This window comes from Selenomonas sp. AB3002, from assembly GCF_000702545.1.
Classification (GTDB): Bacteria; Bacillota; Negativicutes; order Selenomonadales; family Selenomonadaceae; genus Selenomonas_B; species Selenomonas_B ruminantium_A.
In genome coordinates this window covers 454,897-512,152 of record NZ_JNIO01000002.1, presented here as the reverse complement: position 1 = coordinate 512,152, position 57,256 = coordinate 454,897, and the positions used below count along the sequence as shown (strand labels likewise).

Annotated in this window: 55 protein-coding genes and 2 pseudogenes (2 of these 57 running past the window's edge); 48 read left to right on the top strand and 9 right to left on the bottom strand. The window is 52.6% G+C overall.

Annotation, left to right across the window (positions count from 1 at the left end):
* The 4 genes in view from P159_RS0102700 to rnfB are tightly spaced (at most 10 nt apart) and all read left to right on the top strand, a layout consistent with a single transcriptional unit that may run on beyond the window.
* A protein-coding gene (locus P159_RS0102700; RefSeq protein WP_029541169.1) for an RnfABCDGE type electron transport complex subunit G crosses the window boundary here: on the top strand, positions 1–417 show its 3' portion. Its footprint begins 135 nt before the window's first position; only the last 417 of its 552 coding nucleotides appear in the window; its start codon lies off the left edge, out of view; the stop codon is at positions 415–417.
* 2 nt (positions 418–419) lie between these two features.
* Complete coding sequence (locus P159_RS0102695; protein WP_318253483.1) at positions 420–1,079, top strand: electron transport complex subunit E; 660 nt, start codon at positions 420–422, stop codon at positions 1,077–1,079.
* Positions 1,079–1,654, top strand: coding sequence for an RnfABCDGE type electron transport complex subunit A (locus P159_RS0102690; RefSeq protein ID WP_029541166.1), 576 nt, complete (start codon positions 1,079–1,081; stop codon positions 1,652–1,654). Before P159_RS0102695 ends, P159_RS0102690 begins: the two co-directional genes overlap by 1 nt.
* Positions 1,655–1,664: 10 nt before the next feature.
* Entirely contained in the window at positions 1,665–2,498 is an 834-nt protein-coding gene (gene rnfB / locus P159_RS0102685) for an RnfABCDGE type electron transport complex subunit B (protein ID WP_029541163.1), read from the top strand.
* 55 nt (positions 2,499–2,553) lie between these two features.
* On the opposite strand, the gene P159_RS0102680 is transcribed toward rnfB, so the two are convergent.
* On the bottom strand, positions 2,554–3,039 hold the full coding sequence (locus tag P159_RS0102680) for a PTS glucose transporter subunit IIA (RefSeq protein ID WP_029541162.1): 486 nt from the start codon (positions 3,037–3,039) through the stop codon (positions 2,554–2,556).
* A gap of 240 nt (positions 3,040–3,279) precedes the next feature.
* Complete coding sequence (locus tag P159_RS0102675; RefSeq protein ID WP_029541160.1) at positions 3,280–4,377, bottom strand: hypothetical protein; 1,098 nt, start codon at positions 4,375–4,377, stop codon at positions 3,280–3,282.
* A gap of 183 nt (positions 4,378–4,560) precedes the next feature.
* Between P159_RS0102675 and hcp the strand changes: the two genes are divergently transcribed.
* Positions 4,561–6,189: a hydroxylamine reductase gene (hcp, locus tag P159_RS0102670; RefSeq protein ID WP_029541158.1), complete on the top strand. Its 1,629-nt coding sequence runs from the start codon at positions 4,561–4,563 to the stop codon at positions 6,187–6,189.
* A 99-nt stretch (positions 6,190–6,288) separates the two neighbouring features.
* Positions 6,289–6,738, top strand: coding sequence for a metal-dependent hydrolase (locus P159_RS0102665; RefSeq protein WP_029541157.1), 450 nt, complete (start codon positions 6,289–6,291; stop codon positions 6,736–6,738).
* A 45-nt stretch (positions 6,739–6,783) separates the two neighbouring features.
* Here P159_RS0102665 and P159_RS0102660 read toward each other — a convergent pair whose 3' ends face one another.
* Positions 6,784–7,113 (bottom strand): PTS lactose/cellobiose transporter subunit IIA, encoded by a 330-nt coding sequence (locus tag P159_RS0102660; protein WP_029541156.1) that lies wholly within the window; start codon positions 7,111–7,113, stop codon positions 6,784–6,786.
* Between the two features lie 151 nt (positions 7,114–7,264).
* Between P159_RS0102660 and P159_RS0102655 the strand changes: the two genes are divergently transcribed.
* From P159_RS0102655 to P159_RS0102630, 7 genes and pseudogenes are all read left to right on the top strand, one after another.
* Positions 7,265–9,178 (top strand): fructose-bisphosphatase class III, encoded by a 1,914-nt coding sequence (locus tag P159_RS0102655; protein ID WP_029541155.1) that lies wholly within the window; start codon positions 7,265–7,267, stop codon positions 9,176–9,178.
* 98 nt (positions 9,179–9,276) lie between these two features.
* Positions 9,277–9,873: a recombinase family protein gene (locus P159_RS0102650; RefSeq protein WP_029541154.1), complete on the top strand. Its 597-nt coding sequence runs from the start codon at positions 9,277–9,279 to the stop codon at positions 9,871–9,873.
* 88 nt (positions 9,874–9,961) lie between these two features.
* A pseudogene (locus P159_RS21105) lies at positions 9,962–10,459 on the top strand (flagellin); the annotation flags it as partial.
* 2,397 nt (positions 10,460–12,856) lie between these two features.
* A pseudogene (locus tag P159_RS21100) lies at positions 12,857–13,114 on the top strand (flagellin); the annotation flags it as partial.
* Positions 13,115–13,233: 119 nt separating this feature from the next.
* Positions 13,234–13,770, top strand: a complete 537-nt coding sequence (locus tag P159_RS0102640; protein ID WP_029541152.1) for a hypothetical protein — start codon at positions 13,234–13,236, stop codon at positions 13,768–13,770.
* A 177-nt stretch (positions 13,771–13,947) separates the two neighbouring features.
* Complete coding sequence (locus tag P159_RS0102635) at positions 13,948–15,381, top strand: ATP-binding protein (protein WP_029541151.1); 1,434 nt, start codon at positions 13,948–13,950, stop codon at positions 15,379–15,381.
* 174 nt (positions 15,382–15,555) lie between these two features.
* Positions 15,556–16,803, top strand: a complete 1,248-nt coding sequence (locus P159_RS0102630) for an ATP-binding protein (protein WP_029541150.1) — start codon at positions 15,556–15,558, stop codon at positions 16,801–16,803.
* A gap of 101 nt (positions 16,804–16,904) precedes the next feature.
* Here the strand turns inward: P159_RS0102630 and P159_RS0102625 are convergent, their stop codons facing one another.
* Positions 16,905–18,089: an iron-containing alcohol dehydrogenase gene (locus tag P159_RS0102625; protein ID WP_029541149.1), complete on the bottom strand. Its 1,185-nt coding sequence runs from the start codon at positions 18,087–18,089 to the stop codon at positions 16,905–16,907.
* Positions 18,090–18,294: 205 nt separating this feature from the next.
* On the opposite strand from P159_RS0102625, the gene P159_RS19050 reads away from it, so the two are divergent.
* The 18 genes from P159_RS19050 (at position 18,295) to P159_RS0102530 (ending at position 36,706) form a co-directional block, all read left to right on the top strand.
* The gene (locus P159_RS19050) at positions 18,295–20,457 is read left to right on the top strand and encodes a SpoIIE family protein phosphatase (RefSeq protein ID WP_051650061.1); all 2,163 of its coding nucleotides are present in this window, start codon (positions 18,295–18,297) and stop codon (positions 20,455–20,457) included.
* A 31-nt stretch (positions 20,458–20,488) separates the two neighbouring features.
* Positions 20,489–20,809 (top strand): STAS domain-containing protein, encoded by a 321-nt coding sequence (locus P159_RS0102615; RefSeq protein ID WP_029541147.1) that lies wholly within the window; start codon positions 20,489–20,491, stop codon positions 20,807–20,809.
* Positions 20,806–21,243: an ATP-binding protein gene (locus tag P159_RS0102610; RefSeq protein WP_051650060.1), complete on the top strand. Its 438-nt coding sequence runs from the start codon at positions 20,806–20,808 to the stop codon at positions 21,241–21,243. The genes P159_RS0102615 and P159_RS0102610 overlap by 4 nt, the downstream gene beginning before the upstream one ends.
* A gap of 11 nt (positions 21,244–21,254) precedes the next feature.
* Positions 21,255–23,102, top strand: a complete 1,848-nt coding sequence (locus tag P159_RS0102605; RefSeq protein WP_029541145.1) for a hypothetical protein — start codon at positions 21,255–21,257, stop codon at positions 23,100–23,102.
* A 205-nt stretch (positions 23,103–23,307) separates the two neighbouring features.
* Positions 23,308–23,523, top strand: a complete 216-nt coding sequence (locus tag P159_RS0102600) for a 4Fe-4S dicluster domain-containing protein (protein WP_029541144.1) — start codon at positions 23,308–23,310, stop codon at positions 23,521–23,523.
* Entirely contained in the window at positions 23,520–24,671 is a 1,152-nt protein-coding gene (locus P159_RS0102595; RefSeq protein ID WP_029541143.1) for a 2-oxoacid:acceptor oxidoreductase subunit alpha, read from the top strand. The genes P159_RS0102600 and P159_RS0102595 overlap by 4 nt, the downstream gene beginning before the upstream one ends.
* Positions 24,671–25,522, top strand: coding sequence for a thiamine pyrophosphate-dependent enzyme (locus P159_RS0102590; RefSeq protein ID WP_029541142.1), 852 nt, complete (start codon positions 24,671–24,673; stop codon positions 25,520–25,522). The genes P159_RS0102595 and P159_RS0102590 overlap by 1 nt, the downstream gene beginning before the upstream one ends.
* Positions 25,519–26,052 (top strand): 2-oxoacid:acceptor oxidoreductase family protein, encoded by a 534-nt coding sequence (locus tag P159_RS0102585; protein WP_029541141.1) that lies wholly within the window; start codon positions 25,519–25,521, stop codon positions 26,050–26,052. The genes P159_RS0102590 and P159_RS0102585 overlap by 4 nt, the downstream gene beginning before the upstream one ends.
* A gap of 304 nt (positions 26,053–26,356) precedes the next feature.
* Positions 26,357–27,532: an ABC transporter substrate-binding protein gene (locus P159_RS0102575; protein ID WP_029541139.1), complete on the top strand. Its 1,176-nt coding sequence runs from the start codon at positions 26,357–26,359 to the stop codon at positions 27,530–27,532.
* Between the two features lie 127 nt (positions 27,533–27,659).
* A complete protein-coding gene (locus P159_RS0102570; RefSeq protein ID WP_029541138.1) occupies positions 27,660–28,547 on the top strand; it encodes a branched-chain amino acid ABC transporter permease in 888 nt (295 codons plus the stop codon).
* A 30-nt stretch (positions 28,548–28,577) separates the two neighbouring features.
* On the top strand, positions 28,578–29,552 hold the full coding sequence (locus P159_RS0102565) for a branched-chain amino acid ABC transporter permease (protein ID WP_029541137.1): 975 nt from the start codon (positions 28,578–28,580) through the stop codon (positions 29,550–29,552).
* Positions 29,545–30,333: an ABC transporter ATP-binding protein gene (locus tag P159_RS0102560; RefSeq protein ID WP_029541136.1), complete on the top strand. Its 789-nt coding sequence runs from the start codon at positions 29,545–29,547 to the stop codon at positions 30,331–30,333. Before P159_RS0102565 ends, P159_RS0102560 begins: the two co-directional genes overlap by 8 nt.
* 50 nt (positions 30,334–30,383) lie before the next feature.
* Positions 30,384–31,088 (top strand): ABC transporter ATP-binding protein, encoded by a 705-nt coding sequence (locus P159_RS0102555; RefSeq protein ID WP_029541135.1) that lies wholly within the window; start codon positions 30,384–30,386, stop codon positions 31,086–31,088.
* A gap of 75 nt (positions 31,089–31,163) precedes the next feature.
* Complete coding sequence (locus P159_RS0102550) at positions 31,164–31,808, top strand: CBS and ACT domain-containing protein (RefSeq protein ID WP_029541134.1); 645 nt, start codon at positions 31,164–31,166, stop codon at positions 31,806–31,808.
* A 264-nt stretch (positions 31,809–32,072) separates the two neighbouring features.
* Positions 32,073–33,044: a TAXI family TRAP transporter solute-binding subunit gene (locus tag P159_RS0102545; RefSeq protein WP_029541133.1), complete on the top strand. Its 972-nt coding sequence runs from the start codon at positions 32,073–32,075 to the stop codon at positions 33,042–33,044.
* A 13-nt stretch (positions 33,045–33,057) separates the two neighbouring features.
* On the top strand, positions 33,058–33,564 hold the full coding sequence (locus P159_RS0102540) for a DUF1850 domain-containing protein (protein ID WP_318253482.1): 507 nt from the start codon (positions 33,058–33,060) through the stop codon (positions 33,562–33,564).
* A 33-nt stretch (positions 33,565–33,597) separates the two neighbouring features.
* Complete coding sequence (locus tag P159_RS0102535; protein ID WP_080705881.1) at positions 33,598–35,565, top strand: TRAP transporter permease; 1,968 nt, start codon at positions 33,598–33,600, stop codon at positions 35,563–35,565.
* Between the two features lie 175 nt (positions 35,566–35,740).
* Positions 35,741–36,706, top strand: coding sequence for a chemotaxis protein (locus tag P159_RS0102530; protein ID WP_029541130.1), 966 nt, complete (start codon positions 35,741–35,743; stop codon positions 36,704–36,706).
* A gap of 51 nt (positions 36,707–36,757) precedes the next feature.
* Here P159_RS0102530 and clpX read toward each other — a convergent pair whose 3' ends face one another.
* The gene (gene clpX / locus P159_RS0102525; RefSeq protein WP_029541129.1) at positions 36,758–38,050 is read right to left on the bottom strand and encodes an ATP-dependent Clp protease ATP-binding subunit ClpX; all 1,293 of its coding nucleotides are present in this window, start codon (positions 38,048–38,050) and stop codon (positions 36,758–36,760) included.
* Between the two features lie 263 nt (positions 38,051–38,313).
* Here clpX and rpmE point away from each other — a divergent pair, with 263 nt between their 5' ends.
* The 7 genes from rpmE to alr all read left to right on the top strand — a co-directional run bounded on the left by rpmE (position 38,314) and on the right by alr (position 44,628).
* On the top strand, positions 38,314–38,514 hold the full coding sequence (gene rpmE / locus P159_RS0102520; protein WP_029541128.1) for a 50S ribosomal protein L31: 201 nt from the start codon (positions 38,314–38,316) through the stop codon (positions 38,512–38,514).
* Positions 38,515–38,780: 266 nt separating this feature from the next.
* On the top strand, positions 38,781–39,737 hold the full coding sequence (locus P159_RS0102515; protein WP_029541127.1) for a DUF1385 domain-containing protein: 957 nt from the start codon (positions 38,781–38,783) through the stop codon (positions 39,735–39,737).
* Positions 39,738–39,754: 17 nt separating this feature from the next.
* Positions 39,755–40,822, top strand: coding sequence for a peptide chain release factor 1 (gene prfA / locus P159_RS0102510; protein ID WP_029541126.1), 1,068 nt, complete (start codon positions 39,755–39,757; stop codon positions 40,820–40,822).
* A gap of 1 nt (position 40,823) precedes the next feature.
* Positions 40,824–41,690 (top strand): peptide chain release factor N(5)-glutamine methyltransferase, encoded by an 867-nt coding sequence (prmC, locus tag P159_RS0102505; RefSeq protein WP_029541125.1) that lies wholly within the window; start codon positions 40,824–40,826, stop codon positions 41,688–41,690.
* Positions 41,691–41,819: 129 nt separating this feature from the next.
* A complete protein-coding gene (locus tag P159_RS0102500) occupies positions 41,820–42,878 on the top strand; it encodes an L-threonylcarbamoyladenylate synthase (RefSeq protein WP_029541124.1) in 1,059 nt (352 codons plus the stop codon).
* Positions 42,879–42,893: 15 nt separating this feature from the next.
* Entirely contained in the window at positions 42,894–43,397 is a 504-nt protein-coding gene (locus tag P159_RS0102495) for a Gx transporter family protein (RefSeq protein ID WP_029541123.1), read from the top strand.
* Between the two features lie 115 nt (positions 43,398–43,512).
* Positions 43,513–44,628 carry an alanine racemase gene (gene alr / locus P159_RS0102490; protein WP_029541122.1) on the top strand — a complete coding sequence of 372 codons (1,116 nt, stop codon included), beginning with the start codon at positions 43,513–43,515 and terminating at the stop codon, positions 44,626–44,628.
* Here the strand turns inward: alr and P159_RS0102485 are convergent.
* Positions 44,625–45,146, bottom strand: a complete 522-nt coding sequence (locus P159_RS0102485; RefSeq protein ID WP_029541121.1) for a hypothetical protein — start codon at positions 45,144–45,146, stop codon at positions 44,625–44,627. The genes alr and P159_RS0102485 overlap by 4 nt on opposite strands.
* Positions 45,147–45,524: 378 nt before the next feature.
* Between P159_RS0102485 and P159_RS0102480 the strand changes: the two genes are divergently transcribed.
* Genes P159_RS0102480 through P159_RS0102470 form a run of 3 tightly spaced genes read left to right on the top strand, consistent with a single transcriptional unit; the run spans position 45,525 to position 49,328 of the window.
* Complete coding sequence (locus P159_RS0102480) at positions 45,525–47,450, top strand: sigma 54-interacting transcriptional regulator (RefSeq protein ID WP_029541120.1); 1,926 nt, start codon at positions 45,525–45,527, stop codon at positions 47,448–47,450.
* 13 nt (positions 47,451–47,463) lie between these two features.
* Positions 47,464–48,114 (top strand): tRNA (guanosine(46)-N7)-methyltransferase TrmB, encoded by a 651-nt coding sequence (trmB, locus tag P159_RS0102475; protein ID WP_029541118.1) that lies wholly within the window; start codon positions 47,464–47,466, stop codon positions 48,112–48,114.
* Positions 48,115–48,149: 35 nt separating this feature from the next.
* Entirely contained in the window at positions 48,150–49,328 is a 1,179-nt protein-coding gene (locus P159_RS0102470) for a putative peptidoglycan glycosyltransferase FtsW (protein WP_029541116.1), read from the top strand.
* A gap of 67 nt (positions 49,329–49,395) precedes the next feature.
* Here P159_RS0102470 and P159_RS0102465 read toward each other — a convergent pair whose 3' ends face one another.
* The gene (locus P159_RS0102465) at positions 49,396–50,346 is read right to left on the bottom strand and encodes an ADP-ribosylglycohydrolase family protein (protein WP_029541114.1); all 951 of its coding nucleotides are present in this window, start codon (positions 50,344–50,346) and stop codon (positions 49,396–49,398) included.
* A 211-nt stretch (positions 50,347–50,557) separates the two neighbouring features.
* On the opposite strand from P159_RS0102465, the gene P159_RS0102460 reads away from it, so the two are divergent.
* From P159_RS0102460 to P159_RS0102440, 5 genes are all read left to right on the top strand, one after another.
* The gene (locus P159_RS0102460; protein ID WP_029541113.1) at positions 50,558–52,171 is read left to right on the top strand and encodes an MBL fold metallo-hydrolase; all 1,614 of its coding nucleotides are present in this window, start codon (positions 50,558–50,560) and stop codon (positions 52,169–52,171) included.
* Positions 52,172–52,184: 13 nt separating this feature from the next.
* Positions 52,185–52,889: a hypothetical protein gene (locus P159_RS0102455; RefSeq protein WP_029541110.1), complete on the top strand. Its 705-nt coding sequence runs from the start codon at positions 52,185–52,187 to the stop codon at positions 52,887–52,889.
* Between the two features lie 79 nt (positions 52,890–52,968).
* Entirely contained in the window at positions 52,969–53,253 is a 285-nt protein-coding gene (locus P159_RS0102450; protein ID WP_029541108.1) for a hypothetical protein, read from the top strand.
* Positions 53,254–53,307: 54 nt separating this feature from the next.
* Positions 53,308–53,997, top strand: a complete 690-nt coding sequence (locus tag P159_RS0102445) for a Crp/Fnr family transcriptional regulator (RefSeq protein WP_051650059.1) — start codon at positions 53,308–53,310, stop codon at positions 53,995–53,997.
* A 144-nt stretch (positions 53,998–54,141) separates the two neighbouring features.
* Positions 54,142–55,134, top strand: coding sequence for an ATP-binding protein (locus P159_RS0102440; protein WP_080705880.1), 993 nt, complete (start codon positions 54,142–54,144; stop codon positions 55,132–55,134).
* Positions 55,135–55,287: 153 nt separating this feature from the next.
* Here the strand turns inward: P159_RS0102440 and P159_RS0102435 are convergent, their stop codons facing one another.
* Both P159_RS0102435 and P159_RS0102430 read right to left on the bottom strand, forming a co-directional pair.
* The gene (locus tag P159_RS0102435; protein ID WP_029541103.1) at positions 55,288–55,827 is read right to left on the bottom strand and encodes a flavodoxin family protein; all 540 of its coding nucleotides are present in this window, start codon (positions 55,825–55,827) and stop codon (positions 55,288–55,290) included.
* A gap of 131 nt (positions 55,828–55,958) precedes the next feature.
* The gene (locus P159_RS0102430) at positions 55,959–56,399 is read right to left on the bottom strand and encodes a nitrous oxide-stimulated promoter family protein (RefSeq protein WP_029541100.1); all 441 of its coding nucleotides are present in this window, start codon (positions 56,397–56,399) and stop codon (positions 55,959–55,961) included.
* A 203-nt stretch (positions 56,400–56,602) separates the two neighbouring features.
* Here P159_RS0102430 and P159_RS20450 point away from each other — a divergent pair, with 203 nt between their 5' ends.
* Together P159_RS20450 and P159_RS0102420 are read left to right on the top strand one after the other, a co-directional pair.
* A complete protein-coding gene (locus P159_RS20450; RefSeq protein ID WP_185753580.1) occupies positions 56,603–56,773 on the top strand; it encodes a hypothetical protein in 171 nt (56 codons plus the stop codon).
* A gap of 9 nt (positions 56,774–56,782) precedes the next feature.
* A protein-coding gene (locus P159_RS0102420) for a sensor histidine kinase (protein WP_037376843.1) crosses the window boundary here: on the top strand, positions 56,783–57,256 show its 5' portion. It continues 786 nt past the right edge of the window; 474 of the gene's 1,260 nt are visible here — the first part of the coding sequence; its start codon is at positions 56,783–56,785; its stop codon lies off the right edge, out of view.

The following is a 57,256-nucleotide window of genomic DNA, read 5'->3' as shown; positions in this document are numbered from 1 at the left end:
GAGTCCATGCGCTCCCTGGTGGCTGAGGCTGATGCCTTCAAAGAAATTCCCGGGGAAGAGGGCTGTTTTGCAGCCGAAAAGGGCGGCAGGACCGTGGCCTATATCATCCCATCTGAGTCCAAGGGCTACGGCGGCAAGATCAAGCTGCTGGTGGCAGTGGACACCGAGGGAAAGGTGCTTGACTTCAATATCCTGGAGCACAACGAGACCCCGGGCCTGGGTGACAATGCCCAGAAACCCGCCTTCCGCAATCAGTTTGCAGGTAAGGGGGCGGAGCTTTTGGAGGTTACCAAAGACCCGTCCAACAAGGAAAACATCCAGGCCATGACGGGAGCTACCATTTCCTCCCGGGCCGTCACCAAGGGCGTCCGTGAGGCCGCAGAGAAAGCTATGACCTTAGGGAAAGGGGGCAGGTGAGCATGGACAAGCTGAAAGAACTCTGGCCCATCTACAGCAAGGGCCTGCTGGCGGAAAACCCCATTTTCATCCTGGCGCTGTCCCTGTGTCCGGCACTGGCGGTGACCACCACGGTGGTGAACGGCCTGACCATGGGGCTGACGGTGACCTTCGTCATCACCTCCAACAATGTGGTGGTATCACTGGTGCGTCACCTGGTGAATCCCAAGGTGCGTGTGCCTGTCTATATCACCTCCATCGCCACCATCGTCACGGTGGCCCAGCTGGTATTGCAGGCGTATTTCCCGGTGCTTTACAAGGCCATGGGCATCTATCTGGCCCTGGTGGTGGTGTTCGCCATCATCCTGGCCCGGGCTGAGGTCTTTGCTTCCAAGAATGGCCCCATACGCTCCTTTGCTGATGGTTTCGGCATGGGCTGCGGCTTCACGCTGGCCATGCTCATCATCTCTGCCATCCGCGAGCTGATTGGCTCAGGTACGCTCTTGGGCTATCAGGTCATGGGTTCCGGCTATGAGCCCATGCTGATGATGATTCTGCCGCCGGGGGCCTTTATTCTCATTGGCTATCTGGTGGCTGCCACCAAGACCTGGAACTCCCACAGGGAGAAGATCGAGGCACAGGAGGCGCGGCGCAGGGAAGCCAGAGAGGGGGCTGAAGGCTGATGGCTGAGTATTTGACGCTTTTTATCGGAGCGGTGATTATCAATAACTTCGTGCTGACGAAGTTTCTGGGACTGTGCATTTTCTTCGGCATATCCAAGAGCTTTTCTGCCTCTGTGGGCATGGGCATGGCGGTGACCTCCGTCATGACCATGAGCTCCATTTTGGCCTGGATTGTGTACTTCTTCGTGCTGGAGCCTTTGGGAGTCACCTTCCTGACCACCATCGTCTTCGTGGTGCTCACAGCCAGTTTCGTGCAGCTGCTGGAACTGGTCATCAAAAAACAGGCCCCTGCCCTCTACAATATGTGGGGCATCTACCTGCTGCTGATTGCCACCAACTGCATAGTGCTGGCCGTGCCCCTGCTGAATGTGGAGAACAGCTACAGCCTGCTCAAGAGCATCGTGTTTGCCATCGGGTCAGGCTTGGGCTTTGCGTTGGCAATTGCCCTGATGGCTTCCCTGCGCGAGAAGCTGGTTTACGCCGATGTGCCCAAGCCCCTGCAGGGAATTGGTATTGCGTTTATCTTAGCAGGAATGCTGTCTTTGGCCTTCTTGGGCTTCTCTGGTATGTTGTAGGAGGTTTCTTATGGAAACTGCTATATATATAATCGTAGTGCTGGTGGGGGTGGGCACCTTCTTTGGGCTGGTGCTGGCTCTGGCAGACAAGAAATTTGCCATGGAGTCGAATCCCCTCATTGCAGAAGTGGAGGACATCCTTCCCAAAGGACAGTGCGGCGCCTGCGGTTTTGCAGGCTGTGCCAAATATGCTGAGGCTGTGGTGGAGGACCCCGAGGTGCCGCCGAACCTCTGCGTGCCCGGCAAGGCTGCCGTGGCGGCCAAGGTTGCGGAGCTCACCGGCAAGAAGGCTGAAGCGGCGGAGCCTCATTACGCTTACCTCAAGTGCCGTGGCACTCTCACGGCAGCGGTTATGGCTGCCCGCTATGAAGGCGTGCCTGACTGCGCTGCTGCTAAATTGGTGGGAGGCGGCCCCAAGGGCTGCAAGTTCGGCTGCCTGGGCTTTGGCAACTGTGTCAAGGCCTGCCCCTTCGGTGCCCTTTCCATGGGGGAGGAGGGCCTGCCGGTAGTGGACAAGGAAATCTGCACAGGCTGCGGCAAGTGCGTGGAGACCTGCCCCCAGGGGCTCATGGCCCTGAAGACCTTCGGCGCTCCTGTGGAAGTCACCTGCAGCTCCCATGACAAGGGACCTGCAGCCAAGAAAAACTGCCAGCAGGCCTGCATAGGCTGCGGCCTCTGCATGAGGAACTGCAGCCGTGGCGCCATCAAGGTGGAGAACTTCCTGGCCGTGGTGGATTCAGAGAAGTGCATAGGTTGCCCGGAACCGACGTGTTTGGGGAAATGTCCTACCAAGGCTATACAGAGCCTGGTGAAAGTACCTGCCTTGCAGGAAAAATCAGCCTGATAAAAAGAAAGTCTCGAAGCGGCTTCATGCTTCGAGACTTTCTTAATATATGCAATTACACAGCATACTGAAGTACGGTATCCTCTCCTGCAATGACAGCTTCTCCTGCCATTCTGGGAGTGATTTTTTTGACCCGTTCATAATTCACGATCAGCACGGGACAAATCATGTTGATCTTGTTCTTCTCCAGAAGGGCCCTGTCCAGTTTCAGAATGGGGGTGCCGGCGGTGACTTTCTCGCCGCTGTGCTTCAGGGCCGTGAGGCCGTCCCCGTTCATGATGATGGTGTCCAGGCCTACGTGTACCAGGACCTGCACCCCGTCGGGAGTAGTGATGGCGAAAGCGTGCTTGGTGTCGAAGAAGAGGGTGATCTCCCCGTCACAGGGAGCCAGTACCGTGTCACCGTCTGCCAGGATAGCCAGGCCGTCTCCTGTAAGCTTCTCGGAGAAAACCGGATCCGGGACACTTTCGAGTCGCACCGTCTGTCCGGAAATGGGAGCCAAGAGGTGTAGTGCTTGTAAATCCTTTTCCTGCTTAGTCATGCCTTGCTGCTTCATGTGTATGAGTGCATGGGTACATCCACTGCACCGACAGAAGCATTTCACCTGCCTTTGCTAAAATTTTGAAAATTTTGTACATGTCCCTTTGACTATATTTTAAACCTTTGCAGTTTTTTGTCAAGATTGGAGAGCTCGAAGGAAACGTTTACCAAATAAAATAAAGTCCTTGACAAAACCAAAAGCTGTAAAATAAAAAGCCTCCCCTGGAAGGGGAAGCAAAAATTACGGCAGGTTGGGGATATTCTTGCTGAGGGCGGTGTGGTGTATGATTTCGTCCACCCTGAGGTCAATGGCCAGCTCCTGTTTGTGCAAGGTCTCAGCGGCGGCAAATTCAGTCTGGTCGTCATTCTCCAGTCCCTTGATGAAATGTTCCCAGGCTTCAATGGTGGTTTTGGTGGAGAGCTTCCGCTGGTCAGCCAGATATTGTGCCCCTTTGGGCACGGGAACCTGGTCAAGCTGGGCCTGCCTGTCCTGCAGGGTGGGAATGACTTCCTGGGTTAGAAGCTTCTTCAGGTTCTTCTTCTGGTAGTCAGAGAGCTTTCCGGCAGAGGTGCCTGTCAGGGACTGGAACTTGATCTGATGGTCCCGGAGCTTTTCGTTGCAGTCAGAAACGATGGCTTTAGTGGATTCGATGTAGTCGGCAATGTCCTTGTTCTGCAGGGGGGCAATGGTGTCAAGATACTCCTTGTAGTTCTTGATATATGCTACCTGCCAGTGGCCGTCATCGGCCTTTTCCATGGAGAGCACCATGGTGAAATCCGTCTGGGTGTAATCCTCCCGCACCTTTACTTCTGCCAGAGCTGTGCTGCCGTGGCGATCCACCTTGGTGATTTCCAGGAAAGTGGTGTTGCGCAGCTGGCTGCGTTCAAGGAAGCGCTCATAGTCGATGCCCAGCTGGCGGCCTTTCAGAATATCTGCTCCTTCGGGCAAGGTCCAGCTGCCCGTGGTGAGACGGCGCAGGATTGTTTCCTCCGTGCCCTGGGAGAGCTGGGGCTTGATGAGAATGTAGAATTTCTCGAACATCACCTTGCTCTGGGCGTTGAGGGTGGCATCGTAGGCAAAGAGATCTACGGTCAGGTCATCATAGGCCCGGGAGGTCAGGAGATTGAGATTCACATATTGCTTGAATTTCTCCTCATCCTTTGCCTGCCAGGCCAGCTTAGCCTGTTCCAGGGCATACTCCGGGGTGCGGTAGAAAAAGCCGAAATACCAGGCTGCCGTGCCGATAGATACGGCCAGCACCAAAAAAAGCAGCAGCTGCCAGCGGGAGCTTTTGGATTTGCGCTCACGCAGCTTCCGTTGCCAGGTATAGTCATCCATTCAGGATAGTCCTCCTTTAATCAACACGTCCTAGGTGTCAAAACTATTTTATCATACCATCATTCTGCTTTTTTGACTACGAAAATTCCATCAATGTAACTTTTGTTACAGATGTTTGGGCGTCAATAGGCTATATTATACCCATAGATTGATTGAGACGAGTATGCAAGGGAGAGTTTTACCATGGAAAATAAGATGTTTTGCTTCCAGTGCCAGGAAACCGCGGGTTGCAAAGGCTGCACCCAGGTGGGTGTCTGCGGCAAGAAGCCGGAAGTGGCAGCTATGCAGGATTTGCTTATATATGTGACCAAGGGGATTTCTGCTGTTGCTGTGCGCATGCGTGAGGAAGGCAAATCTGTGGCTAAAGAAGTTAATCATCTGGTGACTTTGAACCTTTTTGCCACCATCACCAATGCCAACTTTGACCTGGAGGCCATTGCGGCCCGTGTTGAGGAAACTCTGGCTGTGAAGGCGGGCTTGCTGGAGAGACTTGCAAGCAGGGAGAACCTGCCTGAGGCGGCTCGTTGGACTGGCAGGCGGGAGGAGTTTGAAGCCAAGGCTGCTGCCGTGGGGATTCTCGCCGAGGCCAACGAGGATATCCGCAGCCTGAAGGAGCTTATCACCTATGGCCTGAAGGGCCTGTCAGCTTATCTGTGGCATGCCAATGCGCTGGAAAAGGAAGATGAGACTATTGATGCCTTCCAGCAGTCTGCCCTGGCCAGGCTTTTGGAGGATCTTGACGGCGAGACACTCACGGCGCTGGCTCTCGAGGCCGGCGAGTGGGGCGTGAAGGGAATGGCTCTGCTGGACAATGCCAACACCGGCGCCTACGGCCACCCGGAAATCACCAAGGTGGACTTAGGGGTGAGGAGCAATCCCGCCATCCTTATTTCCGGTCATGACCTGCGTGATCTGGAAATGCTGTTGGAGCAGACAGAGGGCACGGGGGTGGATGTCTACACCCACGGCGAGATGCTGCCTGCCCATTACTATCCCAAGTTCAAGCAGTACAAGCACTTTGCCGGCAACTACGGCAATGCCTGGTGGAAGCAGAAGGAGGAGTTCGAGGCCTTCGGCGGTCCCATCCTCATGACCACCAACTGCCTTGTGCCTCCTAAGGAGAGCTATAAGGAGAGAGTCTTCACCACGGGGGCTGTGGGCTTCCCCGGCTGCGCTCACATCGAAGAAGTGAACGGCAAGAAGGATTTCAGCGCTGTCATCGAATTGGCTAAGAAGTGCCCTGCCCCCCAAGAACTGGAAAAGGGCGAGATTGTGGGCGGCTTTGCCCATGAGCAGGTCTTTGCCCTGGCGGACAAGGTGGTAGAGGCAGTGAAGTCCGGCGCCGTGAAGAAGTTCGTGGTCATGGCAGGCTGCGACGGTCGCATGAAGTCCCGCAGCTACTATGAGGACTTTGCCAAGGCTCTGCCCCATGACACCATCATCCTCACCGCAGGCTGCGCCAAGTACAAGTACATCAAGCTGGGCCTGGGGGATATCGGCGGCATTCCCCGGGTGCTGGATGCAGGCCAGTGCAATGATTCCTATTCTCTGGCCCTCATTGCCCTGAAGCTGAAGGAGGCCTTTGGCCTGGCAGATATCAACGAGCTGCCCATTGCCTACAATATCTCCTGGTATGAGCAGAAGGCCGTGATCGTGTTGCTGGCACTCCTGCATTTGGGGGTGAAGAACATCCACCTGGGCCCCACCCTGCCCGCCTTCCTGTCTCCTAATGTGGCCAAGGTGCTGGTAGAAAACTTCGGCATAGACGGCATTACGACGGTTGAAGAAGATATCAAGAAGATGATTGGCTAATCGAGAAAAAGCGTCTGTTGTGGAAAAATGTCCACAACAGGCGCTTTTTTTGCTATACTATAGATAGTATGTTCTGTTTGTCTAAAAGGAGAAAGACTCATGAAATGGCTGACCCATGAAGTGGTGACGGGAGTTATTGTTTATGCGGCTACGGAGGACCCTATGGCGGCAATTTACAGCATGGCAGGGGCCATTGTGCCGGACAAGGTGGAGGGCAACCCTTTTCAGCGCCGCAGCCTTTTTGGCTTTCGCTGCGCTCATCGTGGCTGGTCCCACTGGCCCATGCTTTACCTGCTGATAGGGGGAGCAGCCCTCAGGGGAGAGGAGTACCTGGGACTCAGCCTTGGCACCTTGGGGGAGATTATCTTCTTCATGGCAGTGGGAGCATTGCTGCATATTGCCGAAGATGCCATCTGCGGCAAGGTGCCGTTTATCACGCCCACACAGAAGATAGGTGTCAAGCTGTTCAAGGTTGGCTCCATCCGGGAGTATATAGTGGCTTTGATACTGATTATAGGCGCTTACGGCATAAAGATAGTTTTGGGATGAAAAATCCCCCGTGGGACTGTAGTGTGTCCTCCGGGGGATTGGCTTTTATTTTTCTAATTGTTTTTCCAGCTTCTCGATGCGCATATAGGTGTCAATGAAGTCCTTGGCGATGGTCTTGTAAGCCTCGGCGCTCATGAGCTGGTCTTCGGCATGGAGCACCAAGAGGGACACCACGTTCTCTCCCTTTCCCTCTGCTTCCAGCAGTTTCAGATGGGAATGATGGCCTTCCACGAAACTCTTCTCTCCCTCCCTGATGAGGTTCTCCGCCCGCTGGAAGTCACCAGCCTTGGCAGCGGCTATGGCCTCGATGTAGAAGCTGCGGGCGCTGCCCACGCCTGAGATGATTTTGAAGGCCAAGAGTTCCAGATCTTCCATGGCAATTTCTCTCCTTTGCACAATTTGCATGAATTTTCTTTTGTTCGCTATTACTATAGCACGGCGAACACTTTATTTCAATAAATTTCACAATATTATCTATTATGTGGTAGAATAATACTTGAAAAAGCACACAAGGGAGGACAGGGTCATGACCAGCGCACAGAAACACGGCAGCCGTCCCAGCAAGGTAATGCGCCTGCTGTCGGAAAAATATCCCACCAAGGAAGTGGTTTACGAGAAGCTTATCTACCTGCAGTCCCAGTTGCAGCTGCCCAAGGGCATTGAGCATTTCATGAGCGATCTGCACGGGGAGTATTCTTCCTTTTTCCACATCTTGAACAACTGTTCCGGGGTCATACGGGAAAAGGTGGAGTACGTCTTTGGCGTGCGGCTGACGGAGGCGGAGAAGGCGGAGTTCTGCACCCTTATCTACTACCCCCGGGAGAAAATCGAGCAGGTGACAGAGCGGCGGGAGAACACCCCTGCCTGGTATCGGGAAAATCTGTCACGCCTGCTGGAGCTGGCGAAATTGATGAGCTACAAGTATCCCGCTTCCAAGGTGGCTGGCTTCATTCCCAAAAGGTACGAAGGGGTCATCGTGGAGCTCATGAACACCAGGCCGGAGGCGGACAATGCTCAGTTCATCTACCACAAGCGCCTGCTGGATACCATTGTGCAGATTGACAGCGGGGCGGATTTCATCGTGGCTTTCACGGTGCTCATCAAGCGGCTGGCGGTGGACAGGCTGCACATTGTGGGGGATTTCTTTGACCGGGGCAACAGGCCCGATGCCATCCTGAACCTCCTGATGGAGCACCCTTCAGTAGATATCCAGTGGGGCAACCACGATGTGCTTTGGATGGGGGCGGCCATGGGCAGCGAGATCTGCATTGCTGCCGTGGTGCGCAACTCCCTGCGCTACAACAACACAGACGTGCTGGAGCGGGGCTACGGCATCAGCCTGAGGCCTCTCACTACCTTTGCTAATCGCATTTATCCCGATTCAAATCCCATCAAGGCAGGGGAGAAGGCGGCGGCCATCATGATGCTGAAGCTGGAAGGCCAGATGATACGCCGCAACCCGGATTTCCAGATGAATGACAGGCTGCTGCTGGACAAGATCGATTTCCGCTCCTGCTATGCAGTGCTGGGAGACGGGAAGCGCTATGAGCTGGCCAGCGCCTATTTCCCCACTATTGATGAAAATGCGGAAGATCCCTATCAGCTGACGGAAAAAGAAGCTGCCATCATGGCAGATTTGAAATCCTACTTCACAGAAAGCGCTGTGCTGAAAAAGCATCTGGACTATCTTTACCAGAAGGGCAGCATCTACACCTGTTACAACGGCAATCTGCTGTTCCACGGCTGCGTGCCCATGGAGGAGGACGGCAGCTTCCGCACTATACACTTTGAAGGCAAGGACTACAAGGGCCGCAGCTGGTTCAATTTCTGCGAGGCCAAGGCTAGGGAGGCGTATCTCCACCGTACGGAAAGCGCCCTGGACTTCATGTACTTCCTCTGGTGCGGCCGCCTCTCGCCTTTGTCCGGCAGGGAAATGAAGACCTTCGAGCGGGTGCTGGTGGCAGACGAGAGCACCTGGAAGGAGCCCTCTGACCCCTATTTCCATTTCCTCAACGACCAGAGCGCCTGCGAAAGGGTCTTGCAGGAGTTCGGACTGGACCCTGTGAGAGGCCACATCGTCAACGGCCATGTGCCCGTGAAGGTCAAGAAGGGGGAAAGCCCTGTGAAGGCTCACGGCAAGGCCATCATCATCGACGGCGGCTTCTGCAAGGCCTATCACAAGAAAACCGGCATCTCAGGCTTCACCCTGATTTCCAACTCCCGGGGCCTGCGTTTGCTGGCCCATCAGAAAATCGCCGACGTCCGGGAAGCCCTGAGGGAGAACCAGGACATAGAGTCCGTGTCGGAGACCGTGGAACTGCAGACCATGAGGACTACCGTGGGGGAGACAGACCAGGGACGGGCTATACAGGATGAAATTACGGATTTGTATAATTTGCTGCTGGCTTATCAGAACGGTGTGATGAAGCCGCAAGAGTAAGGGCATAAACAAGGGGCTGGTCTGCGTCGCAAAGCGCGGGCAAGCCCCTTGAAGTATTTTGAAATAAGGAGTATGGTGGGGGTGGGAGGCGATTATTTATGGGAAACATATACGGTTATGCAAGGGTGAGCACCAGAGAGCAGAATACGGACAGGCAAGTGCTGTCCCTGCGGAAGGCCAAGGTGCCCAACAAGTGCATACTCATTGACCGTGTGTCTGGCAAGGACTTTCAGAGGCCTGCGTATCAGAGGCTGCTGAAAAAGCTGAAAAAGGGTTCACTGCTCTACATTCATTCTTTGGACAGGTTGGGCAGGAACTATCAGGAAATCATTCGGGAATGGCGGCGCATTACCAAGGAAAAGGGGGCAGACATAGTGGTACTTGATATGCCGCTGTTGGATACCCGTAAAGGGAAGGATTTGATTGGGACTTTCCTTAGCGACCTGGTATTGCAAATTTTGTCCTTTGTGGCAGAGAATGAAAGGACCAGCATACGCCAGAGACAGGCGGAGGGTATTGCTGCCGCCAAGGAGCGTGGGGTACGCTTTGGCAGGCCCCAACGTAAAATCCCTCAGGAATTCTATCGGCAGTGCGAAAAGTGGCGTCAGGGCAAGGTAACTCTGGCACAAGCTGCCGAGAAGTGTGGCATGCCAGCTTCTACATTCTACTACAAAGCACGCCATATCAGAAACTAAAAAGAGAGACCATTTTCAAAAAGGTATACTTTTTGAAAAGAAATTCAGCTTAAGGAAATTCCATTTTCGCCGATAACTATTATGTAGCATGAAAAAGAGACCGTTTATAAAAAAGTATACCTTTTGGAAAAGAGTGAGTCGTCCATGGATGGGGGACAAGGGGGTAAGGAATATGGCAATGACAGTGATGAACAACCCTTCGGCCATGATGAGCCTGGGGGAGCTCAATAAGAACGTGTCCAAGCTGGGCAAGGATCTGGCTAAGGTGGCCAGTGGGCAAAAAATCGTGGGCGCCGGGGACGGAGCCTCTGAGTATGCCATTTCTGAAAGAATGCGGGTGCGCAAACGTGCATTGGACAGGGACGAGGCGAACGTGCAGACGGGCATTTCCCTGCTGAATGTGGCGGCAGGTGGCATTCAGCAGCAGATAGAGATTATGAAGAACATCAAGGCCAAGGTCATAGATGCAGATAATGACAGCAATACGGATCTGGACAGGGTGACCATTCAGAAGGAGATTTCCCAAGGGTTCGAGCATATTAATGATATTGCGTATGAGACGAATTACAATGGGAAGCTGCTGTTGGTGGGTAGCAAGGAGATTGAAAGGATTACCACCTGGGAAAAACTTCCGCAACCAATGATTGTAGAAGACAGTGACCTTCATTTGATACCAGATGTGTACGATAGGCTGGATGGAATAGAGGGACCCTTTGATACGATGCCGTTTTTTGATGAAATATCCTCCACAGCAGAACCATTGCTAGGGTCGGATAGTGTAGTCACAATGTCAGGGGGCACATCAAGCACTCGTGATAATCCGCAGACATCTACTCCAGGAACGTTATCAGTGGATTTTAGTATGTATGCTGACGGCACTGCTGCTGATGGTGTGGGGTTCTATACTAGCGACTCTTCTCATGGAACAAAATATTATGTTCTTACTACCAATCCAGGCAAGAATTATAGGCATGGCAGCACTGCAACTGAAGAAAATGTAATCGAAATAGATGTAAGTGGCTGCAATACCTCTGCTGATATAGCTGCAAAGGTGGCAAGTGTTGTCAAGAATGTAGGTGCTATTGGTAATGCAACAGCTAATGGTACTGCTGTGGATATGACTACATCTACTTATGGCTCGGCTGCTAATAATACCAAGGTCGAAGGATGGGCAGAACCAGGTGCGGTTGCAAAGCGAAATAATCACGATGGTGTGCCTACAACTTATGGACGTACTGGAGCTGTACATACGGAGTTATCCTATTTTAAAAACTCTAACAGAAGTATCAGTGCAAGTGGTACAGCACCCCAAAACGCGACTGTACAACCAGCTGTTTATGATAACGTATTAATAGGATACGAAAAAAATGAGCTTGATGAATATATTCCTGTTTATAAACCAGTTTTAGTGTCTCCTGAAATAAAAAAAGATGGAGTTAATGGAACATATGCAAATATGAATCTCAACCTTAATACGGTGGAAGCAGGTTCTGGTGTACGTATCACTGGTTCTACTGGTACAGCGTATGTACGTTTTGTTAGGGGCAGTGGAGGCACACCAAGTGAAATACCTCGCGACAATACTGGTGTTTATATTTTTGATCTCAATGCTAAATATGATTCACAGGCTCTTTGCGTTTGGGACAATTTAAATAATAAGAGCACTAGAAGTTGTGGGGTTAACGTTTCTTATGCCAATGGCACACTTAGCTTGGTGTCACAGTATATGGGAGATACTATTACGGTTATTGACGGGTTTGATAGCAACTCAAACGGTGCTATGCAGGGCGCGCCTGGCAAGGATTCGACCTATACTGATGTGAACTTTCAGCCAGTACTGGCATATCCAAATACAGTGACTGCTACTGGAGGAGCAGATGCTGGAGCAGAGCATGATGGCAACAGGGCAAGCTATACCATTGACTTATCTAATCCTACAGACTACGATACCACGGACAGTGATGTATTGGAGAGCTTCATTGAAGAACTGAAGGGTAAAAATCTTAATGTTGTTGGCTACAGTTGGGAATTTATAGATACGAAAGTAGATATTTCTTTTGATGCAATGAAGCACTCTGCCTCAAACCGTGTTATAGATTTGAATGCCTTGAGAAATGCTGTAAGTAATGGAGATACTATTGCCGATGCTTTTATAAATTTGATGGTCGCTAACAATCCATCATATTACAATGGCGTTAGTTGTTTTGAGGATGCCAGTGTTGGGGGAACCAAAGCGTTAAAAATTAATGCCTACAACAAGAATTTAGCTGGCAATAGCGATACTATTAGTATTACAAAGGGAATTATGAGTGCCTATACGATTGATTTTTCCAATGTTTCAGGCATACCTGATAATTTGTATAATAAAGGGTTCAGGGTCTATTGTGCTACTTGCCCTGAGCAGTGGATGAATTTCCAATTCGTAGATGGCAATGATTCACAGAATGCGCTTCGTCCTAAAGGTATATCTGGAGCTGATTTCAAAACCACATTGATTGATGTTTCTAATGTTACGGATGTTGAATCCTTGGTTCAGACAATATATGACCAAGGAGGAGATGGCTTGGAGCATATGAAAAATAACCACTCCCATTTTCTGCATTTTGCAGCAGATCCGGAAGCTGGTAAACTTACAGTTTATGATGATCGTATGTTTGATTTGAGAGAGCGGCGAGAAAGATATAGGGATTTGCAAGAAAAAGGAAGTAAACTTGCCGATGGCCTCTACGATGATGTTCAGCTCATGACTCGCAAACTTTATGTTAATGACTTGATTATTCATCACACGGATAAGGCAAGCATGAATATTCATTTGCAAATTCCTCAGACTTCTATGGATCATATCTTTGGCTACAATACAAAAATTAAAAAATATACAGATTACGATGTCCTCACAGTTGAGCACCGTGAAGAACTTTTGGGCAACCAGGCGGGCAAGATGTCCCGTGATGGCACCCGTATGGTCACTAAGGACGAGCCAGGGCTGCTTGACCAAGCCATCCAGTACCTTGCCGATGCTGCCACCTTGGTAGGTGCCCAGACCAGCCGTCTGGAGACAACCCATGATAACATCATCGTCCAGCAGGAAAGTACCGCTGCTTCCGAATCCACCATACGGGATGCGGACATGGCCAAGGAAATGACGGAGTACACCAAGAGCAATATTCTTTCCCAGGCGGCCCAGTCTATGCTGGCTCAGGCAAATCAGAACAGTAGCAGTGTCCTGTCACTCCTGCAATGAATTTGCCAATATCTCCATCAGCCACACCCTCCATTGGCTGATGGAGGTGTTTCTTTTATTCGGGCAATGATTGTGGCACTTGGAAGGGATATGCCATAACAAAAGGAGGAGCGGATTATATGGAAGGCGAGTTGAAGAATTGTCCTTATTGTCATAAGGTCTATCTGGATAGGGGAGAGGATTGCTGCCCGCATTGCAAGGATAAGCAGGAAGCCCAGCGGCAGATGGTGCGGGAGTATATGGACAGCCATCTGGCCACCGACCTTATATCCATCGCCCATGGCACGGGCCTTTCCTTCAAGACCATTATGAGAATGAAGCGGGAAGGTTTCCTGACCCCACAGCGGCTGCAGGAACCACATCGCTGCAAAACTTGCGGCGCAATCATTGATGAGGGGCTTTATTGCATGAACTGTGTAGCGGCTTTTTCCCAGAAACGTGCGGATCTGGCCTCCCGAAGGATGCGTGACAATATGTATAGTGGCCGCTGGGGGGAGCGACGTATGGCAGACAGCAAGTTTTTGGTGGACACCTTTGCCAAGTATGGCGGCATTGGGCGGCCCCTGCTGAAAAGTGAGCGCGCAAGACAGAGGCGGCGAAGGATTTTGGAAAGTACGCTGTATGAGTATGTGGACATGTATGGTGACAGAAAGTAGCTGTCATTAGATATTGATAGTAAAAGCTGTGCATGAGTGTTGTATTTGCTTATGCACAGCTTTTTCTAGTTCAATTTTAGTTAGATGTTTATTCAACTTGGCCTTTTGTTGTAGCGTTGTATATGGTATTATATAATCACGATTATAATAATCATGATTATATAAGGCGGTGAGATTATGTTTGTTGGGCGCAAGCGGGAGCTGAAGTTTTTGCAGGAGCGCTATGATTCTGACAGAGCTGAACTGGTGGTGCTGTATGGACGGCGGCGGATTGGCAAGACAGAGCTCCTGTATCAGTTCTCCAAAGACAAACAGGCAGTTTTTTATGCCTGTACGGAGTGCACTGGTACAGAACAGTTGGCTCGCTTCTCCAAGCGATTGCTGCAGTCTGGAATGGTGGCGGCCAGGTATATCAGCGTCTTTTCGGATTGGGAGGCGGCTTTTCATAGTATAGTTGACCTGCCCTCGGAGAAGAAGAAACTGCTAATAGTTGATGAATTTCCCTATATGTGCAAGGCGAACCCGGAGATTCCTTCACTCTTGCAGAATCTTTGGGACCATGAGCTATCCAGGCAGAATGTCATGTTGGTGCTCTGTGGCAGTTCCATGAGTTTTATGGAGCATGAAATTCTTGGAGAGAAGAATCCGCTCTATGGCAGGGCAACGGGAATCTATAAGTTGCGGCCCCTGTCCTTTCAGGAGAGTAGGGATTTCTTCCCCGGTTATACATTGGAAGAGCAGCTGACGGCGTATGCTATACTTGGGGGGATTCCTTATTACCTGATTCAGTTTCGTGCGGAAATCTCTCTGTCGGAGAATATTCGGGAGAATATTTTGAGAAAGGGATGCGTTCTTTATAATGAAGTGGAATTTCTGCTTCATCAGGAATTGCGGGAAACCAGTGTTTATAATGCCATCATTGAAGCAGTGGCTCTGGGAAACAACACCATGGCTCTGATCCATAGCAAGACACAGATAGAGAAGACGAAAATAAGTGTCTATCTCAGAAATTTGCTGGAATTGGGACTGGTGGAGCGTGAGTTTTCTGTTTTGGCTTCAGATAAAGAGCGGGCAGGCAGCCAGCGGGGCTTATATAAGCTTACAGATGAGTATTTCCGTTTTTGGTATTCTTTTGTTTACAGCAATCATTCCGAGCTGGAGACCGATGATGTGGCTGGGGTATGGCAGTATCAGGTGGAGCCGCAGCTGCATCAGTTTGTCTCCCATAGTTTTGAAAAAGTATGCATAGAATATATGCGTCTTCTTAATCAAAAGGGAGAGTTGCCTTTCCATTTTGCAAAGGTTGGCCGTTGGTGGGAGAGCGTGACTCATACAGTTGAGGGCAAAAATAGAGCTGTAGCAGAAGAAATTGATTTTGTGGCCACGGACAGGGAGCGCAAGCAGTATCTGCTAGGTGAGTGCAAGTTCCGCCATGAACGGGCAGACGTTGAAGTGCTGGGCAAATTGAAGGAAAAGTTCCCTGTCAATAAGTATAAGGGCGAATATCACTATGTTATCTGCTCATTCTACGGCTTTACAGATAAGCTGAAGAGAATGGCAGACAAGGAAATGGTTTTGTTGGTTGAAGCGAAAGATATTTCCCATGCATAACTTTTTCATGCATCAAGAACAGCTGTATTTCAATTGCAAAAAAATACAATTGAAATACAGCTGATGTATGTTTCTAAAAGTGCGTAAAATAGCAGAATACAGTTGATAGTATAACATTTGTAAGGTAAAATAAGGACAGATGAAGTTTTTCTATGAATGGGTGGTGAATTTAGTATGAAGGAGAACAAGACCTTAGAATTCAAGGAAGACATAACGAATACCTTTCTGAAGACTGTCAGCGCTTTTTCCAACTATGGCGGTGGCAGTATCATTTTTGGTGTTCGCGATGATGGCAGTATTGCGGGGCTGGCTGACCCGGAGAAGGCCTGCCTGGATATTGAAAACAAAATCAATGATACGATACAGCCACAGCCTGATTACGAGCTGACTGTACAATATGAAAAGAAGACAGTAACCTTGAAGGTTCATGCTGGCATGGAAAAGCCATATATGTATAAATCGAAGGCCTACCGCAGAAACGACACGGCGACTATCGAAGTGGATAAGCTGGAATTGACCAGGCTTATTTTGCAAGGGCGTAACCTGAATTATGAACAGCTGGCGGCCAAGGCGCAGGATCTGACCTTTCAATCGCTGGAGCGAAAAGCTGTGCAGGAAATAGGAATCAGTCAGCTGAACCGCGATGTTCTGAAAACTTTGGACTTATATTCTGATACAGAGGGGTTTAACCATGCGGCTGAACTGCTGGCAGACAGAAATTCCTTTCCCGGGATAGATATGGCGAGATTTGGGGATTCTATCAGCATTATTCTGAAACGTGTCACCTATGAGCATATGTCTGTCCTCGATGAATTAGAGCAGGCGGTGCAGGTCTATCGGGATTATTATCAATATGAGGTCATCAAAGGTGTGGAACGGGTAAAGGTGGAGAAGGTTCCTGAAGTAGCATTCCGCGAAGCTCTGGCCAACGCCCTTATTCATCGTACTTGGGATGTGAATGCCCATATCCGTGTGCTGATGTTCGAGGATAGGATTGAGATTACCTCTCCCGGCGGCTTGCCCAGTGGCATGACAGAGGATGAATATCTTAAGGGCAGCGCCTCCGTGCTTAGGAATCCCATCTTAGGGAACATTTTTTACCGTTTGCATATCGTAGAGATATTGGGGACAGGAATCCTGCGCATTCGCGGGGCTTATCGGGGCAGTGGCAAGCGCCCTGCATTCGAGGTTTCCGACAACGTTATCAAAGTAGTGCTTCCTGTATTAGACAGCCTTGAATTGACTGAGGATGAGAAAATCATCTATGATGCGCTAAGCAGTACCATGCCCAAATCTGCTGGAGATATTACTAATTCCGTCCCCTTTGGCAGATCTAAGGTTATAGCTGTTTTAAAACGACTGATTGCCAAGAACGCTGTGGTGGTTCATGGCAATGGTAGGGGAACCAAGTACAGCAGGTAGGTTGAAAGTTTTTCCTCATATTGATTCGTTGAAATTTAAGGGGACTCTGCAAGTGATGATTCACTCATGCACAGTCCCCTTTGATGTATATGCGTTTCTGCTTAGTGGTTGGCCATATTATAGATTTCCATGGCCGTTTCCTTGTCAATCGGATGGAAGGTGGCCACGGTCTTGGTGCCGTTGGCGGTCACCATATCGGCCAGGTATTCAATCATTTCCTTGTTCTGGACGCCTATGCCCAGTTCCGTGAAATTGGTGGGCATGTCCAGTTCCTTGAAGTAGGCAATGGTGATCTCGATGCCTTTCTGGGCTTTTTCTTCCACGGTGCCCTCTGTGATATCCCAGACCTTTTCTGCAAATTTGGCGAAGCGCTCCGGGTTGTCCTGCCAGACATAGCCTGCCCAGCTGCCCCAGACGGTGGTGAGGCTGGCGCCGTGGGTGACGTCGAATCTTCCAGAGAGTTCGTGGCCCAGCTTGTGGCAGGCGAAGTCCTTGGCACGGCCCAGGCCGGTGAGGTTGTTGTGGGAGAGGCTGCCGCACCACATGATCTCGCTCATGGCATCGTAGTTTTTCGGGTCATGCAGCAGGGTGCGGGAATGTTTGATGACGTTCTTCATGAGACCCTCGGCGATAAGGTCGGTCATGTCGTTGGGGGCAGGGTCCGTGGTGAAATAGCGCTCCATGGTGTGCATGAGGATGTCGGCGATGCCGCAGAAGACCTGACGCTTGGGGGCGGTGAAGGCCAGCTCCGGGTTCATGAAAGCCAGCGTGGGCCTGTTGAGGTCGGTGTTGAGGCCGGACTTCTTGCCTGTTTCTTCATTGGTGAGCACCGCGGAGTCGCTGGTCTCGCTGCCGGCGGCAGCCAGGGTCAGTACGGCCCCTATGGCGGTGGTTTTTTCCAGCTTTACCTTGCCGCTCCAGAAGTCCCAGATATCCACACCCGGGTTGGCTACGCCGTGAGCCACGGCTTTGGCGGAGTCTATGACGCTGCCGCCGCCTACAGCCAGGATGAAGTCGGCCTTGAAAATCATGGCGTCATTGATAGCACCACGCACCCAGGCCAGCCGGGGATTGGGCTTCACGCCGCCCCGCACCTGAAGGGAGAGGCCTGCTGCCGTCAGCTGGCTCTCGATGCGGGGCAGCAGGCCTGTCTCGATGACGCTGCCGCCGCCATAGACGATGAAGACCCGGCTCTTGCCATAGGCTTTGATTTTTTCTGCAATATGTTCTTCAGCGCCTTTGCCGAAGACGATTTCTGTGGGGCATTTGAAGTTGAAAGATTGCATGTGCTGTTACCTCCATGTTGGCTAGAAAAAGGTATTTGTTTAATCATAGCATAAAACAAGTTCCTTTTTGAAGTTCTAGACAAAAGCCTTTATGTCCTGCCAGGGGAAAGAAAAAGGGATGGATATTTCAAAAGGAATTTGATGTGCTTTGTAGAATATAAAAAGGAGCGGCAGAGAATATGTTTTGGGGATAGGAGATTTTACGATGGCTAAATATCTGCCTCTGGCCTTGGTGGCCTTGCTGCCGGTGCTTCTGTCAGCCGTGCTTTATTGGGCATATAGCAAGCCGCTTTCCCAATGGAGTCCAAGGAAGAAGCAGTTGCTGGCAGGATTTTGCTTTGGCCTGGCAGCGGTTTTCGGCACGGAGTTTGGAGTGCCTATGGACGGTTTGCGGGTCAATGTCCGGGATGCGGCTCCTATTTGTGCCGGACTTATTTTCGGTGCGCCCGCCGGCATTATGGCCGGGCTTATCGGCGGCATAGAAAGATATCTGGCGGCCTGGTGGGGTGCGGGGTTCTACACTCAGCTGGCCTGTACTTTGGGGACAATGTTCGCTGGTTTCTTTGCGGCGGGACTCAGACGCTATATGTTTGAGGACAAGAAGCCTGGCTGGGTATACGGCCTGGCGGTGGGAGGCGTGGCGGAAATCGTCCACATGACCCTGATTTTCTTCACCAATATGGATGATGCCAGGACAGGCTTCCACTTCATCCAGCTCTGCACCGGACCTATGGTTACTGCCAATGCCTGCTCGGTCATGCTGGCTTTGCTGGTGGTGGGAATCATGGGCAAAGAAAAGATCATCCGGCGGGAGGGCGTGCCCCATATTGCCGAGACCTTTCAAAAGTGGCTGTTGGTTTGCATCGTGGTGGCTTTTGGCTGTGCTTTTTCCTTTACCTATGCGCTGCAAACCCGTATTTACCATGGCACCATGGAGGAAACTTTCCGTCAGAATCTAGAGGATCTGAAGCGGGAAATCATCTCCGTGGCCGGGCGCAATGAAATGCTCAAGGCCAAAGGGGGAGAGGATGACCCTGAAGGAAAATTCTTCGACGGCTCTCAGGAGGATCCCGGGCTGCTGATAGGCAGCATCACTGAGAACTGGCACGTGGGAGACAGCGGCTATCTGCTGGTCTTTGACCAGGAGGGCAGGCTGAAGAGCACGGCAGTGGGAGCAGAAGAGGAGATTACGGAGGGAAATACCCAGATTGACTGGCCGAGCCTGGAAGAAGGGGAAATATCCTTGGCCATAATAGGGGGCAAGGAGGCCTATGTGATGTGGCAGGAGGCGGGAAGGTACCGCACCATGGCAGTGGCGCCAGTGGAAAAGGCGGACTTTTCCAGAAACCTTTCTGTCTATCTCATGACCTTTGTGATAGTGCTGATTTTTTCCGCCCTCTTCATTCTCATCTACTGCCTGATACGGCGGCTGATTGTGGACAAGATTCACAGCATCAACAAGTCTCTGAGCCGCATTACTGCCGGGCAGCTGGATGTGGTGGTGGATGTGCGCAGCAGCGAGGAATTCACTTCCCTGTCCGACGACATCAACAATACAGTGGCCACTCTCAAGCATTATATTGACGAGGCGGCGGCCCGCATTGACAGGGAACTGGAATTTGCCAGGGAAATACAATATTCGTCCCTGCCCTCCATCTTTCCGCCCTTTCCCCAGCGCAAGGAATTTGATATCTACGCTTCCATGGATACTGCCAAGGAAGTGGGGGGGGATTTCTATGATTTTTACTTTGTGGGTACGGACAAGCTGGCTTTTGTCGTAGCTGATGTGTCCGGCAAGGGAATACCTGCCGCCATGTTCATGATGAGGGCCAGGGCTGTAATCAAGGCGCTGGCAGAAACAGGAATTTCTGTGAACGAGATTGCCCGGGATGCCAATGACACTCTATGCCAGGGCAATGAGCGCGGCATGTTCGTGACTGTGTGGCTGGGTATTCTGGACATCAACACTGGAGAACTTGATTATGTGAATTGCGGTCATACAGCTCCCTATATCCTGCACCCGGAGGTCGGAGGGGAATGGGTGAAGAAGAAATCCGGCATCATGCTGGGGAGTGTGGAGGATGTGCCTTACACTTCCCGTCATATTACCCTCAGTCCCGGTGATATCATTTACCTTTACACGGACGGAGTGTCCGAGAGCAACAATGAAGCAGGAGAGTTCTTCGGGGAGGCAAGGCTGGAGGAAATCCTGCAGGAGGGCAGGGGCTTGGAGGTGGCTCCTCTCTGTGTGAAAGTGAAGGAGCGGCTTGATGCCTTTGCCGACGGGACTGAGCAGTTTGACGATATCACCATGCTTGCTCTGCGCTTTGGCAGAGTGGCAGAAAATGATATACCTGATATTCAATAGATGTACATGTATACTATAAGGAGAAATTGCTATGAACATCACTGAAAAGAAGCAGAATAACTGGCTGGTACTGGCTCTTACGGATCGCCTTGATACCCAGACGGCGCCGGAGTTGGAGCAGGTGGCCATGGGCAAGCTGGGCGATGGTGTGCAGATGGCTCTTGAGCTTTCGGAGCTTCAGTACATAAGCAGTGCAGGGCTCAGGGTGCTTTTGATGATCATGAAAAAGGCCAAGGCTGCGGGAGGCAAGGCTGCCTTGGTGGGGGTTGGCGGCATGGTGGGAGAGATACTGGAGGAGTCCGGTATAGATGCTTTCTTTGAACAGTATGAGGATTTGGAGGCACTGCCGTGAATAGGGAAGAATGGAAAGATTTCCCCGCCAGGCAGTCAAGCTACGAGGAAATGCTCGCTTATGTGCTGTCCTGTGCCGAGGAAGCAGAAATGCCCATGAAGCGGCAGCTTAAGTTGCAGCTGGGTTTTGAGGAAGCCGTGATAAATGTCATTTCTTATGCCTACGAACCGGGTGAAGAGGGGAAGGTCTGGCTGAAAGTTTATCAGGAAAATGAAGAGTTGGTGCTGGAAATAAAGGACAGTGGCAAGCCATTCAATCCCTTGCTCAAGGAAGATGCGCTGGAAAACAGGCCCCAATCTTTGGAGGAAACGGAGATAGGGGGACTGGGCATCGCCTTTATGCGCCGGGTTTTTGCAGATATCTGCTATCATTACGGACTGGAAGAGGGGCTGTACTGCAATCATCTGACCTTGAGATTCGCCTTGGCTATATAGGAGGATGCTCTATGAAAAATCCTTTTGAAACAGCCACCGAGGGCATGTCGAAGGAAGAGAAGGAGGCACTTCGCAAAGCATGCGGCATTGGTACCACTGTGCTGGCGGCAGATATTGAAGCGGTGGAGCAGCTGGATGATGAGGAGAAGACTTTCTTTGATCCCAGGGGCTTTATTTCCCCATATTTTTCCTTGCAGCGCATCTACAAGGTGCAGGGAAATATTTCACCTCTTCATTTCAATCGGGTAGTCTTTTCTGCTTTTGAAACTGACAAGAATCTCAGGTGCAATTACTGCGAGTTGCAGGGCAAGTGGGTAAAATTGATCTTCAAGTTGCGACGAGTACAGCCTGAGATTATCTACCGCAATATTGCCCAACAGGGCTTGGGCAGTGAGGAATTGGATGCTGCCTTGATGAAACTGTCTGAGGCAGAAAGGCGCAGACCGTTCTCGTTGACCCGGGAACCGTTGGTGCGCTTTATGGTGGTTAGAACCTCGTCAAATGAATTTGCAGTGGTAGTGACGGGGTTGGGATTGGTCATGAGCCATTTGGATATGGCGAAGATCATTGTGGAATCCCAGGGCTATGAGTATCGTGAAAACAGGAACCAGTTTACGCCAGCAGCTTTGCGGCAGGAAAACAAAGAACTTACCGGGACAATTATGGGATACTGGCAAAAAGTGCTGGACGATCTGCCCATGAAGCCTGTCCTGCCGGGATTCAAGCCCGATACGGATAGTTTTTCCCAGAGTGCCTATCGGGTGGTAATCCCTTCTGAAACGGCGCATCTGTTGAAGAGTACCGGGGGAGATATCTACCGCATGATGGGGCTTTTGTATATGGCCTGGGGTCTTTTTCTGCAGTATGAGAATCACACCGGGGACACTTATTTTCTGCTGCTTTCCAACGAAGGGAAAAAGGGGGCGGGAGGCAACCTGGGTATGATACCCGTGCGTCTGAAATGCCCTCCCAAGGAGACGTTAGACAGTGCGGCTTCAAGGCTTGCCAAGCAGCTTTCTCTCTCCAGTCCCTTCAGCTGTTTTGAGCGCAACGGGCTGGAAACACTGCTGGGGGAGCGGCGAGGTCTTTTTGACCACTTCCTGAATTTCCATGCTTTCACAGGGATGGGGGTAGATTATGCCAGTGCAGAGGGCACTTTCGCTGGTACTCAGGTTTATGAGCAGTCATGGGATGCTCAGGGACTTCCATTGGGCATTTATTTCCAGTATGTGGAAGGCAGCATTTCTCTTTCGATTCTCTACAACCGCTACAGCATAAGCGAGAAGGGGTTGGGGGAGCTTTGCAGGCGCTACATCGTGACCCTGCACACCATGCTGCTGCAAATGGACAGGCAGGTTGCTTCCTTTGGGCAGGGCCTCAGAATACGGCTGGAAAGCAGGGAAGAGAGTCCCGAGTCTCTTTCGGAGCGGAATATCATGGCTTATCTCAAGGAACTGTCATTTTTTCAGGGTATTTTGGAAGAGAAGCTCTATCAGGTGGCCAGGGCTGCGAAATTGCGTACGTATTTTGAGAATGACCAGATCATGATGAACCATGATTATGGTCAGATGTTCTTCCTTTTGGAAGGCAGGGTGGCCAGACTTATGGATCCCGGCTCTGGCTGGTATAGCATGCTGGATGTAGCCAAAGAAGGGAAAATCCTTAATGAGACAGTGATGATGGAGCGGTGCAAGTCCAGCGTCATGGGAGAGGTGCTTAGCGAAAAGGCCAGGATTCTTATCGTACCGCTGCCTCAGTTAATGGATCTGGCCCTGGGGAGTAATTCTTTCCGCAAGCACATTACCTTGCATATCTTGGGAGAAATGGAAAAATATCAGCGCCGTTGGGTTAGTAGTTAAAAATATGTTTTATTATGACAAGAAAGACAGGCATGGCCGTGCATCACGGCTATGCTTTCTCTTTTGTTGCACAAAAATAAACAAAACTACTGGATTTTTATACAGATATCTGTTATTATGTAAAGCATATTGCTGATGGATTATAGTTTGTATACAAAAATGTTATATTGCGATGTGTAAATGTGTGTTTTTGGGAGGGATGGCCATGCAATCTGAGATCACGGTGAAAGAGGCCAGGTGCAAGGGCTGCGGCATTTGCGCCGAGTTCTGCCCCAAGCAGGTGCTGGAGGTCAGCGAGCTGGGCAAGATACAGGTAGTGAACGGGGAGGCCTGCATAGGCTGCGGCCAGTGCGAGCTGCGTTGCCCGGATTATGCAATTTTTGTGGATAAACTTGCAGAGGTAAAGGGGGCGAGGGCATGACTAAGGCAAGATTGATGCAGGGCAACGAGGCCTGCGCTGAAGGTGCTATTGCGGCAGGGGTCAGATTCTTCGCGGGTTATCCCATTACCCCGTCTACGGAAATTGCTGAGGCCATGGCCAAGCTGCTGCCCCAGCACGGCGGCAAGTTCGTGCAGATGGAGGACGAGATTGCTTCCATGGGTGCCATCCTGGGAGCTGCCATGGCCGGTGACAAGGTCATGGATGCCACCAGCGGCCCGGGCTTTTCCTTGAAGCAGGAACTAATCGGCTATGCCGCCTGCGCGGAGATTCCCTGCGTGCTGGTGGATGTGCAGCGGGTGGGTCCCTCCACGGGCCAGCCTACGGCGCCTTCCCAGGGGGATGTGATGCAGGTGCGCTGGGGCACCCACGGGGACCATCCCATGATTTCCCTGTGCCCCTGGAGTGTGCGGGAGACCTTTGACCTGACTGTGCAGGCGGTGAACTACGCCGAGCGCTTCCGCACTCCCGTCATCCTGCTGATGGACGAGATGGTGGGACACCTGAGAGAAAGGGTAGAACTGCCGGAAAAGGTGGAGGTATATCCCCGCAGGAGCCCCAAGAAGAGCAGAGCCGAGGGCTATCAGCCCTTTGAGCCGGATGAGGATCTGGTACCAAATGTGGCCAACTTCGGCGAGGGCTATCACATCCATGTGACGGGCCTCATTCACGATGATACGGGCTTCCCTGTAGGCAGCCCCACGGTGACGGAAAAGGCCATCAAGCGGCTCCATGAAAAGATTGACAGGGTGGCTGAGGAAATCATCCATACGGAAAGCTATTTCATGGAGGATGCGGAATATGCAGTGGTGGCTTTCGGCGGCACTGCTCGCACGGCTTATGAGTCTGTGAAGAATATGCGTGAGCAGGGCATGAAGGTGGGGCTGGTCCGCCTCATTACCATCTGGCCCTTTGCTGACAAAATCATTGAGGAACTGGCAGGGAAGGTCAAGGGCATCCTGGTGGCCGAACTGAACTACGGCCAGGTGGTGCACGAGGTGCGCCGGGCTGCCAAGGGCCAGTGCCCGGTGTTGCTCTGCGGCAAGTACAATATGAAGTCCTTTGAGCCGGTGGAGATTGAGGCTGAGATTGAGAAGATGATCAGCGATGTGGAAGGGGGCAGAGCATGATGGCAGAGCTTGAGAGAAGCTATGAGAAATATTTCCGCCAGAACCGCCTTCCGCACCTTTGGTGCCCAGGCTGCGGCAATGGCATTGTCATGAAGGCCATTGTCCAGGCCATTGAGAAAAAGGGCCTGACCCAGGACAATACGGTGATTGTGTCGGGTATCGGATGCTCCTCCAGAGCTTCCGGCTATATGGATTTTGACACCATCCACACGGCTCACGGCAGGGCTATCCCCTTTGCCACGGGCATAAAACTTGCCCGCCCGGAGCTGAATGTGGTGGTCATCACCGGCGACGGTGACTGCACAGCCATCGGCGGCAATCACTTCATCCACGGCTGCCGCAGGAACGTGGACCTGACGGTGGTGTTGTTCAACAACAATATCTACGGCATGACGGGAGGCCAGGCTTCTCCTATGACGCCTATGGGAGGCAAGGCCACCACTGCGCCGTACGGTTCTGTGGACAGGACTTTCGATGCCTGCGCCTTGGCTGAGGCTGCCGGCGCCACCTATGTGGCCCGCTCCACTGCCTTCCATGTGCAGCATTTGACGGATATGATTGCCAAGGGCTTTGACAACAAGGGCTTCTCCTTCATCGAAGCCATGGTGCAGTGCCCCACGGCTTTCGGACGCCGCAACAAGTTCAAGAGCCCGGCGGAGATGCTGAAGTGGATGCGTGACCACTCAGTCATGAAGGCTGCCTGGGACAAGCTGGAGGATGTCAAGAAGGGCGAGGCCATTGGTCAGGGCAAGTTCCCCATCGGCCTGCTTTACGAGAGCTCCGGCAGCGAGCTGGATTACGATGCGGCTTACGATCAGGTCATTGAGAGGGCAGGAGGTGCAGGGAAATGAGGAAACAGCTTAGATTATCCGGCTCCGGCGGCCAGGGTGTCATCACCGCCGCCATCATTTTGGCGGAAGCTGCGGTAGCCGAGGGCAAGGAAGCAGCCCAGTCCCAGTCCTACGGCCCTGAGGCCAGAGGCGGTGCCTCCAAGTCCGAGGTCATCATAGACACGGAGACCATCTATCACCCCCATGTCATCCACCCGGACCTGGTGCTGGCTATGACCCAGAAGGCCGCTGACAAATACTATGAGGACATCGTTCCCGGGGGCCTTCTGGTGCTGGACGAGCAGCTGGTGCCCAATCCCCCTGACTTCCCAAAGACTGTCCGCATTCCCATCACCAAGCTGGCGGTGGAGGAAGTGGGAAAGCCCCTCTTCGCCAATATCGTGGCTTTGGGAGCCCTGGTGCGCCTCACGGACATTGTCTCCTTTGACACCATCAAGGAGTCAGTGGCCCACAGAGTGCCCAAACACACCGTAGAGCAGAACATGCACGCCCTGCAGGTGGGCTGGGATGCTGCGGATAAATTAGCATGAAAAATTGACTGACCGCTTGCCTTAGGGCAGGCGGTTTTGTCTTTTGCAGCAATACATTTTTTGTCCCCGTGGGAAGGATTTCCGTGGGTGGGGGAGAATACTTACTTTCATAAGGTAAAGTCTCCTCAGGGAAATTTGCATAAAAGTGGGATTACGGTGCAAATGATGTCTTTTGTATACATGATTCTTTTTTACAAGGACAAAGTATTTGCAAAAGATGTAAAGGTGTTATATAATATGTAACATCGTTACAGTTCCACTGTTGGGAGACAGGAACGAGAGGATACGTTAGGGAGGGATTTATATGTATTTTTCCAAGAAGACAGCAAAGCTCATGTCTTTACTGGCAGGCACCATGCTTATGGGCGGGGTGCTGGCAGGCTGCGGCGGAGATAATGCTGCCAGCAGCGACGAGATCAAGATTGGCGCCAACTTCGAGATGACGGGTAACGTGGCCAATTACGGCCAGGCTACCCTGGATGGCCTGAACCTGGCTGTTGATGAAATCAATGCAGCAGGCGGTATCAACGGCAAGAAGCTGGTGATTGTTTCCGCAGATAACAAGTCTGAGGCTGCTGAGGCCGTGAATGCAGCCACAAAGCTCATCTCTGATGATGGTGTAAAGGTGCTGGTTGGCCCGGCTGTGACGGCTAACGTCATTGCCGAGTCCCAAGTGGCTACGGACAACAAGGTTCCCGTTATCGCCCCTGATGCCACCAGCCCGGATGTTACCGTGGAGAACGGACAGGTGAAGCCCTTCATCTTCCGCAGCTGCTTCATTGACCCCCAGCAGGGCACGGTCATGGCCAAGTTCGCTTCTGAGAACCTGAAGGCCAAGACGGCAGTCATCTATGTGGACAACAGCTCCGACTACTCCAAGAGCCTGGGCAAGGTCTTCAAGGAGGAATTCGAGAAGGCTGGCGGCAAGGTGCTGATGGAAGAAGCTTTCCTGGCCAAGGATCAGGATTTCAAGGCTACTCTGACCAGCATCAAGACGGCTAATGCTGATGTGGTCTTCGTTCCCGCTTACTATGAAGAGGTTGGCAAGATTGTGAAGCAGGCCCGCGAGCTGGGCATCACTTCCCCCATCCTGGGCACTGACGGCTGGGATGATTCCAAGGTGGCAGACATCGCCGGTGTGGACGCTCTGAACAACACCTACTTCAGCACCCACTACTCCGACAAGGATGAGTCCGTGAAGGGCTTCCTGGAGGCTTTCGAGAAGAAATACGGCCATGCTCCCAATGTGTTCGCAGCTTTGGGCTATGACGCAGGCAAGCTCCTGGCAGATGCTATTAAGCGCGCTGGCAGCGATGATTCCGAGAAGATTCGCCAGGCCATTGAGGAGACCAAGGATTTGCAGGTGGGCACGGGCATCATCACCATGGATCCCAAGACCCACAACCCCATCAAGCAGGCAGTTATCCTCCAGAACAAGGATGGCGGCCGCGTGATGGTGGCCAAGATCATGCCGGAGTAATTCTATCTGCATAAGGAGGCCCATGTTTGGGTCCTGATAGCAAGGCAAAGGGGCCGCTGGTGGCGGCTCCTTTTTGATTAAAAGTCCTTCACCAAGGAAGGGCAGAGGGCTTTATGGAGGTTTTATTATGGAAATGGGGCAGCAAGTCCTGCAGCAGCTGGTCAACGGCATTTCGCTGGGCAGCATCTATGCGCTGATAGCGCTGGGCTATACCATGATCTATGGTATCATCAAGCTCATCAACTTCGCCCACGGTGATATCTACATGGTGGGCGCCTATATCGGTTTCTTCGCTATTACCCAGGCAGGGCTCTCCATTGTGCCTGCCCTGCTGGTATCCCTGGTGACTACGGCTCTTTTGGGCATGCTGGTGGAAAAGCTGGCTTACAAGCCTCTCCGCCATGCTCCACGCCTGTCGGTGCTCATCACGGCCATTGGCGTGTCTTTCTTCCTGGAGTACGCCAGCATGTATTTTGTCTCTCCTACTCCCCGCACCTTCCCTGCGGTGATGGACAGCGTGGCCATCAATATCGGCGGACTGGTCATCAATGGCCAGCAGATGCTGATTCTGGGCATCACTTTCGTACTCATGGTGATCCTCACCTATATCGTCAAATTCACCAATACGGGCAAGGCCATGCGGGCTGCTTCCTTTGACACGGAAACGGCCCAGCTCATGGGCATCAACTCCGACCGCATCATTTCCATCACCTTTGGCATCGGCTCCGCTCTGGCAGCGGTGGCCGGCGTATTGGTGGGCATCTATTATAACTCCATTGACCCGCTGATGGGCATCATGCCCGGCCTCAAGGCCTTCGTGGCAGCGGTGCTTGGAGGCATCGGCATCCTGCCTGGCGCGGTGGTGGGCGGCATTATCCTGGGAGTGGTGGAAGCCTTCGTTTCAGGTTTTATTTCCTCCACCTTCCGTGATGCGGCGGCTTTCGCCATCCTGATCATCGTGCTGCTGGTGCGTCCTACGGGCATCTTCGGCAAGAATACCAAGGAAAAGGTCTGAGGAGGTGGCAGCATGGATAAGTTCAAAGGCATGAAATACTTGAGAAAAAATGATGCTGTCCTCCTGGGCTTTGCCATTGTGCTCTTCGCCCTGCTGCAGGGGCTGATCTCCGGCAAGGTGCTGAGCTCCTTCTGGCAGCTCAATGTGCTGATCATCGGCATCAATATCATCATGGCGGTGAGCCTCAATCTCATCAACGGCTATACCGGGCAGTTCTCTCTGGGCCACGCCGGCTTCATGGCGGTGGGTGCCTATGTGGGTGTGGTGCTCACTACCAATTTCCACGCTCCTTTCGTGGTGGCCCTGCTGGCAGGTGGCCTGGCGGCGGCTTTCCTGGGGTTCCTCATTGGCATACCTACTCTGCGCCTGAACGGCGACTATCTGGCTATCGCCACTCTGGGCTTGGGGGAAATCATCCGCATTGTCATCATGAATATCGAGTATGTGGGGGGCGCTGCAGGCTTCAAGGGCATTCCCCATCATACGAATTTCGCCTGGGTCTTCTGGCTCACGGTGATTGCCCTGTTCTTCATCAAGAACTTTGTCAACTCCACCCATGGCCGGGCCTGCCTGGCTATCCGCGAAAACGAGATTGCGGCGGAGTCCATGGGCATCAACACCACCAAGTACAAGGTGCTGGCTTTCTCCATTGGCGCGGGCTTTGCAGGCATCGCCGGGGGACTTTTCGCCCACTGCTTCTACCTCATCAGTCCCAATTCCTTCACCTTCATGGCTTCCTTCAACTACCTCATCATGGTGGTCATGGGGGGCATGGGCTCCATTACGGGCAGCATTGCCGGGGCTTTCGTGGTGACTTTCCTGTCGGCGGCTCTGGCCAGCTGGCCTGAGTTCCGCATGATCATCTATGCCCTGGCTTTGATTTTCCTCATGTTCTACCGTCCCCAGGGCCTGTTTGGCTACATGGAGATCACCAGCATGCGGCCTTTGAACAGGATTTTCGGACGGCCCAAGGAAAAGCAGGAAGGAGGCAGGACAGATGGCTGAGGAAAAGAAGGAGAGCAAGGTCCTGCTGGAGGCCAAGGATGTGTCCGAGGTTTTCGGAGGACTGAAAGCAGTTTCTGATTTCAATTTCTATATCAACAAGGGAGAGCTGGTGGGGCTGATAGGTCCCAATGGCGCAGGCAAGACCACGGCTTTCAACCTCTTTACGGGAGTATATCAGCCTACTACGGGTGAGATTACCTTCGGGGGCAAGAGCATTGTGGGCTTGAAGCCCTATCAGATCACCCAGCGGGGCATTGCCCGCACCTTCCAGAATATCCGCCTTTTCTCTGAGCTGACGGTGCTGGACAACGTGAAGATCGCCTTCCACGACCATGTGAAGTACAGCGTGGTGGAAGCTGTGCTGCGCATGGGTCGCTATTATAAGGAAGAAGACCGCATTGAGGAAGAGGCCCTGAAGCTCCTGGATATCTTCCATCTGAAGGACAAGGCCGGGGAGCTGGCCAAGAACCTGCCCTATGGCGCCCAGCGGAGATTGGAAATCGCCCGGGCCCTGGCGGCAGGGCCGAAGCTCCTGCTGCTGGATGAGCCGGCAGCGGGCATGAATCCCCAGGAGACCCAGGAACTCATGGAAATGATCCGCTGGATCCGCAAGAAGTTCGGCTTGACGGTGCTCCTCATCGAGCACGACATGAATCTGGTCATGGGCATCTGCGAGCGCATCTATGTGCTGGAGTACGGCATGGTCATTGCCAGCGGCACACCGGAAGAAGTGCAGAAGGATCCGGAGGTTATCAGGGCTTACTTAGGCGGGGAGGCATGAAGATGAGCGAGAACAAGGAAAAGAATACGCAGGCTCAAGCCAAAGCGCCTATGCTGAAGATTGACAACCTTCATGTATACTATGGGGCTATCCATGCCATCAAGGGCGTCAGCCTGGAGGTGAACCAGGGGGAGATCGTGACCCTGATTGGGGCCAACGGTGCAGGCAAGTCTACTACCCTGCGCACCATTTCGGGTCTGCTGAAGCCCAAGGAGGGCACGATTGCCTTTGAGGGCCAGCCAATCGGCGGCGTGCCTGCCCATGAAATCGTGAAGCGGGGCATTTCCCAGGTGCCGGAGGGCCGCCGCATCTTTGCGGATATGACGGTGATGGAGAACCTTGACCTGGGGGCTTTCACCCGCAGCGACAAGGACGGCATCAAGGCAGACCTCAAGACAGTCTTTGAGCGCTTCCCCCGTCTGGAGGAACGCAAGGAGCAGCTGGCAGGGACCCTCTCCGGCGGCGAGCAGCAGATGCTGGCCATGGGCAGGGCGCTCATGAGCCGCCCGCGGCTCCTGTTGCTGGATGAGCCTTCCATGGGACTGGCACCCCTCCTGATACGTGAGATTTTCTCCATTATCGTGGATATCAACAAGACGGGCACCACGGTGCTGCTGGTGGAGCAGAATGCGAATATGGCGCTGTCCATCGCCCATAGAGCTTATGTGCTGGAGACTGGGCGCATCACTCTCTCTGGTGATGCCAAGGAACTGGCAGCCAGTGAAGAGGTGCGCAAGGCATATCTTGGTGGTTGATTAAGTATACATAAAAGACATTGAAGGATTCTGTCCTTCTATGGCGAATAGACCAAGCAGAGGGGGTTGATATTGATGTTTGTGTCCAAACGAATGGCGCAGAATCCGGTGACTATTGCGCCGGAGGATTCTATAGATGCGGCAATGACCGCCATGCGGAAAGGAAAATTCCGCCGCCTGCCGGTGGTGGAGGAAGGACGGCTGGTGAGCTTCATCAGTGACCGCGACCTCATGAGGGTGGCCCCCAGTCCGGCTACGACCCTTTCCAAATACGAGGAAAAATCCCTGTTGGCCAAGCTGAAGGTGAAGGATATCATGCCAAACAAGGTGATCTCCATCTCCGATGAGGCCACCATCGAGGAGGCTGCTCTTCTCATGGAGCAGAACAGGATTGGCGGCCTGCCGGTCATCTCCAGCGTAGGCGTGGTAGTGGGGGTCATCACGGAGACAGATATCTTCAAGACCTTCATCGATGTCATGGGCCTGGCCAAGGGCAAGACCCGCCTCACGGTAGAGGTGGAGGACAAGGTAGGCGTGGTCTATGAGCTGGCCAGCATCTTCAAGGATGCGGGACTGTCCATAGACAGCCTGGTGACCTGCAAGCAGCCCGATGGGAAGTATGAGATTGTCATCCGTGGCAATATTCCAGATGCAGAGGACATCAAGTCAAAAATCGAGGCACAGGGCTACAAGGTCATCCATTCAGTCAAGATTGGCTGAAGTATACAATAGTATACAAGGGTATACAAAAGGATAGAGCAGGAGATACTCTCCTTTCAGCAGGGCCGCTGGATCAGTTTGCATTAGTGTGGGCAGTTCAGCGGCCTTTTTTGGATAATTATGCAGGCGGGGAAAGAGCTGACTGTATACAGTATTACATTTTTCTCCTTTCAGCTAGTCTTGAACATGTATAGTAGCTATGATATACTGTTATACATGTTGAGATAAAGATAAATGGGATGTATGTATAAGGAGGTTATCAAGATGAAGTTCGCGTCATTGAAGAAGATGCTGGCTGCCGGCATGGTGGCGGTCATGGCTGCGGTGGCTTTCACAGGCTGTGGCGGTGATGGCGAGAAGGCTGTCCAGAAGCAGTTCCTGAACATCGGCACCGGCGGCACCGCAGGTACTTACTACCCCCTGGGCGGCGCTATGGCCGAGATCCTCAACAAGGCTATCCCGGGCATGAATGCCAGTGCCCAGAGCACCGGCGCCAGCGTGGCTAATATCAATATGCTGAAGGATGGCTCTGTGGATTTGGCTATCGTTCAGAACGATATTACCTACTATGCTGTCAACGGCACAGAAATGTTCAAGGACAAGAAGGTGGAGGGCCTTCAGGGCATCGCTATCCTCTATCCTGAGACCTGCCAGGCTGTGACCCTTGATTCCAGCGGCATCAAAGACCTCTCCCAGATCAAGGGCAAGAGGGTTGCCGTTGGTGCAGCTGGTTCCGGCGTTGAGGCCAATGCCCGTCAGATCATGGAAGCATACGGCGTCACTTATGATGATATCCAGGTGCAGTACCTTTCCTTCAGCGAGGCCGCCAGCGCCCTGAAGGATGGCAACATCGATGTGGCTTTCCTGACTGCAGGCTATCCCACTGCAGCCGTGCAGGATATCGCTTCCCAGAACAAGGTCCGCCTGCTGCCGGTATCTGCTGACAAGGCTGACGCTTTGATCGCCAAGTATCCCTTCTATACCAAGACTGTCATCCCTGCCGGCACCTATGCAGGCTTTGATGAAGATGTGGCTGCCGTTTCCGTCATGGCTATGCTGGTGGCAAATGAGAAGGTCAGCGAGCAGCTGGGTTATGATGTTGCCAAGAGCCTCTTTACCAACCTTGACCGTCTCCAGGCAGCTCATGCTGTAGGCAAGCAGATTGCCAAGGACAAGGCTATGAGCGGCATGCCTCTCAAGATGAATGCCGGTGCCGAGAAGTTCTTCAAGGAATGATGAGTGGAAGTTTGTGCTTAGTGAACTTACGGGTCTGAAGCTGCGACTCTGGCCGTGCCTGGTGCTGGGGCTATCCATCATAGCCCTGGCACAGGTGCTCCTGACGCCGTGCCTGACGCTGTCGGCGGAGGGACGGCGTCTTGCTATGTATGAGGCTGGTGGAGCGGAGCTGACCATAGACTTTATCCATTCTGTGCAAAAGACTCCGGTGGAGGAAAGGCTGAGGGTTTCCCCTGAGGGCCATGAGCTTGAGCTGGTGGAAACCCGCTACCATTCCTTTGGGGTGGGGCTGCCCTTTTTGGAGTCGGAAGGCGAATTCCGGCAGGAGGGCAATGATTTCGTCATCACAGGGATGGACAGGCATTTCCCGGAGCTGGCTCTGCGCACGGGAGTGGGCACGGAGCTTACTGTGACGGTGAGCCGCGCAGGATATGCAAAGCGGTTTGAACTTTATGAGGAATACTCTCCTGGTACGTTGATAGAAGTTGAGTTGTTGCCCTTATATAAGATTTTCTTCTGAATATGAGACTACACAAGGAAAGTGGTGCGTGATATGAAAGACAAAGAGAAAAAGGGGACGCCGGCTGAGATGCTGACCGAAGCAGACAAGGCTGAAGCTATCCTCAAGAAATACGATATGGAATCTGACAAGATGGAATACACAGGCTTCATGGCGAAGTTCGTGACTGCTTTGGCTATTGCTTTCTCCGTCTTCCAGCTTTATACGGCTACCTTTGGAGTGCTGGATGCCCAGCTTCAGAGAGCGGTGCATCTGGGCTTTGGCCTTTCGCTGGTGTATCTGCTTTATCCCACCAGGAAAAGCTGGTCCCGGCACAAGCTGCATCCTTTTGATCTCTTGCTAGCCATCCTGGGGGCGGCGGCACCTGCCTACATCGTCATCGAGTACCAGTCTCTGGTACTGAGGGCGGGCCTCACTTCCGGTCTGGACTTATACATAGGCCTGTTGGGCTTGCTGCTGGTTATTGAGGCGGCCCGCCGGGTGGTGGGTATCCCCATGGTCTGCGTGGTGCTGGCTTTCCTGGCTTATGCCTTCCTGGGACCCTACATGCCCGGGGTGCTGGCTCATCGCGGTCTGACTGTTTCCCAGCTGGTGGGGCATCTTTTCTACACTACTGAGGGTATTTTCGGCATTCCTCTGGGGGTGTCCTCCACCTTTATCTTCCTCTTTATCCTCTTTGGCGCTTATCTTGAGTCCACTGGCCTGGGCAAGTTTTTCATTGACCTGGCCAATTCCATTGCGGGCTGGGCCAGCGGCGGCCCTGCCAAGGTGGCAGTGCTTTCCTCCGGCTTGATGGGCACTGTGTCCGGCAGCTCCGTGGCCAACGTGGTGGGTACGGGTTCTCTCACCATTCCCATGATGAAGAAGCTGGGCTATCACAAGAATTTTGCCGGGGCGGTGGAGGCAGCGGCTTCTACTGGCGGTCAGCTCATGCCTCCTGTCATGGGTGCTGCGGCCTTCCTCATGGCTGAGTTTGTGGGGGTTCCTTACATCGATATCGTGAAGGCGGCCATTATCCCTGCTTTCCTCTATTTCGTAGGCGTATGGCTGGGAGTGCATTTCGAGGCCAAGCGCACTAACTTGAAAGGCATTCCCCGTGATCAGCTGCCCAAGATCTGGACTATCCTGCGTGACAGGGGCCATTTGGCACTTCCCCTCACTATAATTGTCTATCTGCTGGTTTCCGGCTATACTCCCATGCGCGCAGCTCTGGTGGCCATTGTGCTGGCTATCCTCTGCTCTGCCCTGCGCAAGAGTACCCGCATGAAGCCCATGCAGGTGGTGGAAGGCCTGGAGAACGGTGCCAGGAATGTGTTGGGTGTACTGGTGGCCTGCGCTGCTGCCGGCATCATCATCGGCGTGGTGACCAAGACCGGCGTGGGTCTGAAGCTGGCTTCCGGCCTTATCGAGCTTTCCGGCGGCCTTTTGCTGCCCACCATGTTCTTCACCATGATTACGGCAATCCTGCTGGGGATGGGCGTGCCCACCACGGCTAACTACGTCATCACTTCCACCATTGCGGCTCCCGCTCTGGTGCAGATGGGAGTGCCGGTACTGGCAGCCCACATGTTCGTGTTCTACTTCGGCATCATCGCTGACGTGACCCCGCCAGTGGCTCTGGCAGCTTATGCAGGTTCCGGCATCAGCGGCGGCAATCCTCTGTGGACCGGCGTCAACGCTTCGAAGCTGGCTATTGCAGCCTTTATCATTCCTTACATGTTTGTGCTGTCGCCCACGCTGCTGATGATGGACGCTACGGCAGGCGGGCTTATTGTCACCACCGTCACCGCCCTTATCGGCATGGTGTCCCTGTCCTCTGCCCTGATTGGCTTCCTGGCAGCTGCCTGCCGTGGTTGGGAGCGCATCGTGCTGATCGTGGGAGGCCTCCTGATGATCAGCCCGGGCCTGGTGACTGACCTCATCGGTGCGGCTATGTTTGCCGCTGTTCTCACCCTGCAGCTGCGCCGCAGCAAGACAGCAGATGGCGCTTTCGCAGATTGAGTCATGAATTGATGAAATTTTTGTCTCCCTAGAAGGATTTTAATGTCAGAGGGCGAATATTCTTGATAAAAGTATTCGAGTGTCATTTAAGGTCCTGTAGCAGGCAGTCTTGATATTGGCTGTGAGCTTACCGTAGGATATTATCATGTGATTCATAAATATGGGGGCGAATTTGATGGCAGGAGTAGCAGAGACTAGCGGCGACAAGAAAGGAATCCTCCTGGAGACGGGAACCAATGAATTCGAGATTGTCGAGTTCAGCATTGGCAAGGTCAACTATGGCATCAATGTGGCCAAGGTACGCGAGGTCATCACCAGGGTGCCGGTTACATCCATGCCGCAGGCCCATCCCTATGTGGACGGCTTGTTCACGTTGCGCGGCAAGGCCATTCCTCTGGTCAACCTGCCCCGCTGCCTGAACATCCAGACCACTGATGAGCCGCGCAATATCATCGTGACGGAAATCAACAACTACAGCATTGGTTTCCTGGTGGGCAATGTGTCCCGCATCCACCGCATTTCCTGGAAGGAAATGGAGCCTGCACCTGAAGTGGGCGATCAGTCCCGGGTTGTGGGCATCATCAAGATGAGCGACCGCATCGTGCTGCTCCTTGACTTCGAGACCATTATTGCGGAAATCAATCCTGAGATCAACCAGAAGCTGACCACTTTTGAGGAAGCCACGGAGGATATCAAGACCCGTCGTTCCAACGTCCATGTGGTGGTGGCAGAGGACTCTGCCATGTTGCGTGACCTGTTGGTCACTACCCTGCACGATTCCGGCTATCGCTTTGTGCGTGACTTCGGCAATGGCCAGGATGCCTGGGATTATCTGCAGGCGCTTTCCAAGAAGGGTGGCAAGATCGAAGATCATGTGGCTATCATCGTCTCCGACGTGGAGATGCCCAAGATGGACGGTCACCGCCTGCTGAAGCTGGTGCGTGATGATGAACGCCTGAAGGATGTTCCGCTGGTGCTCTTCTCCTCGCTGATCAGTGAAGAGATGAAGCGCAAGGGCGAGGAGCTGGGAGCTTCCGGCCAGATTTCCAAGCCGGAGATCAACCAGCTGATCGGGCTTTTGGATAACCTTGTCTTTGGTGAACCTCTCCGGGAAGGAGACAAGGAAGCGGCAGCTATGTGACGAGCAAAAAAAAATGGAGACTTGCCTCTTGGGGCAAGCCTCCATTTTTCTTTATGCAGTTACAGGCTTTACCTCCGGCTGTGCGCCTTCGGTGATGCATTTTTCGGTGATGATGACTTCGCGTTTCTCATTGGACCTGGGAATGTCGAACATCACATCCAGCATGGTATCTTCGATGATGCCTTTCAGGGAACGTGCGCCGGTCTTGCGCTCGATGGCTTTCTTGGCCACGGCACGCAGGGCATCTTCCTCGAAGGTCAGGGTCACGCCATCCATGGCAAGGAGCTTCTCGTACTGCTTCACGGGAGCATTCTTGGGTTCGGTGAGGATGCGCAGCAGGGCGTCCTCATCCAGGGTCTCCAGGGTACAGATGACAGGCAGGCGGCCGATGATTTCGGGGATGATGCCATATTCCATCAGGTCTTCCGGGCGCACCTGGTGGATGAGCTCGTCAAACTTGGGCTGCTCAGCTTCTCCCTTCACCTCGGCGCCAAAGCCGATGGAGCCGGATTCGCTTTTCTTCAGGCGTTTGTTGATGACCTTGTCGATGCCCACGAAGGCGCCGCCTACGATGAAGAGGATGTTCTTGGTATCAACCTTGATGGTGGGAGCCTCCGGGTGCTTGCGCTGGCCCCGGGCAGTGAATTCCACCACGCTGCCTTCCAGCATTTTCAGCAGGGCCTGCTGGACGCCTTCGTGGCCCGGGTCGGCAGTGATGGAGTTGTTGGCGCCGGACTTGCGGGCAATCTTGTCGAACTCGTCCAGATAGATGATGCCGTGCTCAGCTTTCTCGATATCCTTGTCAGCTGCATAGTAGAGGTTGCGTACAGCCACTTCCACGTCGGCCCCTACGAAGCCTGCCTCAGTGAGGCTGGAGGCATCGGTGACGGCGAAGGGAATGTCCAGGAGCTTGGACAGGTGGGAGAGGAGAGCGGTCTTGCCACAGCCGGAGGGGCCCAGCATGATGACGTTGGACTTCTCGATTTCCGTCTCTTCTTCCTGATAGCCGTACTTCATGCGCTTGTAGTGGTTGTAGACAGCCACGGACAGCACCTTTTTGGCCTTGTCCTGGTTGATGATGTACTCGTCCAGATATTCCTTGATCTTATGGGGCTTGTTCTTGTTCAGGATATCCGTGAGCTGCTCAGAGAAATCATGGTGCTCTGCCTCAGCGGTGGCCATGTCGTGCTCGTCCAGGAAATGATTGATGTCGCGTACGCAGCTTTTGCAGATGGCAAAGCCGGTACCGGGGTCGTAAATGGGCATATCGTACTGGTCATGCACCGTCACCACCCGTTTGCACATGCTGCAGCGCACCTGGGGGGCGGAAGTTTTTTCTGCCATATATAAAACCATCCTTTCAATAGTTGTGGGACTCTGTCGTAGTGTAATAATTATCCTCTATATAAGAAAAATTTTCAAGGAGATTTTTTCTTCACCCTTGCATGGCTAAATGTCCTGTGCTATACTATTTGGGTAATGGACGCAGGGCGTCTGTTTCCAAGACATTCTTGTCTAGCTTTCCCGTAGGGCAGCTAGGTATAACCAAGCCAGCACAAGCGGGCTTGTATCCATCCCAGTTCCTGGGGAAAGTGAGGTGTATAGATATGAAACAGGGTATTCATCCGGAGTTCTTCGAGGCTACTGTGACCTGCGGTTGCGGCAATACCTTCAAGACCGGTTCCACGAAGCAGGATCTGCGCGTCGACGTTTGCTCCAAGTGCCATCCTTTCTTCACTGGCCGTCAGCGTGATGTCCAGGCAGGTGGCCGTATCGAGAAGTTCAACAAGCGCTATCAGAAGAACTGATTCGATCAGTAATCCAGAAGCAGAGCCTTCCTGTATGGAAGTCTCTGCTTTTTTACTGTAGAACTCCGTGAATCAAGTCCGATAGGACGCAGATGAATGGTAAGTTCTACGTACCCAAGGGGCACTTACTGAATGCAAGCCCTAAGGCGTAGCATGAAGTTAGTGCACTACTGGGCTGTATTTAGATTAGGTATCAGCCTGTATTCAGATAGATTTGCTAGAATAAGCCCCGTTGTGCAAGTTTTGATTATAGAGGGTGATTTTCTATGAGTGATAGATTGACAGTAGGCGGTCAGGCGGTCATTGAGGGCGTCATGATGCGCGGCCCCGGGGTGACGGCTACGGCAGTGCGTACCCCTGAGGGGAAGATTGAGGTGGAGAAGAAGGAAGTGAACTCCATCTCCGATAGATTTCCTATTCTGAAGAAGCCCATGCTGCGAGGCACTGTGGCTCTTGTCGAGTCTTTGGTCATCGGCATCCGTTCCCTGTCCTATTCTGCCAAGATGGCAGGGGAAGAGGACGAGCAACTGTCTGATAAGGAAATGGCGGGCACCATCATCTTTGCTTTGGTGCTGGCTTCCATTCTCTTCATTGCCATTCCCACGGGGGCGGCCAAGCTGTTCCACTTCATCACCGAGGACCCGGTGTTCCTGAACCTGATGGAAGGCTTCCTGCGGCTCATCATTTTCCTGCTCTACATCTGGGGCATTTCCCGCATGAAGGATATCCGCCGGGTGTTCCAGTACCACGGGGCGGAGCACAAGACCATCCATTGCTATGAGGCGGGAATGCCTCTTACGGTGGAAAATGTGCAGGGGTTCTCCCGGCTCCATCCCCGTTGCGGCACCAATTTCCTGCTCATAGTTATGCTGGTGTCCATTTTTGTCTTTGCTTTTTTGGGCTGGCCGGACTTGGTGAGCCGCATTGCCAGCCGCATCCTGCTGCTACCGGTGGTGGCGGGAATTTCCTATGAGATTATTCGCCTGGCTGGCCGTAGCAAGAATGCCATCATCCAGACTGCCATCATGCCGGGGCTCTGGCTGCAGTATCTCACCACCCGTCCTCCTGAGGACGAGATGGTGGAAGTAGCCATTGAGTCGCTGAAGGCAGTGCTGCCGGAAGAAGAGATTGTGGAAGGCACGGGAAATTATCTGGCCCAGGTAACTGAGGAGAACGGTTCAGAGGAGAATTCTGTGGCCGCAGCAGCTCCCCTGGCTGAGTGATATATGAGGTGAATCAAGTGCTTGCAAAATTACAAGCAGTAGAAGATAAATATCTGGAACTGGAATCCCTGATCAGTGACCCTGACACCATGCAGGACATGGCCAAGTGGCAGGGTTACTCCAAGGAGCACGCCCAGCTGACCCCCATTGTAGAGGCTTACCGTGAGTACAAGAAGGTAAGCGAGGGACTGGCTGAGGACAAGGAAATGCTGGGTGAGGAAAATGACCCGGAGATGAAGCATTTGCTGGAAGCAGAGATTTCGGAGTACAGCCAGCGGAAAGAGGAACTGGAGCAGGAACTGCCCATTCTTCTCTTGCCCAAGGACCCCAATGATGACAAGAACGTCATTGTGGAAATACGGGGCGGCGTAGGAGGAGAGGAGGCAGCTCTCTTTGCCGGCGACCTCTTCCGCATGTATGGCCGTTATGCAGAGAAGCAGGGCTGGCGTACGGAAATCCTGGACAGCAATGCCACGGAAATCGGCGGATTCAAGGAAATCTCCTTTATGGTTACTGGTCAGGGTGCCTATAGCAAGCTGAAATATGAGAGCGGCACCCACCGTGTGCAGCGGGTGCCTGTGACTGAATCCGGGGGACGCATCCATACCTCTGCGGTGACGGTGGCAGTGCTGCCGGAGGCTGAGGAGGTGGAAGTGGATATCGACCAGAACGACCTGCGCATCGATACCTACTGTGCTTCCGGGGCCGGCGGCCAGTATGTCAACAGGACGGAAACGGCTATCCGCATCACCCATTTGCCCACGGGCATCGTGGTGCAGTGCCAGGATGAGAAGTCCCAGCTGAAGAACAAGGAAAAGGCCATGAAGGTTTTGAGGGCCCGCATACTTGATGCAGCCCGTCAGGAGCAGGCAGATGCGGTGGCAGCTGACCGCAAGAGCCAGGTGGGCTCCGGTGACCGCAGCGAGCGCATCCGCACCTATAACTTCCCTCAGGGGAGGGTGACAGACCATCGCATCGGCCTTACCCTGCATCGCATTGATGCCATCCTGGACGGGGACTTGGACGAGCTTTTGAATGGCCTGATTACGGCAGACCAGGCGGAGCGCCTGAAGCAGGTGAAGTGATATGGGAGATAATAACGATATATGGACCATAGGGCGCATCCTGAAGTGGACTGAGCAGTACTTCGGCACGAAGGGCGTGGAATCTCCCCGCCTGGATGCCGAGGTACTGCTTTCCCGTGTGCTGAAGAAGGAGAGGATTTTTCTCTACGTCCACTTTGACCAGCCTTTGGAGGCAGAAGAACTGGCGGCTTACAAGGCTCTGATCAAGCAGCGGGTGGAGCATGTGCCCGTGGCTTATCTGCTGGGGCAGAAGGAGTTTATGGGGCTGAATTTCAAGGTGACCCCAGCCACCCTGATTCCCCGTCCCGATACGGAAATCCTGGTGCAGGCGGCAGTGGAAAGACTGCGGGGCAGGGATAATTGCTCTGTTGCAGATATTGGCACCGGCAGCGGTGCCATCTGCCTGTCGGTGCTGAGTTTTGTGCCGGGAAGCCATGCCGTCACCGTGGATATTTCCTCGGAGGCACGGGCTGTGGCGGAGGAAAATGCCGCCAGTCTGGGACTGGCTGACAGGATTGAGTTCTTTACCGGGGATTTGCTGGAGCCTGTCAAGGATAGGAAGTTTACGGCGATTCTTTCCAACCCGCCGTATATTCCGGAGAAGGATATTGAGGGATTGCAGGCGGAGGTTCGCTGCAAGGAGCCTTATGGGGCGCTGTCTGGCGGCGAGGATGGGCTGGATTTTTATCGGAGGCTTTGCGCAGAGGCTCCGAACCTTCTTGAGGAAGACGGGTTTATGGCTTTTGAGGTGGGGATTGGTCAAGCGGCCGTTGTTGCGAAACTGGCCGAGGAGAATCCGCTTATCAAAAGGACGGAGATTCTTAAAGACTTGGCTGGCATAGAACGTGTAGTTATTGCTTATATTTAAGTTTCGGCTGTTCATTTTCTCTGGCGCAGAGAAAACGAACCAAAAGAGACAGCGGCCTTGCCTTTCATCCATGAAAGCCAACGGCCGCATAACGCCCATCCATGGGCTGAAGATTGAGGGGCTTGGATTGTGCATACTGAGGTAATTAGCATCGATGATGTTAGGTTGCAGAGTAAAGTTTTGAAAAGGGCGGGGGAGATTCTGCGCTCTGGTGGACTTGTTGCGTTTTCAACGGAAACAGTTTATGGGCTGGGGGCCAATGGTTTTGATGGGGAGGCTTGCAAGGGGATTTATCTGGCTAAGGGACGGCCTTCGGATAATCCTTTGATCCTTCATGTGGCCAATCGTGCCATGATTGGGGAGATTGCGGCTGAGATCACGCCTTTGGCGGAGAAGCTGCTGGCGGCTTTCTGCCCTGGCCCTATTACCCTTATCTTGAAGCGCAAGGATATTGTGCCTGATGAGATTACCGGGGGGCTGGATACAGTGGGCATCCGCATGCCGGAAAATGATGTGGCCCGGGCCATGATCAAGGCGGCAGGGGTGCCGGTGGCGGCGCCTTCGGCCAATCTTTCCGGCCGTCCCAGCCCCACCACTGCTGAGGCAGTGCTGAATGACCTGGAAGGGCGGGTGCCACTGATACTGGACGGCGGCCCTTGCGAGTTCGGGGTGGAGTCCACCATTGTGGACTGCACGGGGGAGACGGCTGTCATCCTGCGTCCTGGCGCCATCACGGAGGAAATGCTGGAGGAAGTGGCAGGCAGGGTCATGATTGACCCTGCCCTGGTGGGCAAGGATGCCATTCCCAAGGCCCCGGGCATGAAGTACAAGCACTATGCTCCCAAGGCACCTCTGACGCTAGTTGAAGGTGTACCAGAAAAAATGGCAGGTGCGATGGAAAAGGAACTTCTTGCCCGCAGGAAACGAGGCGAGATAGTAGGCGTTCTGGCCAGCGAAGAAGTGCTGGAAGAACTGGGCAGCCTCCTGCCCGATGATTTAGGCTATTGTTATGGCGCACAGGGAGACCTCCCCGCCATTGCTGCCAGCCTTTATGAAGGTCTGCGGTACTTTGATGATACCGAGGCGGAGAGTTTATTGGCGGAAGGAACGACTTCCGAAGGATTAGGGCTGGCAATAATGAACAGGTTGAGAAAAGCCAGCGGGTTTAACAGCTTGAAGGTAAGGTAACTAGGGGGATTGGGAATGAAGGGGACTTTTCATCTGGTATATCTTTCCCTTCTCCTCTCCCTTTCCTTAACCCTCTTTCTCTTCGAAGGCATGATTCCTATGCCCTTCCTGGCTCCCGGTGCCAAGCTGGGCCTGGCCAATATCATCACGGTCATTGCCCTTTACACCTTGCCATGGCGGGATGCAATGTTGATATTGATATTGCGCATAGCCATAGGCTCCCTGCTGGGAGGAGGCCCTACGGTCATGGCTTACAGCCTGGCAGGAGGCCTCGTGAGCTTCGGCGGCATGCTGGCCCTGAAGCTCACAGGCAGGTTTTCCGTCATCGGCGTGAGTATGGCAGGCGGCTTCCTGCACAATCTGGGACAGCTGGCCATAGCCGCCTGGGCGGTGGAGAGCACAGGCGTGCTCTATTATTTTCCCATTTTGGGCATTTGCGGCATGGTGACAGGAGCGGTGATAGGCTTGCTGGCCGCTGGAATCCTGCCCCGGCTGGCATTTTTGCCGGAGCCGAAGTAAAGAACTGTTATTTTTCCGAGAGAAAGGGCAGATATTCCACTGGAAAATCTGCCCTTTTTGCGGTATGCTTTAACTTGGTTATTATTTTGGAACGTGGGATAAAGGAGCGTTTGTCATGCGTAATCGTGCCACTTGGGCAGAAATAAATCTGAATGCGTTGGAACATAATTACAGGGCCATCAAGTCCTGCATCAAGGGAGATGCAAGGCTCTGCGCTGTGGTAAAGGCTGATGCCTATGGGCATGGGGCCTTGGAGGCTGCCAAGGCAGCTCTCTCTGAGGGGGCGGAGTACCTGGCGGTGGCTACTATTTCCGAGGGCATTGAGCTGCGTGAGGCGGGCATTACAACGCCAATCCTGCTATTGGGTCTTATTTTGCCAGAGGAAGCGGAACTGGTGGTGGAGCATGACATTACCCAGGCAGTCTGCGAACTGCCTTTGGCCCGGGCGCTTTCGGATGCGGCGGTGAAGCAGGGCAAGACGGCCAAGGTCCATTTGAAGGTGGAGACGGGCATGGGGCGCATCGGTGCCCGTCCGGAGGAAATGGCTGCTTTGGCCGCGGCTGTGAGCGAACTGCCCAATCTGGAGATTGAGGGCATGTTCTCCCACTTTGCCACAGCGGATTGTGAGGACAAGACTTTTGCTCAAGAGCAGCTGAGGCGTTTCCTGGCGGCCTGCGAGGCGGTGAAGGCCGTGGGCGTGGAACTGAAAATCCGCCACATTGCCGAGTCTGCCGCCATTCTGGAAATGCCAGAGGCACATCTGGACATGGTGCGGGCGGGAGTTATCCAGTATGGCATGTGGCCCTCTGAGGAAGTCACCCATCCCATAGAATTGAAGCCTGTGATGAAGCTCTGTGCCCAGATTGTCTTCCTGAAGAAGATGCACCCGGGAGAGACTATCGGATATGGCAGGACCTGGGAAGCTAAAAGGGAAAGTCTCGTTGCCACTCTGCCCCTGGGGTATGCGGATGGCTATATCCGCGCCTACGGCAAGGGCGGTGCCAAGGTCCTTATCAATGGAAAGCTTGCTCCCGTAGCAGGGCGGGTCTGCATGGACCAGGTGATGGTGGACGTGACGGATATCCCCGATGTCAAAGAAGGGGACGTGGCCGTGCTTTTCGGTGCGCCGGAGCTGACGGTGGACGATGCTGCCCGGGTTCTGGACACAATAAATTACGAGGTAACCTGCCTTGTTTCGCCCAGGGTACCTCGCGTATATGTGCGGTATTAACTTTTTTCAATAAGCTGGGCCTTCCAGTACTCCAGGTCAGGCTCGTTGAGGGGCAGGTCGATGGTCTGCCCGTTGTCATAGTAGAAGCGGAAACGGACAGTTTCCGCTTTTTTGATGGCTGGCAGGCTGGAGCGGGGCATTTCCACAAAGAGCTTGTTTTCGTACTGGTAGGGATGCTCGGCGTTGACGGCGGAAGTTTCCGGGTCCTGGGCCTCCTCCCGCTCCTGGGGGGAAATCTGCTTCACAGCAGCATTCATTTCCCAGGCGTCTCCATCGGTGTAGAGCACTGCCTGGGGCAGGAGTTTCGCTCCGTCATAGCGGAAGTCCCAGATGGAGAGCACCGCCCCTTCCAGTTTGCCTGTTTCCGTGAAGGAACTCTGGAAGTCTATGCGGCAGTAGGCAGACAGGCTTTCTGCCGTGCGGTGGTCTATGTGGTAGGTATAGGAGAGTCCGAAGATGCCGGCCATGATGCAGATGATGCCAAGGATGAAGATGAAGTTCTTGCAAAAATTGCGCATGTGTTCTGCTCCTCAAGTAAGATTAGTCTGTATAAGTGCTTGATAATTACTTACAGTATTATACCCTAAATAAGAGAATTGCTCAAATTTGCAGGAGATTGTTGACAGAATTTCTACGTCATTACTGTAAACCCCTAACGAATATAGGCAGCATAACGTGTTATTGCTGGTAATATAAGACAAATTTGTAAATTTACTCCATCGTATGTAAAGTTTTTGTAAACTTTTTCCTAAAAGCCGTTGCAGTAGAGGGCTTGTATTGGTAAAATAGGTTTACAATAAAGTTCCTGTGTTTGAAGAATGTGTTAAGGAAGGGAAAATTCCAACACAGGAGTAAGGCCTTGGTGGGATAGGCTCGAAGAATTTAGGAGGAAGAAAATGATCAGAGAGCATCGCAGTAGATCCAAGCTCGAGGCTTATTATCAGAATTACACGGAAAACGGGGTACTGGACCCCAATGTGCATCCCTGGGTGGCGGCTTCCTGGCAGCGTAGTCAGGAACGGGGCGTGAAGCAGGACAAGCTGGATATTTCCCACCGCCTGGACCCGGAGAAATTCCATGAGCTGCAGCAGAGTCACAGCACAGCCATCAGTTATCTGGGACATCTCAGCGAGGGCATCAAGGAGTTCTTCCAGGAGTACAATCTGAGTCTCCTGCTGGTAGATGCGGACTGCGTGGTGTTGAAGAGTTATTCCCTGCCCTTCTATCAGATGACCCCGGGAGAAATCGAGGGCGTGCGGGTAGGCGAGGCTGAGGTGGGTACTTCCTCTATCAGCGTGGCTTACGAGATGAAGGCTCCCTTCTGGATGTTCGGCCCGGAGATGTGGGTGAAGGAATGCCAGCTGGGTGATGCCTGCTCTGCACCTGTCTTCGTCAACGGCGAGTTCCGCTACATCGTGACCCTGGTGTCCATGGAGCCGGTGCCCATGCCACAGGATGCAGTGATTTCCCTGCTTTTCACTATGCGCACCGCCCTTGAGCAGCATCTTGAAGCCGAGCTGCGCATTACGGCGGAAGAAGCTATTCTGGATGCAGCTCCCTTTGCTGTGTACCATGTGCTGCCCGGCGGCGAGGTGGCTTATGCCAATGAGCTGGGCAACAAGCGCCTCAAGGGCATTGGTGCCAAGCATGAGAGCCTGCATGGCAGCCTGCACACCTCCAACCTCAACGACGTGATCCTGAACTACCAGCACACCCCAGTTTCCAAGGGCTTCCGGGGGGTGCCTTCCTACAACAAGGAAGTGACCTGGATTACGCCCTCCAAGACTTATGAGGACATTACCACGGTAGTGCCCTTGGAGAGGGACGAGGACCAGATGGTCCAGAGCGTGGTGGTCATTTCCATGCCCATCGAAGACCTGCGGGTGCTGGTGGCCCACGCAGCAGGCTACACTGCCAAGTACAGCATCAATTCCATGGTAGGCGAGGGCACCACCTTTGCTGCTGTGCGTTCCAAGGCTGAGCGGGTGGCCCGCAACAAGAACCACGTGCTGATCCAGGGCGAATCCGGCACAGGCAAGCAGCGCATGGCCCATGGCATTCATCAGTCCAGCAATCGGGCTGCCGGCCCCCTCATCACCCTGCGCTGTGGGGATACCACGCCAGAGCTTCTGGAGCAGGAACTCTTCGGCGTGAGCCGGGGCAGCGAGGTGAGCCATCAGGGTCGTTTGGAGCTGGCTTCCGGCGGCACCCTGTTCCTGGATGAAATCGAGAAGATGCCCAAGAACATAGCCCGCAAGCTGGCAGAGGCCCTGTCCAGCGGCAAGGCCGCCCGGGTGGGAGATACGGTGGTGCGCAATATCGACGTGCGCATTATTGCCGCCTGCGACAGTGACCTCAAGCGCCTGTCAGAGCGGGGGCTTTTCGATGAGAAGCTCTACGAGATCGTGTCCAAGAGCGTCATTCGCGTGCCGGCTCTCAGGAATCGCCGTGAGGATATCCCCAAACTGGCTGTGCACATCATTGCAGAGCTGGCGGAGCAGCATCAGCTGCCTGTGAAGAAAATCCTGCCGGAGACAGAGGCCAAGCTCTGCCAGTATGAGTGGCCCGGCAATATCAAGCAGCTTCAGAGCGTGCTGGAGTATGCTTTCTTCAACACTCCCGGTGACACTATCCGGGAGCAGGATATTTCTCTCATGGGAGATGTGAAGCCGGACAACAAGTGGAAAGAGGATAAAGAGGTCTTCGTCAAGGCCTGGAAAGCCGCCGGCGGCAATGTGAGCCGGCTTGCGAACCTTTTGGACGTAAGCCGCGTGACCCTCTACCGTTACTTGAAGAAATACGGTTTGGAAACCAAGAGATAAGAGGAGCGAGAAAGTGCGTTTAAGAAGAAAGCCTTGGGTAGACGAGGCCATACATAATTTCGACAGCTTTGTGTTCAGCAAGGATCTGGAAATCGGGGAAGAGAAGAAAGGCCAGTGGGCAGAAATCTTCGGCCGCCAGGCCCCCCTTCATGTGGAGCTGGGTACGGGCAAGGGTGACTTCATCAGCCAGCTGGCAGAAAAGAATCCTGACATCAATTACATCGGCATCGAGATGCAGCAGGATGTGCTCTATTCCGCCGCCAAGAAGATTGCGGCTCTGGAGCTCAAGAATGTCCGCCTGCTGGTCTTTGATATCAACAAGATACAGGATATCTTCGCCCCCGGGGAGGTTGACCGCTTCTACATCAATTTCTGCGACCCCTGGCCCAAGAAGCGCCATGCCAAGCGCCGCCTCACTCATGTGGGCTTCCTGGAGAAGTATCGCGGGCTCCTCAAACAGGGGGGAGAGATTCACTTCAAGACCGACAACAGGCCTCTCTTTGACTTTTCTCTGGAGCAGTTCGAGGAAGCAAAGCTCACAGTGCGGGATGTGTCTTTTGACCTCCATGCGGAGAACCGCTCGGACAATATCATGACGGAGTACGAGCGCAAGTTCAGCGGCTTTGGGGAGAAAATAAACCGCTGTGAGGTTATTTTCCCTTGACGCCTACAGGGCGCCTTGATTGAGGAGGCTTTAGTATGCGTATACGCAAGACTCTGTGGACTAATGACGCAGAGCCTGTGATTGTTATCATGGTCTTGCTGCTGGTGCTGGGAACGCTGAATGTGTTCAGCTCCAGTTTTGTCATGGCCACCATAGATTATGAAAATCCATATTACTTTCTGACCAGGCATCTGATCATGCTGGTGGTGGGGCTGGGGGCCTTTGTCTTCTGCCGCAAGTTCAACTATATGCGCTGGCGCTACCTCATGCCGGGCATGGTGGTCTTCATCATGATAGCTTTGGTGGCGGTGCTCATTGTGGGCACCGAGGTCAATGGTGCCCGCCGCTGGCTCTATGCCGGAGGCGTGGGCTTCCAGCCTGCGGAGTTTGCCAAGCTGATTTCCCTCCTGCTGATGGCGGCTTATCTGTCCTCCAGATTGAAAGCAGGCAAGGCGCCAAGTGTGCTGAATCTGCAGGCGGGGATAATCCTCCTGATGGCTGCGCTGACGGAGCTGGAGCCTGATATGGGCACGGCCCTCATCATAATTGGCGTACCTTTCCTCATGCTGATAGTGGCAGGGGTGCCCATGAGCCAGCTCGTGCCCCTGGGGGGCATCGGCGTGGCGGGGGCCATTGGCCTGATTTTCCTGCAGCCCTACCGGCTGGAGCGCATCAAGGTCATGTTCGACCCTTGGGCAGATGCCCAGGGCAAGGGCTACCAGACAGTGCAATCCCTGTCCACCATCGGCTCCGGAGGTTTTTGGGGTATGGGGCTGGGCTCCGGGGTCAGCAAGTACGACTACCTGCCGGAAGCTCACACGGACTTTGCCTTCGCCATCTTCTGCCAGGAGCATGGTTTCCTGGGGGCTATGCTGATTTTCTTCTTGTTGGCAGTATTGCTCTTGTATTGCATACGCATTGCAAATAAAGCCAATGATGAATTTGGCCAGATGCTGGCCCTGGGCATCATGTTGCTGATCCTGGGACAGGGCATTGCCAACGTGGCCATGGTAGGCGGCCTCCTGCCCGTGGTAGGCGTGCCCCTGCCTTTCATCAGCTATGGCGGCTCCTCCCTGATAGTCACCATGTGTGCCATGGGGATACTACTGAATGTCTGTGACCACAGCAAAGACAATAAGGAAGAACAGCCGGAATCTCCGCCCAGGGAACGAAAGAAAATAGAGAGCAAGCCTGAGCTTCATTTAGTGAAGTAAGGCAAAAATGTGGGGACTGCCAGATTAGGCAGTCCCCATTTTGCTGTACGTGCAAGTGATGTAATTTTTAACGGAGGAAATCAAGGCATAAGTTATCGATATAATCACATTTGGCAAGTGTGCTTTTCCATTCAGCAGGGATGGAATCCCTGCCGTAGGCCAGCCCGGCAAGACCTCCTGCAATGGCAGCTATCGTGTCCGTGTCATTGCCCAGGTTGACAGCTTTCAGCACGCAGCTGGCGTAGTCCTTGCTGTTGAGCAGGCACCAAATGACCGCTTCCAGGGTATGTACTACATAGCCGCTGCTTTGGATGGCGGCTTCGGGGAGGGCGGCAAAAGCGTCCAATTCCCAAAGGCGTCCATAGGTGGAGAGTTCTGAGCTGAAGGCAGCAGACTTTTCATAAAATGCACGGGCGGAGGCAAGCCCTTCGCTGATGGCAGAGGCAAGAGAGCGTCCTTCCAGCAGGTTCAGGGCAATGAGAGTATAGATGCCGCAGGCCATCTGGCTGCGGGTATGAGCGTGGGTGAGGCAGGAGAGCTTATGGGCAGCGTCTAGTATGTCACTGACTGAGGTCAACTGCTGCCGGTGCAGATAAAGGGCCAGAGGTGCAATGCGCATCAGTGAGCCGTTGCCGTTGTCCTGTTCGCCCTTGCCGCCGCACTCAAGGGGAGGCGTGCCCTGTTCGTAGCGTGCTATGGCCTCTTGGGTAGCTATGCCCACATCGAAGACAACGCCTGTGGCGGTAAATTCTGCCTGATGCAGCCAGTGGGTGAAGTTTTCCATGATGTCCAAGTAGTCGATGGTCTTGCGCCTGCTCAGGCTTCCCAGCAGGCAGAGGGTCATACTGGTATCGTCCGACCAGGTGCCCGGCGGCTGATAGTGGGTGCCGTAGCCGCGCATTCCCAGGACAGGATCCTGGGAAAGTTCTTCCCGCGATTGGAATTCCACGGGGACTCCCAAGGCATCACCTATGGCACCGCCTGTTATCATGGCTCGGATGGCATTGAAGTCTGTCATGTAAATCCTCCTCCTTGAAAAAAGTATACCATAGACGGCAGCAAGACCTCAAACTTGTAGCGAAGCATATATCCTTTATGCTAAAATGAAGGAACAGAATATCGAATGGCTTTATGATGTGAAAGAATTTGCATAAAACAAGATGAAATATTATGAAATATAAAAATAATATGGTAAATGATGGGGGAATTTGTGGGAAGAGGTAGATGAGATGAAAGCTGCTGAACTTATCACTAAGAAGATTAGGGAATTGAATGATGACATGGTGGATGCTGCACGGAATGTGTCTTTGGATGTGGATGATGACACATTACTTGCCGATTTGGCTCGTTGGGCAGCCAGACGGTGCGGGGAAGATGAGGAGGAGGTACTGCGCGAGGTAAAAGCATGGGCAGAGACATGGGGAGATAATGATTCGCTTTTTGCCACGCTGCGATGTATTTTGGAACTAGGCGATGAGTGCAACAAAGAGCGCGACAATCCTCCACCTCCTTGGAAATTCCGTGAATTTTTGGGCTTTCGCGGAATGGAAGAGCGCAACGAATGGTATAAAAAGCGTGTGCATATTACCATTCACCGAGGTACGGGACAAATCGGCGGCAGTGTCACCGAAATTAATATGGGGGAAACGAATATCTTGGTGGACTTTGGCAGTTCGCTGCCGGGGAGCCAGGCTGCGATAAGCGATGATGAACTTATCAAAAAAATATTTCATCGTCGCTATCACCCTATTGATGCGGTGTTCTTCACCCACTACCATGGCGACCATACGGGACTGATTGATAAAATTCCTAAGGAGATTCCTATTTACATGGATGAAACCATGCTGGAAATACTGCGTGTGCTGCACAGGCATACGGGCAACACCGCCATGCAGGATTTGTTGGCCAATCGTGATGGACGTATCCATGATTTGAAGTCAGGGCAGACGATTGTTTTGAAAGATATGAGCATAACGCCCTTTTTCGTTGACCACTCAGCCTATCACGCCAATATGTTTCTCTTTGAGGGAGCAGGACATACCATACTTCACAGTGGTGATTTTAGGAGTACGGGATATACAGGCAGAAGCGTGGAGATTGTTCCCCAGCTGATTCGTGAAAAGATTTACCAGGTAGATGTGCTTATCTGCGAAGGCACCATGATGACCCGTTCTGTCAAGGAAGAACATCTTTTGACGGAAAGGAAATTACAGGAAGAAGTCAGTGCGTATATGCAAGACCACCGTCAGCTCTTTGTCGTTTGTTCTTCGACAAATTTTGACAGCTTGAGTTCCATCTGCCAGGCCGCCAGGGCTAATCAGCTGTCTATTTATGCCAACGATTATATGGTTGATATGCTCAAGACCTTCAGGAAAATAGCGGGAAAGTACAAGAAGGTGTATCGGCTGCCCTTTGTGCATACCATTGGAGAACTTAAGAAACGACATCCGAAGGAAGGTGTCGTGCTTCTCGGCTCCCTGCTCAACAAGAAAATAGAAGATGCTTATACGCTTTATGAAAGATATGGCAGTTATATGAGCGAATTCAATCCTTGCCTGCTCTATTCCATGTGGCGGGGCTATCTGAACCCTGACCACGCTGCCTATAATGAGGGCCTGGCAACATTTGTCAAGCGCTTTGGCGGGCAGGTCAACTACGCCCATTCCACGGGACACGCGGATAAAAAGACCTTGGCGAAGTTCATCGAGGAAATTGCGCCACGGAAGTATATCGTGCCTTTGCATACGGAGAATCCGGCAGGATTTAAGGAACTGAAGATAGAAGATAGGTATAAGGATATGGTGATCTTGCCGAAGGATGGGTGGACGATTGAGGTAAAGTGAGGAGGAATCTCATATGGTAACTAACGTGATAAAACATGCACAAAAATTCGCTGAACAGTGGGGAGAATATATTCGTCAATACAATGGAAAAATTCATTGGCGTAGCAAAGATAAAGGAATAATTATTATTTCACATGATTCCAAACGCCCTATGAATGGTGTCGATTTAAATTCATCAAGTCCGGTTGATGAACAAATAAAAAGACTTGCCTATAATATTGACGAATTCCCAAAAGTTAATTGTAATCGAAAGAGGGAAGAGGAGCACAGTCAACAGGCTAGTTTTGTTTTTGATTTGTTGCAGGATGAGGATTCTGTTGCCATTCAGTCTATAAGAGAGGCATTGAATACAAAGGATATTGTTTTTGCGGGATCTGAAATAGTTCTATATGAAGGAAAAGGCAAATTTCATACAGAACATAAACAAATCATGGATGTTATACTTGTCAGTCCTTCGCAAAAGAGAATATATATTGTTGAGATGAAGAAGCAAAAACCTAGTAAAAATAAGAATCTATCCCCAAATGAGCAGTTGCAAGGCTATATTAAAACGTATAAGGAAAAAGAGTTCTTTTCTTCGTTATGTAAGTTGATATCATGTTATTCTGGGTATAATGTATCTGAGGAATATAGTATGGGTGGTATTATAATACAGGGTTATGAATCTAATACTAGACCTGATATAACATTTGGAGAATTTGTGACGTTTAAATTTTAAAGTCAACATTGATGATGAACTTGAGAATGCAAATATATGTTATATTGGTTAATACCAGCATGGGGGAGATGCCGTGAGCTTGGAACAATTCGACAAGCAAGTTTATGAGTTGTACGAGTTACTGCATAAGGGGGACGCAGTAGATTTCCCAGGATTGAGAAAATCTGCCGCTTATCAGGAACTTTTTCAGGCGGCCCAGGACACTGAGCCGGAAGATTTTGGAGAGTTCCTGGGCTTGTTTGAGTATCTTGCCTTTCATCTTGCGGGTGGTGAGGATGATAAGGCACGGTTCTTTGGCAAGTCAATGGAAGAACTGCCGGATTTGATTTTACAAGATATGGAATCTGTAAATGGCAGTAATTGATAGATTTTATGAGCCTAGTTGAATTAAAGAAGTTTAGTGCAGGATGGTGGGCATTTGGATAATTTGGACAAGGTTGCAGCTATTTTTCAAAAATGCCTGTTGGCAGAGAATATGACAGAAGGTGAGGTGCGGGAGTTCCTGGCTTCCAGCCGTGTGCAGTTAAGGCGCTGCCATAAAGGTGAAGTGGTATTCAATGATGGGGATGTGCCCCAGAGCCTCTATGTGCTCTTGAGCGGCAGGGTGCATATTCAGAAGGAGAGTTTCACTGGGCGGCATATCTTCCTGTCGGAAATCGACGAACCTGGGGATGTGTTTGGGGAGGTGTACCTGCTCATGGGGCGGCCTTACGATATGTATGTGGAGGCTGCCCGTGACACGGAACTGCTGGTGATGGAAAGCGAGGCTTTTTCCCTCACAGGCAAGGAGGTTTCTGAGGCGGCCAGGCTGGTGCAGAGGAATCTTATGCGCATACTTGCCCGCAAGGCTTATTTTATGCACACGAAGCTAAAAGTCCTCTCCAGCGGCAGCCTGAGGGAGAAGATTATCCGCTACCTCTTCTGGGGCATGGATGGGGAAGGCAAGATCCACCTGGACGTGAACAGAGAAAACTGGGCCCAGTATCTGGCCGTGGCCAGACCGTCACTCTCAAGGGAGCTGGGAGCCATGCAGCAGGAAGGCCTGCTGGAGGTCAGGGGCAGGGAGATAAGGGTGCTGGATAAGGCGGCCTTTGAGTCTTACCTGTAATTCAACAAAGAAGTCCCACAGAGGATATTGACCTCCGTGGGACTTTTTCGCATGTGAAATTGTATGGATGACTATCACATTCTATTTTTATATTGTTATTCTATCAGGTTGGTGATAGAATTGTGATAGAAAGTTGGTGATAGTATGATGGAAGATGCCAGGAAATACTGCCAATATAGTTGCTGTCCTTATCTATTGAAGAAGAAACGTAATTACGAGCAGGAGCGCTATTTGGAGCAGGCTCTGACCTTTGAGGAAACGGAGAAATTTTTTGCCCAGGCTGATGTACCCTTTGGTGAGGCACAGCAGAGAACGCTGGGAATCATCAGCGGTGATGGCCAGTATACGAATCTGGGGCTGCTTTTGTCTGAGCAGTGCCAGCACACGGTGAAGGCGGCTGTTTTCTCCGGCAGGAAGCAGGAGGTCTTTCGCAATAGGCGGGAGTTTTCTGGTTCTATCATCAGCCAGGTGAACGGTCTGATAGAATATCTGGATTATTACAATGAAGTTCACAGTGAGATACATGGCATGAGGCGTGTAGACAGCCGGAATTATCCAGTGGAGGCTCTGCGGGAGGCGGTGTTCAATGCCATGGTGCACAGGGACTATGGCTTCAGCGGCAGCACTCTGGTGAGCCTTTATGAGGACCGGCTGGAAATCCTTTCTTTGGGTGGCTTGGCGGAAGGTGTCACTTATCAGGATATGATGATGGGGGTATCTATCCAGCGCAATCCGAAGCTGGCAGAGGTGTTTTTCCGCCTGCACTACATTGAAGCTTTTGGCACTGGTGTGCATCGCATCCTGCGGGAATATGAAGGATGTGCCAGGCAGCCGGAATTTCTGGTTTCGGACAATGCGGTGAAGGTTATCCTGCCCAATATCCATTATGAAGAAGATGTCCCCGTCGTGGGAACGGTCAAGGAACCGAGGGCGATTTATTGCTCAGCGGTTAAGATATCAGATGATATGAGAGTTTACGAAGCCATAGCAAACGGTCTGGACAGTCGCAAGACGTTGCAGGAAGCTATGGGATTTTCGCTGACTAAGACTGTGAATATCCTGCGTCGCCTGCAGGATGAAGGGAAGATCGTCCGCTTGGGCAACGGGAAAACCAGCCGTTACAGCGTGAGAAACTAAAGAGAGGTCTATACGAAGAAGTCCGGCAGGGGGAGAACTCTGCCGGACTTCTTCGTGTGTGTAGTTGTAATGGGGGATTTATAACACAATTGTTAAAACTTTGCCGTAGGCAAAATCTTCCAATTGGTGTTTCAACGAGGTTGGACAACCTCGTTATTGCTTATGCTCCCGGTATTTCTGCCGGAGCACTAGCTTGCGTTTCATCTGGGCCACGAAGTCTGCGGCGGCGGAAAAGTCTTCTTCGTTGGGGTGATTTGCCGCCCGTTTCCAGCGCTCCATGGCTGCGGTGCCGCCGTGGGGGTCATCGGGGGAGGAGTTTTTTCGCTTCTCTATAAGGGCTGGATTTATCTTGCCCTGGCAGCCGAAGGTGCCCAGGATTTCGCAGCCTTCGCCCAGCAGGTACGCTGCCCGCGCGTAGGCGGTGACGGCGTGCTCGCTGCCCGGGTCGGTGCCGTGGGTCTCAAAGAGTATCACCGTGCTGTCTTTGACTTTGGGCAGGTACCTCATCATCTTGGGGTCAGCCCCGCCCAGCCGCAGCCAGTACCCCAGAGCCACTACCTCATAGCCGGACAGATCCTCCGGCATTTCCTCCACCGGCAGCAAGTCAGCTCCGCCAGCGGCCTCTGCGATTTTCTCTGCTATCATCTTCGTGTTTCCCGTCACCGAGGAGTAAAACACGCCCCATTTGCCCATGTGCAACACCCTTTCTGTGTATTCTTCACCATGCTATCATATCGGGGATAAATATTCTGTGATAAATGTTACAAAAACTTCTCAGGGCAAAGAAAAACTGCCGGAGGGCTGAAGCTCTCCGACAGTGGCAATTATTTCTTTTCCTTTTTATCCTTGGACTTCTCTTTGGCCTTGGCCTTGTCATCCACTTTCTTCTGCTGCTGGTACTTGGCGTAGTCAACCCCCATGCTGGCCAGCTTGTGCTTGAAGGCCATGATGGGATGACGCAGGAACATGCTGGTGCTGGTGGAGTTCATGATAGTCAGGAAGTCGTGGGTCTGCTTGGTGCCGAAGCAGGGACGGTCGCAACGGTCGCAGATGGGTTTGGTGATGCCGTAGGGGCAGCGGTTCATCTTGGTCATGACCGTGGCCAGCAGGGCCGTGCACTTGGGGCACAGCTTGTCGCCGGAGGTGTCGTGGTGCTTGTGGCAATAGATGCCGAAGGTCTTGCGGATATTGGCCTTTTCCTTCGGAATGTTGTTCTTTATCTCGGGGGGCTTGCGCTTCGGCAGGAAGCGGGAAAAAATGCTCATTTGTATCACCTTTCGATTGTATAATTGCAAAAATTTAAGCTCTCCCTACTATTTTAAGGGCAAATGGACTTAAAAGCAAGTCGGGGGCTATATTATCCTTGCAGAAAAGCCCTGCTTGAGATACACTAGGTGGGTATGAATAATGATAGGAGGAGATTGAAATAGAATTCCTGAAGAAACACAGCAAGGTCATTTCAAATATATTGGTAGTTATCCTGGTAATCGGTGCCATAGCGGTAAAGGTGGAAGACAGGGGCTGGGATGCGGTGTTCCACGCCGGGGATGCCTATATGCTGGCCGGGGCTTTGCTGGCCTTTGTGGTGCTGAAGATGTTCCTGAAGAAGCATAATCAGGATAACGGCGAGGGAAAGTAAGGTAAACTTATGGGAAAGAGCAAAGAATTCCTGGATGAAGCAGGGAATCTTAGCACGGATGCTCTGAAGTCTATCCTGAACAACACCATAGATACCATCGAGTCCAATAAGGCGCAGATTTTCGAGATTTACGAGACGGCAAGGGACGAGGTGGAACGCAGCAAGCAGCAGCTGGCAGAGCTCAAGACCAGGGCCAGGGAGACCATTGACAGGGTGGACAGCCTGGCCAAAGAAGAGCAACGCGAGAAGCAGAACCTGGTGCGGGTGAGCGGCAACTTTGCCCAGTACTCAGAGGAAAGCATCAAGGCTACCTATGAGAAGGTCAAGGATATCCAGGTGGCTCTAGGCGTGGAGCGGGAGAAGGAGGCAGACCTAAGGGAGCGCCGGGACAAGCTGGAACTGCGGCTGAGGAAGCTGGGCATCATGCTGGACCAGGCAGAGCATCTGGCTCTGGCCATAGGTTCAGTTTTTTCTTATCTCGCT

Excerpts from the sequence above, each read along its gene's own strand:
- P159_RS0102695 (WP_318253483.1), top strand. The coding sequence starts at position 420 with ATGGACAAGCTGAAAGAACTCTGGCCCATCTACAGCAAGGGCCTGCTG.
- P159_RS0102690 (WP_029541166.1), top strand. The coding sequence starts at position 1,079 with ATGGCTGAGTATTTGACGCTTTTTATCGGAGCGGTGATTATCAATAAC.
- rnfB (WP_029541163.1), top strand. The coding sequence starts at position 1,665 with ATGGAAACTGCTATATATATAATCGTAGTGCTGGTGGGGGTGGGCACC.
- P159_RS0102680 (WP_029541162.1), bottom strand. The coding sequence starts at position 3,039 with ATGACTAAGCAGGAAAAGGATTTACAAGCACTACACCTCTTGGCTCCC.
- P159_RS0102675 (WP_029541160.1), bottom strand. The coding sequence starts at position 4,377 with ATGGATGACTATACCTGGCAACGGAAGCTGCGTGAGCGCAAATCCAAA.
- hcp (WP_029541158.1), top strand. The coding sequence starts at position 4,561 with ATGGAAAATAAGATGTTTTGCTTCCAGTGCCAGGAAACCGCGGGTTGC.
- P159_RS0102665 (WP_029541157.1), top strand. The coding sequence starts at position 6,289 with ATGAAATGGCTGACCCATGAAGTGGTGACGGGAGTTATTGTTTATGCG.
- P159_RS0102660 (WP_029541156.1), bottom strand. The coding sequence starts at position 7,113 with ATGGAAGATCTGGAACTCTTGGCCTTCAAAATCATCTCAGGCGTGGGC.
- P159_RS0102655 (WP_029541155.1), top strand. The coding sequence starts at position 7,265 with ATGACCAGCGCACAGAAACACGGCAGCCGTCCCAGCAAGGTAATGCGC.
- P159_RS0102650 (WP_029541154.1), top strand. The coding sequence starts at position 9,277 with ATGGGAAACATATACGGTTATGCAAGGGTGAGCACCAGAGAGCAGAAT.
- P159_RS0102640 (WP_029541152.1), top strand. The coding sequence starts at position 13,234 with ATGGAAGGCGAGTTGAAGAATTGTCCTTATTGTCATAAGGTCTATCTG.
- P159_RS0102635 (WP_029541151.1), top strand. The coding sequence starts at position 13,948 with ATGTTTGTTGGGCGCAAGCGGGAGCTGAAGTTTTTGCAGGAGCGCTAT.
- P159_RS0102630 (WP_029541150.1), top strand. The coding sequence starts at position 15,556 with ATGAAGGAGAACAAGACCTTAGAATTCAAGGAAGACATAACGAATACC.
- P159_RS0102625 (WP_029541149.1), bottom strand. The coding sequence starts at position 18,089 with ATGCAATCTTTCAACTTCAAATGCCCCACAGAAATCGTCTTCGGCAAA.
- P159_RS19050 (WP_051650061.1), top strand. The coding sequence starts at position 18,295 with ATGGCTAAATATCTGCCTCTGGCCTTGGTGGCCTTGCTGCCGGTGCTT.
- P159_RS0102615 (WP_029541147.1), top strand. The coding sequence starts at position 20,489 with ATGAACATCACTGAAAAGAAGCAGAATAACTGGCTGGTACTGGCTCTT.
- P159_RS0102605 (WP_029541145.1), top strand. The coding sequence starts at position 21,255 with ATGAAAAATCCTTTTGAAACAGCCACCGAGGGCATGTCGAAGGAAGAG.
- P159_RS0102600 (WP_029541144.1), top strand. The coding sequence starts at position 23,308 with ATGCAATCTGAGATCACGGTGAAAGAGGCCAGGTGCAAGGGCTGCGGC.
- P159_RS0102595 (WP_029541143.1), top strand. The coding sequence starts at position 23,520 with ATGACTAAGGCAAGATTGATGCAGGGCAACGAGGCCTGCGCTGAAGGT.
- P159_RS0102590 (WP_029541142.1), top strand. The coding sequence starts at position 24,671 with ATGGCAGAGCTTGAGAGAAGCTATGAGAAATATTTCCGCCAGAACCGC.
- P159_RS0102585 (WP_029541141.1), top strand. The coding sequence starts at position 25,519 with ATGAGGAAACAGCTTAGATTATCCGGCTCCGGCGGCCAGGGTGTCATC.
- P159_RS0102575 (WP_029541139.1), top strand. The coding sequence starts at position 26,357 with ATGTATTTTTCCAAGAAGACAGCAAAGCTCATGTCTTTACTGGCAGGC.
- P159_RS0102570 (WP_029541138.1), top strand. The coding sequence starts at position 27,660 with ATGGAAATGGGGCAGCAAGTCCTGCAGCAGCTGGTCAACGGCATTTCG.
- P159_RS0102565 (WP_029541137.1), top strand. The coding sequence starts at position 28,578 with ATGAAATACTTGAGAAAAAATGATGCTGTCCTCCTGGGCTTTGCCATT.
- P159_RS0102560 (WP_029541136.1), top strand. The coding sequence starts at position 29,545 with ATGGCTGAGGAAAAGAAGGAGAGCAAGGTCCTGCTGGAGGCCAAGGAT.
- P159_RS0102555 (WP_029541135.1), top strand. The coding sequence starts at position 30,384 with ATGCTGAAGATTGACAACCTTCATGTATACTATGGGGCTATCCATGCC.
- P159_RS0102550 (WP_029541134.1), top strand. The coding sequence starts at position 31,164 with ATGTTTGTGTCCAAACGAATGGCGCAGAATCCGGTGACTATTGCGCCG.
- P159_RS0102545 (WP_029541133.1), top strand. The coding sequence starts at position 32,073 with ATGAAGTTCGCGTCATTGAAGAAGATGCTGGCTGCCGGCATGGTGGCG.
- P159_RS0102535 (WP_080705881.1), top strand. The coding sequence starts at position 33,598 with ATGAAAGACAAAGAGAAAAAGGGGACGCCGGCTGAGATGCTGACCGAA.
- P159_RS0102530 (WP_029541130.1), top strand. The coding sequence starts at position 35,741 with ATGGCAGGAGTAGCAGAGACTAGCGGCGACAAGAAAGGAATCCTCCTG.
- clpX (WP_029541129.1), bottom strand. The coding sequence starts at position 38,050 with ATGGCAGAAAAAACTTCCGCCCCCCAGGTGCGCTGCAGCATGTGCAAA.
- rpmE (WP_029541128.1), top strand. The coding sequence starts at position 38,314 with ATGAAACAGGGTATTCATCCGGAGTTCTTCGAGGCTACTGTGACCTGC.
- P159_RS0102515 (WP_029541127.1), top strand. The coding sequence starts at position 38,781 with ATGAGTGATAGATTGACAGTAGGCGGTCAGGCGGTCATTGAGGGCGTC.
- prmC (WP_029541125.1), top strand. The coding sequence starts at position 40,824 with ATGGGAGATAATAACGATATATGGACCATAGGGCGCATCCTGAAGTGG.
- P159_RS0102495 (WP_029541123.1), top strand. The coding sequence starts at position 42,894 with ATGAAGGGGACTTTTCATCTGGTATATCTTTCCCTTCTCCTCTCCCTT.
- alr (WP_029541122.1), top strand. The coding sequence starts at position 43,513 with ATGCGTAATCGTGCCACTTGGGCAGAAATAAATCTGAATGCGTTGGAA.
- P159_RS0102485 (WP_029541121.1), bottom strand. The coding sequence starts at position 45,146 with ATGCGCAATTTTTGCAAGAACTTCATCTTCATCCTTGGCATCATCTGC.
- P159_RS0102480 (WP_029541120.1), top strand. The coding sequence starts at position 45,525 with ATGATCAGAGAGCATCGCAGTAGATCCAAGCTCGAGGCTTATTATCAG.
- P159_RS0102470 (WP_029541116.1), top strand. The coding sequence starts at position 48,150 with ATGCGTATACGCAAGACTCTGTGGACTAATGACGCAGAGCCTGTGATT.
- P159_RS0102465 (WP_029541114.1), bottom strand. The coding sequence starts at position 50,346 with ATGACAGACTTCAATGCCATCCGAGCCATGATAACAGGCGGTGCCATA.
- P159_RS0102460 (WP_029541113.1), top strand. The coding sequence starts at position 50,558 with ATGAAAGCTGCTGAACTTATCACTAAGAAGATTAGGGAATTGAATGAT.
- P159_RS0102455 (WP_029541110.1), top strand. The coding sequence starts at position 52,185 with ATGGTAACTAACGTGATAAAACATGCACAAAAATTCGCTGAACAGTGG.
- P159_RS0102440 (WP_080705880.1), top strand. The coding sequence starts at position 54,142 with ATGATGGAAGATGCCAGGAAATACTGCCAATATAGTTGCTGTCCTTAT.
- P159_RS0102435 (WP_029541103.1), bottom strand. The coding sequence starts at position 55,827 with ATGGGCAAATGGGGCGTGTTTTACTCCTCGGTGACGGGAAACACGAAG.
- P159_RS0102430 (WP_029541100.1), bottom strand. The coding sequence starts at position 56,399 with ATGAGCATTTTTTCCCGCTTCCTGCCGAAGCGCAAGCCCCCCGAGATA.